The organism is Spongiactinospora sp. 9N601 (assembly GCF_044326295.1).
Classification (GTDB): Bacteria; Actinomycetota; Actinomycetes; order Streptosporangiales; family Streptosporangiaceae; genus Spongiactinospora; species Spongiactinospora gelatinilytica.
In genome coordinates, this window is the sequence record NZ_JBIRBB010000030.1 from 1 (window position 1) to 57,671 (window position 57,671).

The following is a 57,671-nucleotide window of genomic DNA, read 5'->3' on the forward strand; positions in this document are numbered from 1 at the left end:
GGGGGGGGGGGGGGGGGGGGGGGGGGGGGGGGGGGGGGGGGGGGGGGGGGGGGGGGGGGGGGGGACGCGGTGGACGGGGCTGTTCGGGCCCTCCGAGCCGGTCAGTACGGCGGCGCCGTCGCGCGTGTACGTGATGGACTCGGCCTGGTCCGCCGCCGGCATGGAGAGCCTGCCGAGGGAGTTGCCGGACGCGTCGTAGATGTTCGCCGAGAAGTAGGTGCGGATGACGTAGCCGGACCCGTCAGGGGCGTAGGCCGCGTCCGTGGCCATCATCGGCGCGGAGGCGATCCGGCGCAGGGTGTTGGGCTTGGTGGTGCTGAGCCGGCGCGGGGCCGCGTACACCGAGCCGCCGAACTCCTTGCTCACGATGTAGAGGCGGCCCGTGCGCGGATTGACCATCAGGCCCTCGGCGTTGCGCGCGCCGTCCTTGTAGCGGAAGCGGTAGCGGGTGGCGGGGAGGGTGGCGTCGCGCATCCGGGTGGGTTCGAGGACGCGATAGACGGAGATGTCGGGCCAGGCGCCGTCCATGTTGTCGCCGATGTCGGCGAACCACAGCACGCCGCGCCCGGTCTGCGGATCGACCGTCGCGGCCATGCCCTCCCAGTCGCGGGCCTCCGCGCCGCTCAGCCGGAAGGTCGCGCGGGTGGTGCCGCGCGGGCCGATGGCGTAGAAGACGGGGCCCGCGTCGCTGTCGTTGTGGGTGTAGACGATGCCCCGGTGGGTCGGCGAGGTGGCGAGCCCGCTGGACTCGGTGATCCGCGGGTCCTTGATGCGGAACACCAGCCGTTCCCTGTCGTCAGCGGCAGCCCAGGCGAGCCCCGGCGCCGACACGCCCAGCACCAAAAGGAGTACCAGCACGGTCCGTGCGAGTACGGTGAGCGGTGCGGTTGAGGCCGCGCGGATCAATACCCCCATGCCGCCCATCATGCCCCGCACAACCCCTGTCCGCTCGTGACGTGGCCGGAGCCCATCGCCTGGAGTGCGCTCCAGGTCCCTAGGCTTACGCCATGCAATATGTGAATCTCGGCCGCAGCGGTCTTTCCGTGAGCAGGCTCTGCCTCGGCACGATGAACTTCGGACCGGTGACGCAGGAGGACGAGTCCTTCGCCATCATGGACCGGGCTCACGAGCTGGGCATCAACTTCTTCGACACCGCCGACACCTACGGCTGGCAGGCGGGCTGGGGCCGCACCGAGGAGATCATCGGTGACTGGTTCGCGCAGGGTGGTGGCCGCCGGGAGAAGACGGTGGTGGCGACCAAGGTCTACCAGCCGGAGAGCGAGTGGCCCAACGACAGCAGGCTGTCGGCGCGGCGCATCCGGCTGGCCTGTGACGCCTCGCTGAAGCGGTTGCAGACCGACCACATCGACATCTACCAGGCCCACCACATCGACCGGGACACCCCGTTCGAGGAGTTCTGGGAGGCCATGGAGGTGCTCCGGCAGCAGGGCAAGATCCTGTATGCCGCGTCCTCCAACTTCGCGGGCTGGCACATCGCCAAGGCCCAGGAGCGGGCCGAGCGGCGGGGCTTCTTCGGGCTGGTCTCCGAGCAGACGCACTACAACCTCGTCCACCGCAAGGCCGAGCTGGAGGTGCTCCCGGTCTGTGAGGACTACGGGCTCGGCGTCATCCCGTGGAGCCCGCTCGCGGGCGGCCTGCTCAGCGGCGTACTGCGGAGGACCGACAAGGGCCGTACGGCCAACGAGCGGGTGACCAACGAGCTGGACAAGCACCGCGAGAAGATCGAGCGCTATGAGGCGTTCTGTGATGAGATCGGCCACGAGCCGGCGCACGTCGCGCTGGCCTGGCTGCTCAGGCAGCCCGCCGTGACGGGGCCGATCGTCGGGCCGCGCACCGAGGAGCAACTGATCGACTCGGTCAAGGCTCTGGACGTCGAGCTGGACGGCAAGGCGCTCGCCCGCCTCGACGAGATCTTCCCCGGCTACCGGACGGCACCGGAGGACTGGGCCTGGTGATCAGGCACACCGAGCACGCGGTCAGGTCAGCAGCGCGCCGAGCACCACGATGAGCACCAGCACGGCGAGCACCGTGGGCAGCAACCACCTTCTGGGACGATCCACGTTACGTGAGCCTAGCCCCCGCCCTGGGTGGTCCCGCCAAGTGGCCACGACTCCACGGTCTCGTACCGCACCCTCGCCCCCAGGTGGCTGCGCACCAGGTGGACATCCGGGGCGTCCCAGGGCATGCCCTCGAACGCCGCCAGCGCGCTGACCAGAGGACGCACGTCGACCTCCGCCCGCGCCCTGGCGACGCTCAGGTGCGGGCGGAACGGCTTCTCGTCCACCTGCGTCGCGCCCGCCCTGCGGGCCCCGGCGGCGAGCGAGGCGGCCAGCTTGGTGAGCCGCCCGACCGGCCCGGCCAGGCCGTACCAGACCACCCGCCCGCGCCTGGCCGAAGGGAACGCGCCCGCCCCGGTGAACGACAGCGTCACCGGCGGGTAGCGGGAGGCGGCGCGGGCCAGCCGTACCGAAAGGCGGGGCAGCGCGCGGTCCGGCACCTCACCGAAGAACGACAGGGTGAGGTGCCAGTTGTCCCTGGCCAGCCAGCGCAGGTCGGGCCAGTCGTCCAGGTGCGGGGTGAGCGCGCCGGCCAGCTCATCGAGCGCTTCCGGCGGTGGCAGCAGCGCCGCGAACAACCGCATGCGAACCCCTCCGGCGCAAGATCGCGTTGGCCAGCAGCACGGCGAGCCCGGTGCCGACCAGGGTCATGATGCCACCGATGACCACGCCGATGCGCGGACCGCCGAGTTCGGAGACCCAGCCGATCAGCGGCGCGCCGATGGGGGCGCCGCCGGTGAACACCAGGAAGTAGATCCCCATGACCCGGCCGCGCATCTCGGCGGAGGTGGCGAGCTGGACGATGGCGTTCGCGGCGGTGTTGACGGTGATCAGGGCGATCCCGGCGGGCACCAGCAGGACGACGTAGGAGATGTACCAGGGGGCGAACCCGGCCACGATCTGGGTCACCCCGAAGGCCAGCGCGCCGCCGATGAGCAGGCGCCGGCCCGGCCGTACCCGGCGGGCGGCGAGCAGCGCGCCGCCCAGCGCGCCCACCGCGAAGCCGCTGGAGGCCAGGCCGAACGACGACGCGCCCGCCTGGTAGACCTCCTTGGCCATCAGCGCGATGGACATCATGAAGCTCTGCGCGAACATCGACATGAACGCCATCAGCAGAATCGGGGTCAGCAACTCCCTGCGGTCGAGCACGTAGCGCAGCCCGGCGCGCAACTGGCCCTTGGCGCGCGGCACCGGTTCGGCGGTGCGCAGTTCGGCGCGGCGCATCAGCAGCAGGCTGGCGATCACTCCGGCGAACGTCAGCGCGTTGAGCAGGAAGATCGGCCCGGTGCCGCCGAGGGCGTAGATCAGCAGACCGGCCAGCGCCGGGCCCACCACGCGGGCCAGGTTGAAGATCGAGCTGTTCAGCGCCAGCGCGTTGGCCAGGTTGTCCCTGCCGACCATCTCGACGACGAACGCCTGCCTGGTCGGGATGTCGAGACAGGAGATCACGCCGACCAGCAGGGCCATCGTGTAGACGTGCCAGACCTGGGCGGTGCCGGTCACGGTGAGCAGGCCGAGCGTCAGCGCGAGCACGCCCATCAGGGACTGCGCGGTGATCAGGATCGGCCGCTTGGCGTAGCGGTCGGCGAGTACGCCGCCCCACATGCCGAGCACCAGTTGGGGGGCGAACTGCAGGGCGGTGGCGACGCCGAGGGCCGCCGCGCTGCCGTGCGTGAGTTCGAGTACGAGCCAGTCCTGGGCGGTGCGCTGCATCCAGGTGCCGACGTTGGAGACGATGCCGCCGGAGGCGTACAGGCGGAAGTTGTGGCTGCGCAGCGAGCGGAACATCCCGCCGTTGCGCTTCTTGCCCGCCGGTACGGCCTGCGCCGTGCCGGACTCGATCGCCTGCACCTCACGCGCGGCGGCTTCCCTGGCCGCGGCCTTGCGACGTGACCACGGACGGTGCGACCAACGACGTACCTTGCCCGCGGCGGCCTCGCGCACGGATGCCGCCGCGCCGGGTTCCTCCGGTTCGTCCTCCGCGGGCTCGGTGGAGTCGTCCACCGCGCCTGCGGCGGAGTCGGCGACCGCGCCCGAGGAGGTCAGATCCTGCTGAGCTTCTCCAGAATCGGCGCCGCCGCCCGCAGCACCGCCCGCTCCTCCGCGGTCAGTTCTTTCAGGCGCTGGGTCAGCCACGCCTCCTTGCGCCGGCGTTCCTCCTTCAACAGCGCCGAGCCGGCCTCGGTCACGCTCACCGAGACCTGGCGCCGGTCGGTCGGGTGCGCGGTTCGCACGACCAGGCCGCGCTCGTCCAGCGCGGCGATCACCCGTGTCATTGAGGGCGGCTGCATCTTCTCCAGTTCGGCGAGTTCGCCGGGGGTTATCCCGGAGTGGTACTCGATGGCCGCCAGGGCCGCGAACTGGCTGGGGGTCAGTGAGTTGACGGTGGCCTGCCGCCGCAACCGGCGATTCAACCGGGCCAGCGACACGCGGAGCGCGGACGCCAGGCCGGCGTCGCTGCGCAGGTTCGCGGCGTCGCTCTTGGCTTGGTTCATTAGCATGGCTCATTACCCTTGCTAACTATATACGCTCTCAACCTATTCCTCCAGGTAGTCCTCGCAGCCCAGGCACCTCCCGAGGGTACAGAGACGGCCTGGCACTACGCGCCGAGAAGCGACTTGATCGGCTCGACGGTGAAGTACACCAGGAACAGCGCGCCCACCACCCACAACAGCGGGTGAACCTCGCGCGCCCGGCCGCGCAGCGCCTTGATCACGATGAAGCTGACGAAGCCCGCGCCCATCCCCGCGGTGATCGAGTACGTGAAGGGCATCAGCACGATCGTCAGGAACGCCGGGATGGCGATCTCGTAGTCGCCGAAGTCGATGTCCTTGACCTGGGTCATCATCAGGAAGCCGACGATCACCAGCGCGGGGGCCGCCGCCTCGGCCGGGACGATCTCGGTCAGCGGCGCGAAGAACATGGCCAGCAGGAACAGCACCCCGGTGACCACACTGGCCAGCCCGGTACGCGCGCCCTCGCCGACCCCGGCCGCCGACTCGACGTAGGTGGTGTTGGAGGAGACCGAGCCCGCGCCGCCCGCCGCCGCGGCGAGCGAGTCGACCAGCAGGATCTCCTTGGTGCGCGGCAGCGTGCCGTCCTTGCCGACCAGTCCGGCCTGGCGGCCGACGCCGACCACCGTGCCCATGGTGTCGAAGAAGTCGGCCAGCAGCAGCGTGAACACGAACAGCACCGCCGTCACCACGCCGACGCTCGCCACGTCGAACGCGCCGAACAGGCTGAACTGCCCGAGCAGCGACAGATCGGGCAGGCTCGCGATCTGGTCGGGGATGCCGGGCGCGACCATGGCCCAGGCGTTCGGGTCGGCCGGCTTGCCGCCGACGACCTGCGTACCGAGGTCCGCGACGGCCTCCACCACGACGGCGACCACGGTGGTCCCGAGAATGCCGATCAGGATCGCGCCCTTCAGCCGCCGGGCCACCATGAACGCGGTGGCCAGCAGGCCGATCACGAACACCAGGGTGGGCCAGCCGCTCAGCGATCCGGTCCCGGCCACGCTGAGCTGCACCGGTACCGAACCGCCCGCCGTACGGCGGACGAAGCCCGCGTCCACGAACCCGATCAGCGCGATGAACAGGCCGATGCCGACGCTGATCGCGGTCTTCAGCGACGGCGGGATGGCGTTGAACACCGCCACCCGGAAGCCGGTCAGCACGAGCACCAGGATGACCAGCCCTTCGAGCACCACCAGGCCCATCGCGTCCTCCCAGCTCATGTGGGGGGCGATGGCGTAGGCGAGGAACGCGTTCAGGCCGAGCCCGGTCGCCAGGGCGAACGGCACCCTGGCCACCACGCCCATGACGATCGTCAGCACGCCGGCCACGAAGGCGGTCGCGGCGGCGACCAGGGGGAGGTTCGGGGCGTTGCCGTCGCCGAGGTACTGGCCGGTGCCGTCGGCCGCGGCGCCGATGATGATCGGGTTGAGCACCACGATGTAGGCCATCGTGAAGAAGGTCGCGAGCCCGCCACGTACCTCGGCGGCCACGGTCGAGCCGCGTTCACTGATCTGGAAGAAACGGTCGAGGCCGCCGCGAGGGCGGGTAGGGGCGAGGGTGGTGGTGTCGTTCACGGGCGCAGCGTCGCAGTCACAATCAAAGGGGAAAAGGGGGACATAGGGGATTTGATGGTACCGAGATGAACTCGTAGCTCGCCCACCGCCTGCCCGCGTGTCGCCTAGGCTGGAGCGTGTGAACCCGGCACCGCGCTCCGAGCAGACCCCGGCCCCGCCCCAGCGGCCGGAGCTGGAGCCGCTGCGGACCGACGACACCAAGGCGATCTTCGCCGGCATGGCCCTCTGGGCGGTGGCCCTGGTCGTCCTGCTGGTCGCCCCGCCCGCCGGGGCCGCCACCTGGTGGCCCTGGACCTGCGTGGCGGGCCTGGTCGGCGGCGTGTTCGGCCTCTGGTACATCCGCCGCCGCGACCGCGACGCGCCCGCCGTCCCGCCGGACGAGCAGCCCATCGAGCCCAGCACCGCCGTCCCTCCGGCGTCCGGGTAGCACACGAGCGGGTCCCGCCGTGAGCGCGATCACAGGTGTGGCCTGTCACACCGGTCGCCGCGCGCCCATCTGTCTGGGTAGCGACGAGCGATACGAGGGACCGATCATGACTCGACTTGACGAACGGCCGCCCGCCACCGCGACCCGCCCACCCCGCAGGAGAAGGCTCCGGCGCTGGGTGCTGGGCGTGCTCGCGGTGGTGGTGGCCGCGCTGCTGTTCGGCGCGTACGCCTGGCAGCCCGCCGAAGCGGACTTCCGCTCCCCCTACCTGGCGAAGATGGGCTCCCGATACGCCGACACCCCGATCGCCCGATTCCACTACATCAAGGCGGGTACCGGCTCGCCCGTGATCCTGATCTCGCCCGGCGGGACCTCGGTGATCGGCTGGAAGGAGCAGGTCGGCGTACTCGCCAAGGACCACACCGTCTACGTCGTCGATCTGCCGGGCCAGGGCTACACCAGCCTGAAGGACCACGACTTCGGCTACGACCTGGACGCCATGACGTCCGCCATCGGTTCCTTCATGGACGCCGTCGGAGTGCGGCAGGCCGCGCTGGCGGGCAACTCCTGGAGCGGCGGCTGGGCCCTGGCCTTCGCCCAGCGCCACCCCGACCGGGTCGCCAAGCTGGCCCTGCTGGACGCCACCGGGCTGGACCTGCCGGGGACCTGGATGTGGGAGGCGCTGAAGGTGCCGGTGGTCGGCGAACTGGCGGTCAAGCTGGCGTCCGGGCGCTCGATGGCCCGGTCCACGGCCGAGGCGATGATGGTCAACAAGAAACTGATCACCGAGGACCTGCTGGACGAGTGGTGGGCGCCCTCGACCTTCGAGTCCAACATCCGTGCCACGGTACTGCTGGAACGCCGGCTGGACTGGTCGAAGACCGAGAGCGCCCTCCCCTCCACCAAAACCCCGACCTTGGTGCTGTGGGGCAAGGAGGACACCGTCCAGCCCGTCGAACGCGCCCAGCGCTTCGCCGACCTGCTGCCCAACGATCAGACCCACATCCTGGAGGGCTGCGGCCACGCCCCTCAGCTCGACTGTCCGATACCGGTCAACCGCCACCTCCAGACCTTCTTCACCGACTGACCTGACGTTCCGTTCGCGCGGCCATGACAGCGACCGTGGCAAGAGACGGCGGGCCGCACCGCGTACATGGTCCCGGCGAACGAGAGCAGGATCGAATACGGGTCAGCCGCCCTGGGCGTCGAGGTCGGCTTCGGCCAGGAGAAGGGGGACGGCGTCGGGGTCGCGGAGCAGGGCGGCCACGGCGAGCCGGTCGCCCCACTGGCCGGTGGCCCAGGCCAGACCCCTGGCCAGGCCGTCCACTCCGGAGGCGTGGACCACGCCCTCGTGGAAGCGCCAGGCCGCCACCACGCCGTCCACCAGCAGCGTCTCGTGCTCGACGTAGGTCTGCGGGGCGGCCGGGAGCAGCGAGCGCACCTGCGGCGGGACCGGGCGGGTCTGGCCGGACGAGGTCACCGCACCCGTGACGGCCTCCCCGGCCAGCTCCAGGTCCAGCAGCTCCGACAGGGACTCCGCCAGGTCGAACGGCGCGAGCACGAGCGGCCGGTCGGCGACCAGCGGCAGCAGGTCGGGGGCCTCCACGACCACCGGGCCGCCTTCGTCGACGTCGGCGTCGGCCACCACTATCTCGCCGTCGAGCACCGCGCGCACGGCACGCGGCGGGGCCACCCGCTCCGGCTCCACCCCGGCCAGGGCCGTCCACAGCGCCCGCAACTGGGCGCGGTCCACGGGCCGCTCGGGGTCGGCGAGCAGGTCGAGCAGTTCTTCCGGGCCGCCGTGCCCGGCCAGCAGGTCGGACAGGGTGGTACGGACGCCGATCATGGCGAGGGCGGCGGCGTCGAGACCGGCGGGGGCCTCGCCGTACAGGCCGTACAGCAGGGCGTCGGCCCCGGGCACCCGCAGCGAGCTGGGCAGCCGGCCGCCGAGCACCGGGTGCGTACGCAGCCACCACGCCGTGTACGAGGGGACTTCCACGACCTCGCCCCCGGCCAGCACCCGCAGCGGGGCCAGCGCGGCGCGCAGCGGCGGGCGGGTCAGCAGGGCGAGCGCGGCCGGCCAGTCGGCGACGTATTCGAGGTCGCGGATCGCCGAGAACTCCGGCGCGACCGGCGGCACGTCGAGATCGGGCAGCAGGTCGAGCACGGTGTCCAGCCAGTCGTCCTCGCCGTCGAGGTCGTGGTCGCACTCGTCGGGGTCGAGCAGCACGTCGGCGTCGTTGGCCACGGCGAAGCCGTCCAGCACGCCGGCCGCGGCGAGCACCCGCGGGCCGTACCGCTCGACCAGCTCGGGCGCGGCGGTGCCGAACGGCGCGTCGTCGAGGTCGACGACCGCGGCGAGCGCGCCCTCCTTCAGAAGCAGTTCGCCCGCCGGGTACAGCTCGCCGTCGGCGCCGCGCAGCGCCAGCTCCGCCAGCCACGGCGCGTCGCCGGGGGCCAGCCCGGCCGCGGCGACCAGCGCCAGCACGGCCTGCGCGACCGGCTCGGAGTCGGGGCTGTCCAGGGACTCCGAGACCGCGGCCTTGGTCAGCGGGTCTTCCAGCACGGTGCGCGGGGTCGCCTCGGCCGCGCCGAGGCGCAGCAGCACCGGGTGCGCGGCCTCCGGGTGGACCACCCGCAGGCCGAGCGGCACCAGCACGGCCGGGTCGAGCGACGAGCCGTCCGACAGCAGCAGCGTGCCGCGCGGGCCGCGGACCAGGCGGCCGTCCGCGAGCGGCACCGGCAGCGAACCGGCCGCCTCGGGGTCGTCGGCGGGCAGCACGTCGTACAGGGACCGCCACCAGGATGGGTCCTTGTCCTCGACGGCCTCGCCGGACAGCATGTCGATCACGTCGGCGAGGTCGATCCGGCGCGCGCCGAGCGTGATCAGCGCGGGATGCCTGGGCGGCCAGTCGGCCGGCAGCAGGCCGGGCACCATGGGCGCGACCAGCTCCAGGAACTCCGCGGACCCGGCCACCACGGCGGCCTCGCGGCCCGCCACGACGAGCCCGCCGCCACCGGCGGGCGGGGAGAGCGCGGGCAGCAGCGGGGCGTCGGGCAGCCGGCGCAGGATGGCCCGGCGGATCTCGGCGTCCAGCTCGCTCTTGCCCATCAGGCCCGGCACCAGGTCCAGCACCTTGGGGCTGCGCGGCAGCGACTCCAGCAGCTCGACGTACAGCTCGGCGGCGCGCTCGATCAGGAACTCCGCCAGCGGCCCGCGCGCCACGTGCCGCCGGTCGGTGGCCATCGGGAAGCTCGCGATCAGCAGCGCCGGGAGGTCCAGCGGCTCATCGCTGGGCGTCGGCGCGTGGACCACGCCGGGCACGGACGCGGGCAGCGGCCCCCCGGACCCGGGCACCGCCCAGCGCACCTGCCAGTACGGCCGGGCCCGCTCCTCGGTCGGCCGGTCGGCGAACAGCTCGGCCACCTGCGCGGGCGTGAAGTCGCCGGACGCGGACACGACGTGCCACCCGTCGGCGGCCACCGTGCGCAGCTCGCCGTCCAGCTCGACCTCGATGGCGGCCAGCGCGGGCATGCCGAGCAGCAGCGCGGGGCTGGTCTCGGCCAGCATCCGCCGCACCGCCTCCTCGGCGGTCTTGTCGCGCAGCGGCAGGCGTACGACCGTGTCGAAGCCCTCGGGCACGTCGATCGCGTCGGCGGGGAACGGCAGGCGCAGCAGCGGCACGTGCCCGCCGCGCTCGGCCAGCACGCCCGCGAGCGCGGGCTCGGCCGCGACCAGCTCGGCGGTCTGCTCACGCGACCAGCGGACCGCGCCGCTGGCCCAGGACCCGATCTCCGGCGCGTCGCACACCGACACCACGGCGGCGAAGCCGACGCCGAAACGGCCCGCGGTACCGGTCTGGTCACGTTTGGCGGACACCCGCAGGGTGGACAGGCCCTCCACGCCGCCGGAGTCGAGCGGCGCGCCGGTGTTGGCGGCGATCAGCACCCCGTCGCGCAGCGTCAGCCGCAGCCTGCCGGAGACACCGCCGCGCAGGGCCGCGTCGGCGGCGTTCTGGGCCAGCTCCACGATCAGCCGGTCGTGGTAGCCGCCGAGCGCGAAGTCCTCCTCGGCGTTGGCGTCCTCGCGGAACCGCGCCGGTGAGGCCGACCAGGCGGCCAGCACGGTGGCGCGGACGCCGGCGGTGTCAAAAATGTCGGTGATGTCGCTCATGCAGGTGCCAGCTCACGATCTCGTCGGGGGGTTGTCGAGGGCCGGGTAGCGGCGTTCGCGGCCTGCCCCGCCGCAGGGCGGGCGTGCCGTACGGCGGGCAGGCCGGTCACGAGTGACCGAGCGGCTCCGAGGCCGACTCGTCCACCGAACCGGCGAGGTCGGGCGCGGCTTCCTCCTCCTGGTCGGGCTTGTCCTCCATGAGGTCGAAGCCCAGGTCGTCAAGGATCGGCAAGGTCTGCTCGATGGGCGGCGGCCCGGCGGGCGCCTCGGAGTGGGCGCCGCACCCGTGGTCGGCGGAGACCACCCGGCCGTCGTCGGGGGCGTATTCGTTGGCGCACACGCCGAACCCGAGCCGCAGCACGCCCGCAAGCGGCCAGTAGAACCCGCAGGTCGAGCACTGCGCGGGCGCGGCGTGCGCGATCGGCGTGTGCGGGCCGGACTCCCCGGAGTGCCACCGCCGCACCGCGCGGTCGCGGCCACTGGGCGAGAGCACCCTGGCCCGGCCCAGCCCCAGCTCGAAGATCATCTGCCGGTCGGTGTCTTCCGCGGTCTCGGTGAAGCCGGGGGCCAGCCGGTCGTCGTCGGCGGACGTGGGCAGCAGGTCGCCCACGCCGAGGTCGCCGGGACGCAGCCGCTCGCTCCACGGCACCCACTCGGGTGGGAGGAGGGCGTCGGGCCCCGGCTGTAGCACGGTCTCGCTGACCGTGACGACCTTGGCCCGCGAGGCGCGGGTGACCGTGATGGCCCACCGCCAGCCCCGGTAGGCGCGGTCGAGACAGACGAAGGAGTGGGTGCCCGTGCGGTCGGCCTCCACCTCGAACCCCAGGTGGTCGCCGACCTCGCCGGGCCTGGCGATCTCTTCGGCGGCTGCTCGGGCCAGGTCGAGCGCCGCCAGGCAGGCGGGATCGGCGGGCGGGACGCGGGTCCGGGTGCGGCTCACGAGACCACCCCCGCCTGCCGCCGACGCTGCGGGCCGCGCGGGCTGATGGTGTTGGCTCGCCAGTTCACACTCCATTTTCACCCATCGCGAGCGGTGCCGACGACGTGCCCCGCCCATACAGGTCGTCACGCGGCGTGTCGCACGGCCTGCCGTACCGGACAAGGCGGGCGGGCTTCGGGTAAGACTGGATGCGTGAGAGGTGGCTGGGAGCAGGCGCGGCGTACGGTGGGCACCGCCGCGCGCAAGGTCGCAGGGTCGGCCGCGACCGCCGGACGGGCCACGATCCGCATGGGCCGGGCGACGGTCGGCGGGACGCGGGTGGCGGGCAAGGCGGCGGCAGGGGGCACACTACGGGTCGGCAGGGCGACAAGGCGGCTCACCTATGCCCAGGGGGCGGGGCGTACCGGGCTGGGGCGGCTGATCGAGCTGAGCGCCGTCGGCGCGGCGGGCGACGCGCTGATCACCGTGGCGCTGGCCGGCACGTTGTTCTTCGGCCTGCCCGTGGACGAGGCGCGCGGCCAGGTCGCGCTCTATCTGCTGATCACGATGGCGCCGTTCGCGGTGGTCGCGCCGCTCGTCGGGCCGGCGCTCGACCGGTTCCGCTCGGCCCGGCGTTACGTGATGGCGGGCACGCTGATGGCCCGCGGGCTGCTTTGCTGGTCGATGGCCGCCGCCGTGGTCTCAGAAGACGCGGTCACGCTGTTCCCGGCGGCGCTCGGGGTGCTGGTGCTGTCCAAGGCGTACAACGTGTCCCGGGCGGCGATCATGCCGAGCGTGCTGCCCGCCGACATCAGCCTGGTCACCGCGAACGCGAGGGTCGCGTTGTTCACGCTGGTCAGCGCGGGGATCGCGATCCCGATCGGCGCGGGCCTCGCGGCCTGGCTGGGCGGCGAGTGGGTGCTGCGCGGCACGCTCGTGCTGTTCATGGTGGCGGGCGTCCACGCGGTACGGCTGCCGCGTCACGTCGACGCGCCGGACGTCGAGGGCGACGAGGAGGAGGAAGAGGGTCACCGGGAGCGGCGACCGGCCCGCTGGCGGACCCTCCTCAACGTCGGCCCGGCGGTGGCCGAGGCGATGCGGGCGAACGCCGCGATCCGCCTGTTCTCCGGTTTTCTTCTGTTCTTCCTGCTCTTCGTGGTGCAGGACGGCAACCTGCCCGGCGGCCAGGGCAAGGAGATGATCATCGCGATGCTCGCCGGGGCGGCCGGCGCGGGCGGCCTGGTCGGCGCGGCGGTGGCCTCCTGGGTGCGCAACCACTCTCCACAGGTCACAGTGCTGATCACGCTGGCCGTGTCCACGGTGATGGGGCTCGTCGCGGGGTTCCTGTTCAACCTGTGGACGGCGGTGGCCGTCGCGCTGATCGCGGCGTTCGCTCAGGAGCTGGGCAAACTGTCGCTCGACGCGATCGTGCAGCGGGAGATCGGCGAGGAGGTGCGGTCCTCGACGTTCGGCGTCGTGGAGGCGCTGCTCCAGATCGCCTGGGTGGCCGGCGGGCTGGCCGGCCTGATCATGTCGCTGTACTCCCGTGGCCCGGCCGCGCTGACGATCATCGCGGCCCTCATGGGCGGGACGCTGGTGTGGCTGCTGATCGGGCGGCGGCGCAGGCTGCGCGGCACGGAGGCGCGGGTGGCCGCGGCGCGGGCAGGCTCACGCCGGCACCCGGCCCCCGAAACGGCCGGGCACGCCGCCGACCCGAACGCCACGACCGCCACCGATGTCCTGCCGCGCCCTGCCGACCGCGGCGACCGTGGCGACAACCCCGGGCACACCAAACCGCTCACCAACCCGCACGGCTGAGGGGCCGACCCCCGGCGACCCACTGCGAACCGCGACGAACCCGCGACGAACCGCGACGCCCCTCGGCGACCCGCGGCGCGGGAGCGGCGATCAGGCGTCCAGGTCGTCGGCGACCCCGCGCAGCACCGCCGCGATCTTCTTGGCGTGCTGGGCGTCGGGGTGCTTGCCCTTTTGGTAGGAGGTCGAGATCGCGTCGAGGAGCTTTATCAGGTCTTCGACGATGACCACCATCTCGTCGGGCTTCTTCCGTTTGGTCTTGGTCTTCGTCTTGGCGAGCGACGGCGGCTGGTCCATCACTCGGACCGACAGCGCCTGCTGGCCGCGGCGGCCCTCGGCCACGCCGAACTCGACCTTCTGGCCGGGCTTGAGCGACTCGACGTCGCTCGGCAGCGCGGAGGAATGCACGAAAACCTCACCGCCGTCGTCGCGGGTGAGGAAGCCGAAACCCTTGTCGGCGTCGTACCACTTGACCTTGCCACTCGGCACAGGGGTGACCTCGTTCAGACTGTGTTTAAAGGTGAATGGATGTAGGTTATGCCCACCCGGGGCGAAGAGCGACCATGTATTTCACCGCGAAATCAGGTGAATGACGTTTCCCCTCGCCACCGCCGGAACCACGTGCCGAACTCGGTCAGATCGCCGAGGACGACGTCCGCTCCGTGCTCACGTAGTTCTCCAGCGGTGTAAGGGCCGGTGGCCACCGTGACGCTGACGGTGCCTCCCGCCCGCGCCGCCGCGATGTCCGCGACGTGATCTCCAACATATGCCGCCGCGCCGAAAGACGCGAGCGAGACCCCCTTCTCGGCACCGAAGAGCGATCCTTCGACCGCCTCCACGGGCAGGTCTAGGGCATCGAGCGTGCGCTTCGCATCCGCCGTGTTCTTCCCTGTGACGACGATCACGCTGCCACCGGCGTCGTGTACGGCGGCCAGGGCCTCCCTGGCTCCGGGCATGACGGACGTGGCGGGCACGGCGATCCCGGCGTACAGGTCGCGGTACAGGGCGGCGGCGGCCGGGATCTCCGCTTCGGGCAGCCAGTAGGCCAACTCCGTCTCCAGCGGCGGACCGAGGCGGGACACCACGGCGGCGGTGTCGATCGGCACTCCGAGCCGCTTGGACAACTCATCGTAGACCGCCGCGATCCCGACACGCGTATCGGCCAGTGTCAAATCCAGATCAAATCCCACGAAGTACACGGAAGCCAGGATGCCAAACGCTTGACGCGGGGTCGAAACGGCGCTCTGCCCTTGTCCCCCTGGAATCCAGGAAAATGCCTATTTATCACCAAGGGGGGGTGAGTGTAGGCGCGTGGGTGTACGAAATTGGGTCACCCACTGGGCCGGCACCGGCAGGGCCACGAGCACGACGGAGCGAGCGACACTGCGGTCCCAACCGGCCCAGCCACCTGAGCGGACCGCAAGCCCGGCGCCGACCCCTCAGTGGCGTTAGTGGTCCCGCTCTCAGCCCCCTCAGCAGCATTGGCACTCCCGGTCCCACCGGGGCCGCGGACACGGTAGCGGCCTCAAACAGGTACGCAAGCGCGCCGGCACCGGCGGCGTGAGCTACGCCAGCGGTCTCAGGGGCGTCAGTGGGTCCCGGTCTCAGCGGGGTCGCGGGCGGGGTGGGGTGAGCAGCCGGTAGGCGAGCCAGAAGACTCCGGCCGCGGTGCCCACCATGAACATGATCTCCCCGACCCTGAAGTACTCCGCTGCCAGGCCGCCCAGGTCGGCCGCGCCCTGTGCCCACCGCAGCGCCGTGACGGCGAGGCCGCCGACGACGTAGCAGGCCACGGGCGCGCCCGCACCGGTCAGCCGGTCGCGGAACGTCCAGCCGCCGCTCGACAGTGTGACGGCCGCGGCCGTCGCCCACGCGACGAGCGGGACCGGGAAGATCGCTAGCGGGTTGAGCCGGAACGGCAGCAGCATCGCGGCGGCGATCAGCAGTAGCACGGCCAGGGCCTCGCGCGGGTATTCCTTCAGGATGGTCCGCGCGTCCCTGCCCGCGGTGGCCATCGGGTTCGCGCTCGCCATGGCCGCGCGGCGCAGCCGTACGCCGGGCAGGTTCATCCCGCGCCGCGAGCCACCGCCCTGGCCCGCCGTACGCCACTGAACGGACCGCCTGGCGGTCTCCCGTTGCCGCCGCGCACCCGCGGGTACGCCGGGATCGGCCGCGCCCACCCGCCCGTCCTGGTCGTCCACCACCCGCGGAAACACCGCCGTCCTGGCCCTGTCACCCTCGGGATACCCCGGCTGAACCATCGGCACCGGCTCCCCAGAATCCCCCGAACCACCAGCACCGGGGCCAGCGGCACCGGCAGCGGATCCAAGGCCGAGGCCGGGGCCAGCCGTACCGGGAGCAGGACCGGGGCCACCGATACCAGCATCGGGACCGACGCCGAAACCGGCACCGGAGCCAGGGCCGGTGCCAGCGGGACCCGGGCCGGTACTGCCGGTACCGGCAGCGGGACGGGCGGCCTGGGGACCGGCAGCACGGACATCGGCACCGGCCGTACCGTGGCCGAAGGTACCGGCATTGGTAGCGGGGGCTGGGTCGGTGGGCGTTGGCGGGCGGCCGGGCTGTGGGGTGGGGCGGACTTTGGCCGCTGCGACCAGGGCGGCAGGGTCGCCGAGGCGGGCCAGTACCCTGGCCACGGCCTTGGGGTCACCGGTGCCCGCCCGGTCCGCCTCGATCCGCGCGCGCAGCTCGGCCACGAACGCCAGCCGCTCGTCCTGGCGGAGTACGCCGTGCGCGAGGTCGGCCGCCCTACTCACATAGTCCAAGACCAGCCGATCGGCACGCTCGCTCACACCAGCACCTCCTCCGCACGGCATCCACGCCCAAAACCGGCCATCCTACTCACGTACTCCAGAACCAGCCGGTCAGCACGCTCAAGCACGCCGTCACCGCCGACGCCTCGCCGACATCCGCGCGCGACGTGCTCACATGCCCCGAACCCAACCGGTCGGCACGCTCGTTCATACCGTCGCCTCCTCCGTCGCGCAGGCATCCCACGGTAGTGGCAGGAGGCGATCATGACCTGGTCGTTCGCCGCCATACCATGAAAGCTGGACCTGAGAGGGGGACGCCGGTGAGCGTCGAGTTCGCCGACTGGCTGCGCGGACGCGACGATGAGGAGTTGCGTGCTCTCGTCGCCGCCCGTCCTGAGCTGGTCACCCCCGTGCCCGCGCACGTCGAGGGGCTGGCCGCGCGGGCCGTCACGCCGTCGGCCACCGGCCGGGCGCTGGACCGGCTGGACCGCTTCGCGCTCGCCGTGCTCGAAACCCTCGTCCTGTTGCCCGCCCCCGCCGACATCGCCGAGTTGCGCGGCGTGCTGGCCCGTGGCCTGCACGAGAGCGCGGCCGGTGACCTCGAAGCGGCCCTCAACGGCACGCTGCGCCGGTTGCGCGACCTCGCCCTGGTCTACGGTCCCGACGACGCGCCCATGCCCGCTCCGGGGGTCAGGGAGGCGCTGTCGCCGCCCGCCGGGCTCGGCCCGCCCGCCGCCGACGTCTTCCGCCACCACTCGCCGGAACGGCTGGCCGAGATCACCCACGACATCGGCGCCGGCCACCGCGATGGCGAGGTGCCCGTCCTGCTCGGCGATCCTGCCGTGGTCGAACGCTTGGTCACGGAGGTCTCGCCGCAGGCCAGGGCCGCACTCGACGAGCTGGCCTGGGGTCCCGCCGCCGGGCGGCTGGCCAACGCCCGCCGTGCCGTACGCGCGGACACGGCGCAGTCGCCCATCGAGGAGCTGCTGGCCCGCGGGCTGCTCGGCGCGACCGGCGACGAGACCGTGGCGCTCCCCCGCGAGGTCGCCCTGTACCTGCGCGGCGGCCGCCTGCACCGCGACCTGCTGACCTCGCCGCCGCCGCTGCGCGGCCCCGAGCGTGACGCCGCGCTGACCGACCGCACGGCGGCGGGGCAGGCGTTCATGTTCATCCGCGCGGTGGAGGAGCTGTGCGAGCGGTGGAGCTTCGACCCGCCGGGCGTACTGCGCACGGGCGGGCTCGCCGTACGCGACCTGAAGCGCGCCGCGCAGGTCCTCGAACTACCGGAGTGGTCGACGGCGCTGGTCGCGGAGGTCGCGTACGCGGCCGGGCTGATCGTGGCCTCCGGCGGGGTGGACGGCGAGTGGCTGCCCAGCCCGGCGTACGACGCCTGGCGCGTCAAGCCGGGCGAGGAGCGCTGGGCGGCCATGGCCGGGAGCTGGCTCGCCACGGACCGCGCACCCGGTCTCGCCGGTGAGCGCGACGACCGCGACCGGCTGTTGAACGCGCTCACCCCCGAGCTGCGCAGAGGGGCCGCCCGCGAGGTCCGCACCGCCACGCTGGCGATGCTGGCCGCGGCCGGGCCGGGCGTCGCGCCCGATCCCGCGTCCGTCCGTGAGCGGCTGGCCTGGGAGCAGCCCCGCCGCCGCGGCGCCTACCGCGACCGGCTGGTGGACTTCACGCTGCGCGAGGCCGAGCAGATCGGCGTGACCGGCCTCGGCGTGCTGGCCGGGCACGGCCGCGCGCTGGCGTCCGGCGACACCGCGCAGGCCGCCAAGCTGCTCGGACCACTGCTGCCCGAGCCGATCGACCACGTACTCCTTCAGGCCGACCTCACCGCCGTCGCGCCCGGCCCGCTCACCGGCGACCTGCGGCGCAGGCTCACGCTGGCCGCCGACGTGGAGTCCACGGGCGGGGCGACGGTCTACCGGTTCAGCGAGGGCTCGATCCGCCGCGCCCTCGACGCGGGGCAGAGCGGCGAGGAACTGCTGGCGATGCTCGCCCGCCACTCCGCGACCCCGGTACCGCAGCCACTGCACTACCTGGTCACCGACGTGGCGCGCCGGCACGGGCGGATCAGGGTCGGTACGGCGGGCGCGTACATCCGCTGTGACGACCCCGCCGTCCTCGACCAGGTGCAGGCCGACCGCCGGGCCGTGCCGCTGCGGCTGCGCCGGCTCGCGCCCACCGTGATCGCGTCCCGCTCGGCGCGGGCGGCCCTGGTGGACGGCCTGCGCGCGATGGGGTACGCGCCGGTCGCCGAGTCGCTGGACGGCGATGTGATCGTGTCCCAGCTCGACGCCCGCCGCGCGGAGGGCGCGCCGCCCGCCCGCCCGGTCACGCTGGTCGGCGGGCTGGACCGCGACGTGGTGGCGGCGGCGGTCCGCGCGATCCGCGCGGGCGACGCCGCGCACCGGGCCAGACGGCCGCCGGTGGAGTCGCCGGGCGGTCAGGTCCCGCGGTCGCCCGCCACCGCCACGATCAGTGCGTTGCAGCAGGCGATCCGGCAGGGCGGCCGGGTGTGGATCGGCTATCTGGACAACCAGGGGCAGGCGACCAGCCGCATCCTGGAGCCCGCCCGGATGGAGGGCGGCTACCTGACCGCGTACGACGAGACGCGGGCGGCGGTCCACCGGTTCGCGCTGCATCGGATCACCGGGGTCTCGGAGGTGTCGGACGGCGGCTGAACGCTCGCCGCCACAGGACTCCGCCCGGCATACGTGGTATCTCTTGACGTGTCCACGCACGGCCGAACGAAAGACACGAAGTGAGCACCCCACCAGATGACCCTCAGGGGCCGGGCTACGGGCAGCCGGGGTACGGGCCTGCTCCGGGTCAGCCGGGGTACGGGGAGTCGGACCAGGGGCAGCCGGGTTATGGACAACCGGGTTACGGGCAGCCCGGATACGGGCAGTATCCACCCTACGGTTACGGCCAGGGATACCCGCAGTACCGCAACCCGGACGCGCCGCGCACGCACGCCATCATCGCCCTGGTCGTCAGCATCGTCCTGGGCTTCAGTTGCTATGTCACCCTCGGCGGCGTCGCCGGGGCGATCCTTTCCGGCATCGCGCTCAGCAGGGTGGACACCGAGCCCGACCGGGCGCGGACCCTTCTGCGCTGGGCCTGGATCAGCATCGGCATCAACATCGCCCTGCTGGTCGTGGGCCTCGTACTGATCATCGTGGCGGCCAACCAGGACTTGATCTGACCGCCCCGTGGGCCGCGGCCCACGTTTTAACCGTTCGCGGGATTGCGGGGACCCGCCGTCTTGTTGGATAGAGGTCAGCCGTACGGACCCCCAGGAGACAGCCTTGAACGACGGCCCGCTGATCGTCCAGTCCGACAAGACCCTGCTGCTGGAGGTCGATCACCCCGCGGCCGACGCGTGCCGTAAGGCGATCGCGCCGTTCGCCGAGCTGGAACGCGCGCCCGAGCACGTCCACACCTACCGGGTCACCCCACTGGCGCTGTGGAACGCCCGCGCCGCGGGTCACGACGCCGAGCAGGTGGTGGACGCGCTGATCGCGCACAGCCGCTACCCGGTCCCGCACGCGCTGCTGGTCGACGTGGCCGAGACGATGGCCAGGTACGGCAGGCTGCGCCTGGAGAAGCACCCTGTCCACGGGCTGGCGCTGTCCTCCTCCGACCGGGCGGTCCTTGAGGAGGTGCTGCGGTCCAAGAAGATCGCGCCGCTGCTCGGCCCGCGCATCGACGGCGACTCCGTGGCCGTCCACCCGTCCGAGCGCGGCACCCTCAAGCAGGCTCTGCTCAAGCTGGGCTGGCCCGCCGAGGACCTGGCCGGCTACGTGGACGGCGAGGCCCACCCGATCAAGCTCAACGAGGACGGCTGGCAGGTGCGCCAGTACCAGCGCGACGCGGCCGACTCGTTCTGGCACGGCGGGTCCGGCGTGGTCGTGCTGCCGTGCGGCGCGGGCAAGACCATCGTCGGCGCGACCGCGATGGCACACGCCCAGGCCACGACGCTGATCCTGGTGACCAACACGGTCAGCGCCCACCAGTGGAAGCAGGAGCTGCTGCGCCGCACGTCGCTGACCGAGTCGGAGATCGGCGAGTACACCGGCACCCGCAAGGAGATCCGCCCGGTCACCATCGCGACGTACCAGGTGATGACCACCCGGCGGCAGGGCGTCTACCGGCACCTTGAGCTGTTCGACGCCCGCGACTGGGGGCTGGTCGTCTACGACGAGGTCCACCTGCTGCCCGCGCCGATCTTCCGGATGACGGCCGACCTCCAGGCCCGCCGCCGCCTCGGGCTGACCGCCACGCTGGTGCGCGAGGACGGCCGGGAGGGCGACGTGTTCTCGCTGATCGGGCCCAAGCGGTACGACTCGCCGTGGAAGGAGATGGAAAACCAGGGCTGGATCGCCCCGGCCGACTGCGTCGAGGTCCGTGTCACGCTGAGCGATGACGAGCGGCTGGCGTACGCGATGGCGGAGGCCGACGAGCGCTACCGGTTCTGCGCGAGCACCCCGGCCAAGACCAGGGTCGCCGAGGCGCTGGTCCGCCGCCACACGGATGAGCAGGTGCTGGTCATCGGCCAGTACATCGACCAGCTCGACGAGCTGGGCGACCATCTCGGCGCGCCGGTCATCAAGGGCGAAACCCGCATCCGCGAGCGGGAGCGGCTGTTCCAGGCGTTCCGCGACAAGGAACTCCGGGTGCTGGTGGTGTCCAAGGTCGCGAACTTCTCCATCGACCTGCCGGAGGCGTCGATCGCCATCCAGGTCTCGGGCACCTTCGGCTCACGGCAGGAGGAGGCCCAGCGGCTCGGCCGGGTGCTGCGCCCGAAGGCGGGCGGCGGCGGGGCCCGCTTCTACTCGGTGGTCAGCCGCGACACCGTGGACCAGGAGTTCGCCGCACACCGGCAGCGCTTCCTGGCCGAACAGGGGTACGCCTACCAGATCGTCGACGCCGACGACGTGCTCAGAGAAGACCGGCCCTCAGCGGACTCATAGCGCCCGATAGCGACCGATCACGACTAATAGCAACATTCCACGCAAAGCCGGACATATAACGCGAGGCGTTTGCTGACGTGCTCGCCGGCGAATAGCCGATCGCCCGGCTGGACGCCGGCGAACCGGCTGGACGCTGGCGAACACGTCACGGATTTGTCAGGTCCACGAGATTCCGCGGGTCTTTGACATTCCCACCACCCCCTCGCTTGGCCCGGCCTTGGCCAACTGCGGCATACCCCATGATCCGATCCAATCACCGGACTCGCGAGGCTTTTTCCGGAAAAACTCCTAGAATGACGCACGGTGCCGGAATAATCACCCGACGAGCATTCCCCCCAAGAACAACACGGCCTCCGCAGCCACCCACGCCCCGATCGCCACGATCATGAGCGGCAGGAAGGCCCGCGGCGAGCGCGTCAGCCACGCCGCCACCGAAGAGCTTCCCGCCACCACCGCGAACAGGCCGGAGATCGTGGAGACCACCTCCAACCGGCGGGCGCACTGATCCCCCGGCTCCCCCGGCGAACAGAACGCCTCAAGCCCCCACCCCGCGTAGACCGACGCACCCCACAGTGCGGCCAGCAGCAGCACCGCCACGGTCGGTATAACAGGAGATATCGCAACTTGCCGGCGTGTCACTCCGCAAAATTACCCGGTCCGGCACCATCTCAGTCAGCGAACCCGCCGCGAAGCGCGCCGATTTAATACGTGGAGCCCCCGCTCGCCGTAGCGCTAGGCTAGTGGGTTCTGACCTCAATCCAATCATCACCTCCGTTCCAACGTCGTACGCGCGCGCGGCTCCCCCGCGCCGCCGTACCGTCCCCGATCCGGCAAGGAGGCCGCTTCAGCATGCCCGCGAACAGGCTCACCCCAGACATACGGGAGGGTGACGACCCCGGCGACGTACTCGCCGCCGAGCGGCAGCACCTGACCGTCTCCCGCGCGGCGTTGCGCACGATGCGCGAACACGCCCGGTCGCTGTCCGCCGACGCGGCGGGCGACTGGGTATCCCAGCAGATCCTCCAGGCCCTGCTGGACGAGCGGGTGGAGGCGCTGGCCGACCACCCCGACGCGCCGCTCTTCTTCGGCCGCCTGGACCGCTCGGCCGACGACGACCTGCCCGGCACGATCTACGTCGGCCGCCGGCACATCCACGACGAGAGCAGCCGCCCGCTCGTCATCGACTGGCGCGCCCCGGTCTCCCGGGCCTTCTACCAGGCCAGCCCGGCCCAGCCGATGGACATCACGCGCCGCCGCAGGTTCGGCTACCACGGCGGTACGCTGACCGCCTTCGAGGACGAGCACCTCGAAGGCGGCGACGGCGACGCGCCCGCCGCCTCCCGCATCCTCACCGAGGAGATCGAGCGCCCGCGCACCGGCCCGATGCGCGACATCGTCGCCACCATCCAGCCCGACCAGGACGACATCGTCCGTGCCGACCTGGGCCTGACCGTGTGCGTGCAGGGCGCGCCGGGCACCGGCAAGACCGCCGTGGGGCTGCACCGGGCCGCGTACCTGCTGTTCACCCACCGGGAGAAGCTGGCCCGCTCCGGCGTCATGATCGTCGGCCCGAACCGCGCGTTCCTGTCCTACATCTCCTCGGTGCTCCCCGCGCTGGGCGAGGTCAAGGTGGAACAGACCACCATCGCCGGCATCGTCGGCCAGCACGCGGCCCCCGAAGACCCGGCGGTGGCCACGCTCAAGGGCGACCCCCGGATGGCCGCGATCCTGAAGCGCGCGCTGTGGCTGCACGTCACCAAGCCCACCGAGGGCGTCCTCTACACCCGCGGGGCGAGCCGCTTCCGGGTCGCCGACCACGAGGTACGCGAGATCGTCGCCTCGCTGCGCGGCACCACCCGGTACGGCCCCGGCCGCGCCGCCCTCGCGCAACGGCTGGCGCACGCCGTGCTGGTGCGGATGGAACAGCGCGGCGAGTCGCCGGACGACCGAGTCCAGGACGCGGTCGCCCGCTCCAAGCCGGTCAAGCAGATCCTTGACGCCGTGTGGCCGAAGGTGACGCCCGAGCAGGTTCTGTTCCGCCTGCTGAGCGACGCCGAGTTCCTGGCCGGATCCGCCAGATCCGACCTCGAACCGGCCGAGCGCGAGCTGCTGACCTGGGCCAAGCCGCCGCGGTCGCACAGGTCGGCCAAATGGACGGCGGCCGACGCGGCGCTGCTGGACGAGCTGGCCGACCTCATCGAGCGCACGCCGTCCATCGGCCACGTCGTGGTGGACGAGGCGCAAGACCTCTCGCCCATGCAGTTGCGCGCGCTCGGACGGCGCTGCCGTACCGGGTCGGCGACCGTGCTCGGCGACCTCGCCCAGGGCACCACGCCGTGGTCGACCCGCTCGTGGCACGCGGTGCTCACCCACCTGGGCCGCGACTCCGGCGAGGTGACCGAGCTGACGCTCGGCTTCCGGGTGCCCAGGGAGGTCCTGGACTTCGCCGCGAGGCTGCTCCCCGAGGTGGCCCCTGAGCTGGCCGTCCCGCGTTCGCTGCGGCCCGGCGCGGGCTCCCTTTCGGTACGGCGGGCCGCCGCCGACGCCCTGCCCGGCGCGGTCGAGACCGCGGTCCGGCAAGCGCTCGGCCGCGAGGGATCGATCGGCGTGATCGCCCCTGACGCCGCCGTCGCCGCCCTGTCGGCCGCGCTCGGCACGGCCGGCCTGGAGCACGGCGTCCTCGGCCCCGACTCCACGGGCGAGCACCGCCTGCTGATGGTCCCGGCGACGCTGGCCAAGGGCCTTGAGTACGACCATGTGATCGTCGTGGAACCGGCCGACATCGTGGCCGCCGAACCTCGCGGCCTGGCCCGCCTGTACGTGGTGCTGACCCGTGCGGTCACCACGCTGACCGTCGTACACGCCCATGAGCTACCGGCCGCCCTCGTCGACGGGTCGCCGTCGGTTTCGTAGTAGTTTTTCGGTTTATGGGGGAATTTGGGGTAGAAGTTCGGTTCGGCACTCTGGCGGACATCGCGCCGGTGCTGGACTTCTGGCGCGAGGCGGCGGAGGACACCGACCGGCACGATTCCGCCGATCAGGTGACCGCGCTGATCCGGCACGACCCCGAGGCGCTGCTCCTCGCCGAGCTGGACGGGGAGCTGGTCGGCACGCTGATCGCGGGCTGGGACGGCTGGCGCGCGCACTTCTACCGCCTGGCCGTACATCCCGATCACCGGCGCAAGCGGATCGCGACGACGCTGCTGGCCGCCGCGGAGGCGCGGTTCATCCGGTTCGGCGCGTTCCGCGCCGACGCGATGGTGCTCCAGGACAATGCCCTCGCGCACCACGCCTGGAACGCCGCGGGCTACACCCGCCAGCCGCAGTGGCGGCGCTGGGTCAAGCCGCTCCCCCGATGACCCCGGCCCCACCGCCGCGCGCGGCGGCCGTCCGGAAATGAGCCGGCGGGGGCTGTGGAACGAGTTCTACCGGCCGTCGTTCCCCATGCCCCCGCCTATCACGGTCCCGGGCCCTGTCGTGGTCCCGGGGCCTGTTACGGTCGCGGACCGTTGATCAGCCGGCGACCGGGAGGTCGACCTCTGCCGGCACCGGGGCCGGGGCCGCCTCCTCGACCTTGTCCCGCCGCACCACGTCGGAGACGTCGGCCGGCTTGATCGCGTCGCCCTCCTGGGCCCGGTCCACGGCGCTGCCGTCCTCGTGGGCGCCCTGGTCGCCGTGGTCGCCGTTGTCGGCGCTCTGGTCGATGGAGCCGGCGTCCTCGCCCGTGCCGCCGCACGCGACAGAGGCGACGTCCACCGTCTGGGACTTGCCCTCGCTGACCGGGACGGTCACCGCCATGCCGGTGACGTTCAGCCGGCCGTCAGCCCCCCGGACCTGCTTGTTCAGCGTGACCGAAGCGGTGCCGGCCTTGCCGAGGTCCACCGGGATGGTGGTGTTGGGCGCGGGGTTCGCCTCGATGGGGCGGTCCCCGATACGGGCGCCGGCCAGGGTGGTGACCCCTTCGCCGCCCGCGCACGTGGACTTGATGGCGTCCGCGGTGATCCGCTTCTCCAGCGTGCGGATGTGCGCCGCGCTGGCCTCGGAGCGGGACTCGTCCGCCGTGGCCAGCAGGCCGGTGGCGGTGATGAGCTGGTCTTCGTGGCTGCCCAGCGCGACCCTGCGGGCCGCCTGGCCCTGCGGCGACTCGACCTTCGGAATCGGGTTGATGTGCACCGGCCCGTTCGCCGAGAGCACGTGGGCGGTGGACGGCGAGTCGGTACTCGCCTGTGAGGCCGACGCGGCGGCGCTCACCAGCGTCGAGGCGGCGGCGATGGCGAGTGCCGCAGCCCCGACGAGGTGTCTGCTGAGACCCATTTTCCCCCCTGTGGGTGACAGATTTCGAATGCGGCCAGGCGTGGTGCTCCGGCGGACGCCTAGCGCGTGATGATGACGACGGTGCCGAGCGGTACCCGCGACAGCGCTTCGAGCGCGCTGTCGGGCGCTCGGATGCACCCGTGACTGACGGCCCTGCCGAAGACCGACTTGTCGGGCCAGCCATGGAACGCAACGGTCCCCGGCCCGCCACCGTAGGAATCCAGCGTTGCGGAATGCGTTCCCGTGGGCATGACAGTCGAGCCGGACTCTCCCTGCCCGCGCAGCAACGCGAGCACGAAGGTCCGCCCCAGCGGAGTGGGCGTCTTGGGAGCGCCCACTCCGACGGTCCACCGGCCGATCGCCCGCCCGGACCTGTAGACCGTCAGACGCCGCGCCGCCCTTTCGACCCTGACCAGGTAGGGCGTCCGAGCGACCCGAAGGCCGCCCCCCGCCCCGGAGATCCACCCTGTCGCGCGGTTGGGACGCGAAGGAAGAAGGACCTTGAGCCATCCTGGCCTGGTCTGGACGACGGGCACCCACGTCGGGTTGCCGAGCTGCAGACTCGGCAACACCGCGACGGGCGGACCGCCGGGACGCGCGTGGACCGGCCGATCGCCGACCGGATGAACCACCACGCCCGTCCCCTCCGAAAGCGGCGCGGTGTCCCGCGCCACCCCGCCCAGCGCCGTGAACGTGGTCGCCTGCGGCAGGAAGGTCATCCCCGCCTCAGGCGACACGCTCGAACCCGCCGCGAACATCATGAGCACGGCCACGATGGAGATGCCGCCGTACGGTCTCCTCCTCGCCGCTCGCTGGCTCATGAAAGCTCCCCTGCTGGCTGTCCGACCCGGGGGACACTATCGAGGCCCCGATCGGCCGATCAGCCGCACGGACAAGTGCAGACCCAGGGTTTACGGGCCGCTGGCACACGCCCCCTCGGCCCTGCCCGCCGCAGAACCGGCCTTGTCCCGCCCGCGAGCCGCCGTTCGAGGCCACGGAACGAGCCGCCGGAACGCGAAGAGGGCGGCCCCCGATGGGAGCCGCCCTCTTTGTGTCGCTGTGGTGACGTGGTGACGCGGACTCAGAAGTCCATGTCGCCGCCGCCGCCCGGCATCGCCGGAGCCTTCTCCTTCTCCGGCTTCTCGGCGATGACGGCCTCGGTCGTCAGGAACAGCGCCGCGATCGACGCCGCGTTCTGCAGCGCCGAACGGGTCACCTTCGCCGGGTCCAGAATGCCCGCCTGGAACATGTTGACGTACTCGCCCGTCGCCGCGTTCAGGCCCTCACCCGGGGTCAGGTTGCGCACCTTCTCCACGACCACGCCGCCCTCAAGCCCCGCGTTCACCGCGATCTGCTTCAGCGGCTCCTCCAGCGACTTGCGCACGATCGCCGCGCCGGTCGCCTCATCGCCCGACAGCTCCAGCTTGTCGAACGCCTTGGTGCCCGCCTGCAGCAGCGCCACACCACCGCCGGGCACGATGCCCTCCTCCACGGCCGCCTTGGCGTTGCGGACCGCGTCCTCGATGCGGTGCTTGCGCTCCTTCAGCTCCACCTCGGTCGCCGCACCGGCCTTGATCACCGCAACGCCGCCGGCCAGCTTGGCCAGCCGCTCCTGCAGCTTCTCCCGGTCGTAGTCCGAATCGGTGTTGTCGATCTCGGCCCGGATCTGGTTCACCCGGCCGGCGATCTGCTCGGCATCCCCGGCGCCGTCCACGATCGTGGTCTCGTCCTTGGTCACCACGATCTTCCGCGCCCGGCCCAGCAGGTCCAGGCCCGCCGTCTCCAGCTTCAGGCCCAGCTCCTCGGAGACCACCTGGCCACCGGTCAGCGTGGCGATGTCGCCCAGCATGGCCTTACGACGGTCACCGAAGCCCGGCGCCTTGACCGCGACGGAGCGGAACAGGCCACGGATCTTGTTGACCACGAGGGTGGCCAGGGCCTCGCCCTCGATGTCCTCGGCGATGATGACCAGCGGCTTGCCGGCCTGCACGACCTTGTCGAGCAGCGGCAGCAGGTCCTTGTTGGCCGAGATCTTGGAGTTGACGATGAGGATGTAGGCGTCCTCGAAGACCGCCTCCATGCGCTCGGGGTCGGTCACGAAGTAGCCCGAGACGTAGCCCTTGTCGAAGCGCATGCCCTCGGTGAGCTCCAGCTCCAGCCCGAAGGTGTTGCTCTCCTCGACGGTGATGACGCCTTCCTTGCCGACCTTGTCCATCGCCTCGGCGATGAGCGAGCCGATCTCAGGGTCGGCGGCGGAGATGGACGCGGTGGAGGCGATCTGCTCCTTGGTCTCCACGTCCTTGGCCAGCTTGGACAGCTCCTCGCTGACCCGCTCCACGGCCGCCTCGATGCCCTTCTTCAGGGCCATCGGGTTGGCGCCCGCCGCCACGTTGCGCAGTCCTTCGCGGACCAGCGCCTGGGCGAGCACGGTGGCCGTGGTGGTGCCGTCACCCGCGACGTCGTCGGTCTTCTTGGCGACCTCCTTGACGAGCTCGGCCCCGATCTTCTCCCACGGGTCCTCCAGCTCGATCTCCTTGGCGATCGACACACCGTCGTTGGTGATCGTGGGGGCGCCCCACTTCTTCTCCAGCACGACGTTGCGGCCCTTGGGCCCAAGGGTCACCTTCACGGCGTCGGCGAGCTGGTTCATACCGCGCTCGAGACCGCGCCGGGCGTCCTCGTCAAACGCGATCATCTTGGCTGCCATAAGGCTAGACCTCCCAGATACAGGGTGGCTTGCAGCGGATCGAGCCGACGCCCGCGACGGCATGTGGACCCGCTTCCGCACGACACCGGACGTCGTGGTCGGCGAGGCCCCATCGCCTCGATCCCGGTTTGTCACTCTCGACAGGAGAGTGCCAACGAACTGTTTAGCACTCTACCCCGGGGAGTGCAAGCGTGAACCCTTGTGACCTGCTGACCTGCCGATCTCTCACCCCTCCTGGGGCGCCCGCGCGCGTCGCCCGCAACGCTGATCCGCCGGTGGCCTGGTGAGGGTCACCGGCCACCGGCGGATCTGGATACGGCGTGTGTTTGTGTGATTGTGCAGTTTTTGCGGTAAGGAAAGGGACCGAACTGCGGAAAGGGGAAGGCCCGGTCCCTTCGGGTGGGCCGGCGGCATCCGGCGGAACCGCGCGGACTGCGCTGCCGCACGCTTTCCGGACACACCGGCCCACCAGACGTTCCACGTGTGGATGACCCGCCTCACCTGCCCGGCGGCTCGGGGTCACCCTCGACGCCGACGGGCCGGCTATGCGGCTCAGACCGTCCGGACGGACTCAGCCTGGGGCCCCTTCTGCCCCTGGGTGATCTCGAACTCCACCCGCTGGCCCTGCTCCAACGAACGGTAACCGTCCATCATGATTGCCGAGTAATGGACAAACACATCCTTACCACCGTCTACCGCGATGAAGCCGTAGCCCTTGTCCGCGTTGAACCACTTGACGGTGCCCTGCGCCACTTTCCGACTCCTCTTGCTGGGCTCCGGGCCGCACCCATTCCTCTGCGCGGCCCGCGATCTCCGAGGCGGAGATAGAGCCGGAAGTGTGGAACTCCCGGATAGTTGGGAGACCAACTTCTTACTCGTACTCGGCTACGTCGATCGAACTCGACCATACCTGTGGGACGGCATTGAGCAACAGAGTCAGGGCGCAAACTCACTCTTGACGTTCGCTCATAGCTTGTTGAGAGACTTTTCTTCCATCGAATCTATGGTTAAATCTTGCACCATTACCTATGACGGGAATGGAACAGTGCCCGCTTAGCCGCCCGTCTTGGGGCGCCCCGGGCACAGACTTCCAGGGCCATAACCCCATTCCCTCCACGGACTGCGACGCTTCCCGCACAACCCGCACACAGCACCCCAACCCCCTCGCCCCGTTATGGGCCCCCACCCGATGTAATGAAGTGGTTGGAGTTCTGTAACCACCGCCTCCCCGCCGGGGCCTCTCCTAGCAGGTGGGAGCGCTTCCGGGGGGCGGGAGCGGCCGTCGTACGGACATCCGAACACCCCAAACGCGAATGACCCTCACCTCTGACGCGGTGCGGAAATAGCGGTACGCAAACACACGAATACCCATCAGTCACACTCGGGTCTGACAGGTGAGTCAGGGCTGACCGACCGGGGTGTCGGCCAATAGGGCCGGTAAGCCCTCATGTCACAAGTCCGCCCCCGGCACCGGCCGCCCCGGGGGCCGCAATCCGGCGCGGCGACCGGTGGGCGGAAGCCCGGCACAGGCCCTGGCGGGAATGGCGGCGAGGGAACGCCGAATACGGCACCGGCGGGAGGTGAAGGCGTGCCAGTCAAGCGCCGACATCCGTAATAGTGCCGATTACCGAGGCACGGCTATCACGTGCCAGGCGGGCTTTTAGCCGAGCTCACCGCCTGTCCTGAGGCTTGCGGGGGGCGCGGATGGGCCGCTGTGCCGGCGGTGGAACGCGGGCATGGCGGAGCTGGTCCCATACCGGGACGACATACTCGGCAGACGGCACACATCCGACGCGGCCACGAAGAATGATCTACCCGCCGCCCCGTCGATCAACCCGCCCCCACCACATACCGCGTACCCCCTACACGGTCCCGGCCCCCCGCCAGCGCCCGCCGGCGCGGGCACCGTGCGTCAAAGGAGCAGGCGGCCGAAGCAAGGCCAGACACGCACGCAGAAGCGGATGGCCCGGGACCTAGGGCCGAGTGTGCACACGCGGGAGCGGATGCCCCCAGGCCAGACCGGACGCAAATGCGCCCCGCCCAGCAGGCTCCCAGCACAGGCCGCCACCGCAAGGCCCCACCTCAGCAGGCCCCCGGCTCGGGCCGCTGTAAGGGCCGCACTCAGCAGGCCGCCACCGGCAAGGGCCGGAGGCGCATACGGCCCGCCTTAGCGGGCTCCTGGCGGGGGTCGTCGTCGCGGTCGGCCCGGTGGTGCCGTGATGGTGGGGGGCTCCGGGCGCCGGGCGATCATGCCGGTTCGGTATCGGGGCGAGCGACGCCGTACCGCCGTACTCGCTCGCTCCCGTCCAGGACACCGAAATGTACCGCTGGGGACACCCTCAGCGGGCGCCTCCCGCGACCGCCGGGATGACGGAGACCTGAACGCCTTCAGGCGTCGCCGTGTCGAGGCCATCCGAAAAACGGACGTCCTCATCCCCCACATACACGTTCACAAAACGCCGGATCTTTCCGGATTCGTCCAGGATGCGGGCCCCGATGCCCGGATAGTCCGCGTCCAGCTTCTGGAAGACCTCGCGCAGCGTCGCGCCCTCCCCGCCGACCTCCGCCGCACCATCGGTGTATGTGCGCAAAATCGTCGGAATACGCACAGAAACGCTCATTTTCAGCTCACTTTCGTCAGATATGCGGTTCACTCGGCAACGGTCGCGCGGAAGGCGTCGAGGGACGGGCGGATCACCGCCGAGGGACGCGCGTGGTCCGCGACCGCGTCGAGGGTCTTCAGGCCGTCGCCGGTGTTGAGGACCACGGTCTCGGCCTCGAGGTCGAGGCGGCCCTCGCGGACCAGCTTGGTCAGGACCCCGACGGTCACGCCGCCCGCAGTCTCGGCGAAGATGCCCTCGGTGCGGGCCAGCAGCCGGATCGCGTCCACGATCTGGTCGTCGGTGACATCTTCCACCACCCCGCCGGTACGGCGGACGATGTCCAGCACGTACGGCGCGTCCGCCGGGTTGCCGATGGCCAGCGACTTGGCGATGGTGTTCGGCTTGACGGGCTTGATCACGTCATGCCCGGCGCGGAACGCCGTCGCCACCGGCGCGCACCCCGCCGCCTGCGCCCCGATGACCTTGTAGGGCCGGTCCTCGACCAGGCCCAGCTTGATCAGTTCGGCGAAGCCCTTGTCGATCTTGGTGAGCTGCGAGCCGGACGCGATCGGGATCACGATCTGCTCGGGCAGCCGCCATCCGAGCTGCTCGGCGATCTCGTAGGCGAGGGTCTTGGAGCCCTCCGCGTAGTAGGGCCGCAGGTTGACGTTGACGAACCCCCACTTGTCGCCCAGCGGGTCGCCGATCAGCTCCGAGCAGAACCGGTTGACCTCGTCGTAGGTGCCCTCGATGCCGACGAGCCTGCCGCCGTACACCGACCCCATGACCACCTTGGCCTGCTCCAGGTCGGCGGGGATGAACACGCAGGCGTCGAGCCCGGCCCGCGCCGCCGCCGCCGTGACCGCGCCCGCGAGGTTGCCCGTCGAGGAGCAGGACAGGGTGTGGAAGCCGAAGTTGCGGGCGGCCTCGACGGCGATGGCCACCACACGGTCCTTGAAGGAGTGGGTGGGATTGCCCGAGTCGTCCTTGATGTGCAGCGAGCGCAGGCCCAGCTCGGCGGCCAGCCGGTCGGCCCGCACCAGCTTGGTCCAGCCGGGGGCCAGGTTGGGCTTGTCCGCCACGTCGGCCGGTACCGGGAGCAGCGCGCGGTACCGCCATACGTTGGCCGGCCCCGCCGCGATCTCCTCGCGCGTGACCGGCCCGAACTCGTAGGCGACCTCCAGAGGGCCGAAACACTCGATACAGGCGAAGTCAGGGCCGAGGTCGTAACGGGTGCCGCACTCGCGGCAGGAGAGGGCGACGGCGGCGCCGAAGTCGGTGGTGGCGGGCTTGTCGTGTGTCGCGAGCGCCATGGAAGCGAGGCCTTTCCCTCATCTTCGCCTGCGACCGCCTTGATCACAGGCCGGATTTGGCACCTGTCCCGGCCGGCCTCTCGCCATGTCGCGAGCGCTGATCACCGGGAAGGTTGCCGGGGCTTCGCAGGGCCGGTCCCTCCACCCCTCTGGATGAGCAATATGAAGTTGTGAAGTCTGGCGAGCCTGACGCACAGGCTCGCTCGCACTCTACCCGGCAATCGGACATCCGTGACGAGCCATCTCAACATTCAAGACGGCAACCGTCCAGAGATCGGTCCGGATCAGCCTCCGTAGGCGTCGCCCAGAGCCGCCTGCACGAACTTGCGCGCCTGGTGGATGCGTGACTTGGCCGTGCCGAGCGGGATCTGGAGCTGCTCTGCCACCTCCGCGTAGTCGAGCTGGCAGATGTCACGTAACACCAGCGCCTGCGCGAGGTCCGGCTTGTCGGCCTCCAGCGCCTCCATCGCGTCGAGCAGGTCGAGCCGCGACCCCGCGATCACGCTCACCCTGCGGACGTCGGGCCGCTGCATGGGCAGCTCGTCCGAACTCTGCTCGGCCGCCCGGCGCTTGAGCGTGCGGTACGTCGTGCGCGCGCAGTTGGCCGTCACGATGTGCAGCCAGGTGCTGAACCGTGCCCGCCCCTCGAACCGGCCGATGTTGCGGGCCACGGCGAGCAGGGTGTCCTGGCACGCCTCCTCGGCGTCGTGGTGGTAGGGAAGGATGCGGCCACAGTGCCGCAGCACGTCGGGCTCGATCCGCCGCAGCAGCTCGCCGAGTGCCCGGTGGTCACCCTGCGCGGCGGCGCGGGCCAGTTGCTCGGTCGTCTCGTCCAGCGCCATTCGGGTCCCCATCAGCCGTGAGTCCTGGACATCCTATGGTCAGGGATCAGGGTTGGTTAACCTTCCCGCAAGCGTCCCACGGCGAAGGAACGGTGGTCTAACGTTGAACGCTGTCCTGGTGGCCTCCAACCGCGGCCCGGTCTCCTTCACCCTCTCCGAGGGCGGCGAGCTGACCATGCGCAGGGGCGGTGGCGGCCTGGTCTCCGGCCTGTCCGGCGTGGTCAAGCAGATGGACGTGCTGTGGGTGTGCGCGGCGCTGTCCGACGGCGACCGCTCCGCCGTACGACTGGCCCCCGGCGGACGCCTGGACCACGCCGGATACGACACCGGCCCGCTGCGCATGCTGGACATCCCGCCCGCGACCTTCCACCGGGCCTACAACGCGGTCGCCAACTCGACCCTGTGGTTCGTCAACCACCTGCTCTACGACACGCCCAACGCGCCGCACTTCGACGGCAGGTTCCGCCGCGAGTGGGAGTCGTACCAGTCCTACAACGCGGCGTTCGCGCTGGCGCTCGCCGAGCAGGCCGGGCCGGGCGCGCGGGTGATGATCCAGGACTACCACCTCACGCTGGCCCCGGCGATGCTCCGCGGCGAACGGCCCGACGTGCGGATCGCGCACTTCTCGCACACGCCGTGGGCCCCGCCGGAGTACTTCACTCTGCTGCCCGACGACGTGGGCATCGAGGTGCTGTCCGGCATCCTGGGGGCCGACCACGCCGGGTTCCTCACCGAACGGTGGGCGGCGGCGTTCATGGACTGCTGCGAGGTCGTGCTCGGCGCCCGGGTCGATCGCGCCCGACGTACCGTCACCCACGGGGGCCGGACGACCAGGATCGGCGTCCACGGGCTCGGCGTGGACGGCGAGGCCCTGTGGGCGCGGGCGCTGGAACCGGACGTCGAGTCGCACATGGCCGCGCTGCGGCAGCGGGTCGGCGGCCGGCGGCTGATCGTCCGGATCGACCGTACCGAGCTGTCCAAGAACATCGTGCGCGGCCTGCTGTCCTACCGGGAGTTCCTGGCGCAGCACCCGGAGTGGCACGGCCGGGTCGTCCATCTGGCCTTCGCCTACCCGTCGCGGCACGACCTGCCGGAGTACCGGGAGTACACCGCGGCGGTGCAGCGCTGCGCCAAGGAGATCGAGGACGACTACGCCACCGAGGACTGGGACCCGCTGATCCTCAACGTCCACGACGACTACCCGCGCTCGCTGGCCGCCTACCGGATGGCCGACGTGCTGCTGGTCAACCCCATCCGCGACGGGATGAACCTGGTGGCCAAGGAGGGCCCGATCCTGTCACCGCGCTCGGCGCTGGTGCTCTCCCGCGAGGCCGGCGCGGCGGCCGAGCTGGGCCGGGACGCGATCCTGGTCAACCCCTACGACGTCTCCGGCACCGCACGGGCCCTGCACCAGGCCCTGACGATGCCGGAGGAGGAGCGCACGCGCAGAGGCGAACGGCTGCGCGACGCGGCGACCGCGCTGCCGCCCGCCGCGTGGTTCAGTCAGCAGCTCGACGCCCTGGGCGGCTGACCGCCCCGGCCAGCGCCCGCAGCAGCGCCACCACGCCGTCCGGGCCGTCCACGATGATGTCGGCGCGCTCGCTCAGCGCGGTCACCTCGGCCGAGCCGCTGCACACGGTCACGCCGGGCAGGCCGGACTGGCGTACCGCGTCGAAGGCGGCCAGGTCGCCCAGGTCGTCGCCGACGTACATCACCGAGCGGGCGGACCGCTCGGCCAGGAAGGCGGACAGCGCGTCGCCCTTGTCCGTGCCGGGGGGCCGCAGCTCCAGGACCAGGCGCCCCGGCTCGACGATCAGGTCGTGCCGGGCGGCGAGCGCGGTGAGCGGCTCGGTCAGCGCCGCGAACGCGGCGGCCGGGTCGGCGGTCCGGCGCGTGTGGACGGCCAGCGCCCTGCCCTTGTCCTCGACCCACGCGTCCGGCACCCCGGCCGCGGCCAGGACCTGGGGCAGCGCGGCACGGGCCGCGGCCACGCCCGCCGGGGGCGGCGGGGAGGTCAGCTCTCCGGCCTCCCAGCGCTCCACGCCGTACTGCCCGAGCACCACCAGCCCCGGCACGTCGGCCAGCGCGGCGTCCGCGCCGCCGCCGTACTCGATCGCCGAGGCCGCCGGGCGACCGGTAAGGATCAGGACCGTCCCGACGGCCGCGCCCAGCGCGGCCAGCACGCCGGGGGCGGCGGGATGCACGCGGGCGGCGGTGGGATCGGCCACGATCGGCGACAGTGTGCCGTCGAAGTCGAGCCCGATGACCGCGCCGGACGGATCGGCCACGATCTTGTCGAGCCCCACCGACCCCGCGGCCGTGCGCGGCCACGGCAGCTCCGCGGGGGTGGCCTCAGCAGGTTGGTCGCTCATCCGCTTCCCTTACCCTGACCGTCACGGACGCATGCCGAGCCGGCGGGCGGCCCGCTCGCGCTGCCTGGCGGCGCGCAACCGGCGCAGCCGCTTGATCAGCATCGGGTCGTGGGCCAGCGCCTCCTGGCGCTCGACCAGCTCGCCGAGCAACTGGTAGTAGCGGGTGGCGGAGAATCCGAACGCCTCGCGGATCGCCTGCTCCTTGGCGCCCGCGTAGCGCCACCACTGGCGCTCGAACGCGAGAATCTCGCGGTCGCGTTCGGTGAGACCGCCGGTCGTCTGCGCGGGAGCTTCTTCGGGGGCGTCATCGGGGGCGTCACTGTCACCGTCCACCGGCGCGGTGTCCATGCTGTCCTCCTCGGTCGGGCCCGCGACGGTCACGTCACGAGCGCGCGGCCCGGAGCCATCGTAGTAGGCAATTTGCGGGCCTTCATGTCGGTTGTGCAGACTTGGTGGGCGCAGCCGTGGGCAAGAGGCCGGGCGGGGCCCGGTAATGCCCGCGCCAAAATCATGGCCCTATCTCACTACCGTGGGTATCGGTTTGTTCACCGATACGCCGCGTCGGCGCGCGCTCGCATGTCAGAATGAGCCCGGCACCAGCGGATGATCGGGGAGCGGGCCCGTGAGCCGCGGCCTGATCCGTTTTGGCGAGGGCGCACTTGACCGAAGCACGTGACACGCGTCGCCGCGGCGCACACCGCAGACGCCGCCCGTGGCCGGTGTGGGCGTTCCTCCGCAAGCCGTACGCGCTGCCCGTCATCCTCGCCGCGGCGATCGGCCTGATCGCGCACTCCTGGCCGCCCGCGCACAGCGGCACCGGGGCCCCGGTCGCCGACCGCTGGCGCACCTGGCCCGCCGCGCGCATCTTCCCCGCCATGCTGCCGGGCACCAGCCCGTCGGGGGCCGCCGTCCGCTACCGCCTGACCGGGGTCGCCGCGGAGGCCCCCTGCGAGCGGGCGCTGCAACCGGCCGCCGCGCGGGCACTGAACCGGCTCGGCTGCCTGACCACGCTGCGCGCGACCTACGCCGACGGCACGCAGACCTACGTCGCCACGGCGGGGATCGCGGTGCTGTCCGACTCGGCGGCGGACGCGGCCTCGCGGGTCGCGCGGCGGCTCGCCACGCAGCAGTCGGGGCGGCCCCGGCTGCGCCCGCCGTCGGTCCGCCCGGCGGGGTTCGCGGGGGGCGCGGCGGAGGGGTTCGGCGAACGCCAGTACGTCGCGGGCGCGCTGGCCGCCGGGGAGCACCGGTACGTGGTGCTCACCTCGGCGGGTTACGCCGACGGCCGGCCGTACACACCGGGCTCCCCGATCGACGGCCGGCTGCCCCGGCTGGCCCGCGAGCTGGCCGTCACCCTGCACCGGGACCTCACCCGGTGAGCCCGGTGAGCCCGGTGAGCCGCGATGGCCGCCCGCCCCGCGCCCCGGTCGTCCTGGCGGCGGCGCTGTTCGCGCTGCCCGCCCTGGTCGCGGTCGTGCCGGGAGCGCCGGTCCGCGCCGACGACGTCGGCACGGCGGCGCGGGCCAAACAGTGGCCGCTCACCGCGTTACGCGCGGCCGAAGCCTGGCGGCACACCCGCGGCGAGGGCGTACTGGTCGCCGTGCTCGACACGGGCGTCGATCCCCGCCACCCCGACCTCGCGGGCGCGGTCACCGTGGGCCCCGACTTCACCGGCGACCGAGGCGTGTCATCGCGCTACTCCGGCCACCACGGCACCTCGATGGCCAGCCTGATCGCCGGGCGCGGGCACGGCGAGCACGACGCGAGCGGCGTGCTCGGCGTCGCCCCCAAGGCGCGGGTGCTGTCCGTGCGGGTCACCCTGGAGAACGACGACCCGCAGCGCAAACGCCTGGCCGGGCGGAGCACCAACGCGCTGGCCAAGGGCATCCGCTACGCCACCGACCACGGGGCCGACGTGATCAGCATGTCGCTCGGCGGCGGCAGCGGCACCTGGGAGGGTTCGGCCGCCGAAGAGGAGGCCGTCCAGTACGCGATCGACCGAGGCGTGGTCCTGGTCGCCTCCTCCGGCAACGACGGCGCGAACGGCAACAGAAAGAACTTCCCGGCCGCCTACCCCGGGGTGATCGCGGTGGGCGCGGTGGACGAGTCCCTGCGGGTGCCCCGGTTCTCCAACCGGCAGGAGTACCTCTCGGTGGTCGCGCCGGGGGCGCGGATCGTGAGCGCGGACGGCCCCGGCTCCTACGTGGTGGGCGACGGCACCAGTTCGGCGGCGGCCATGGTCGCGGGCGTCGTGTCGCTGGTCCGCGCGCGATACCCGGAGCTGTCCCCGGCGCAGGTGCGCCGGGCGGTGGAGCGCGGGACCGCGCGCCGCCCCGCCACCGGCCACGACGCGGCCTACGGGCACGGCGTGGTCCGCGCGGACCTCGCGCTGGAACAGGCCGAGCGGTACACCAGGCGCCGGGTCACCGCAGGGCTGCTGACGCCGATGGGCAACGGACACGCCCGGGATGCACATAAGCCCGAATTCACGAAAACCCCGGCGAATGCGCAATCTCCGGCGATTCGCCCCGGCGGGCCGCCCGCCGGTCCCGTCTACTTCGGCGGCGGTCCCCCACCGGATGACTCGACGCCCTCGCGGCGGCTCGTCGGGGCGGCGTTGATCCTGGTCAGCGTGCTCCTGGGGGTGAGCATCGCGATACGCGACCGGCGCGGGAGCCGGTCCGCCGGCGGCTGCTGAGCACCCCGCCGGATGGATCTATAGCGGCGGTTGTCAAGGGATGTTGGCGAAGGTGCCCGTATGCCACTATTGGCCCCATGAGCGCGCTCCGCACCGCAGGCGTCCCGGACAGCTCCGCAGTCTTCCACGAGATCCTCGCCGAGCTGGCACGCATCGAACAGGGCGTTTCCTCCGACCCGACCTTCGACGAACGCACCAAGGCCGAAGGTCGTGCCTGGGCGTTCTCGCTGCTGCGCGTGGCGCTCGACACACAGGTCTGGGCGCACCCCCACCGGCCGCGCTTCACCGACATCGTCTGGCCGTACGCCAAGTGGGGCGGCGACAACGCCGACGCCTACTTCTGCTTCACCCCGCTCGACCCCGAGCGCACCTACCTGATCACCGGGCAGCGCGCCGACGCCGCGTACATGTCGCTCACCCTGTACGGCGGGCCCGACGACGGCCGCTACGCCGAACGGATCGTCGCCACCGCCAACGACCGGACCCTGCGCTTCGGCGCGGACGGCTCCTTCGAGCTGATCCTCTCGCCCGACGACCCGCCGCGCGACAGCGCCGCCAACTGGCTGCGCCTCGAATCCGACGTCGTGTGCGCGATCACCCGCGACTACCTCGTGGCCCCGGAAACGAGCCGCCGGGCCACCTGGCGCATCGAGTGCCTGGACGCCCCCGACGACCCGCCCAGGGAGACCGACGCCGACCTCGCCCGGCGGTTCACGGCGGCGCTGACCTGGCTGCGCGAGCAGTCCACGCTGGTACTGCCGCTGGTGGAGGAGAACGACGTCGCCGAGCCCTACCCGGTGCCGACCACGACCTTCGGGTGGGCGGCGGGCGACGCGGCGTACGCGATGGGGTCCTTCGACCTGCGGCAGGGGGAAGCGTTGATCATCGAGGGGCGCTCGCCGGAGTGCGCCTTCTGGAACATGTGCCTGTGGAACCCGTTCCAGCACACGTACGACTACGCGTGGGAGCGGGTGACCATCAACGGGGGGCAGGTGGAGTACGAGCCGGACGGCTCCTGGCGCATCGTGATCTCGGCCACGGACCCGGGCATGCCCAACTGGGTCTCCACGGCCGGCCACGAACGTGGCCGCATCTGGTTCCGCTGGTTCCTCCCCGACCACACCCCCGAACGCCCCCTGACAAAGGTGATCCGCGTTTGATCGCGGTATGGGGATGTCCTCTGGACGCAATGAACGGCTGAGTTAACCGTCAAGTCGGCGCCTTGGGCGCTGGGTGGGGTGCGAGGCTGTCGGGGACATATCGCATCCACCCGGGGACGGTCAGTGATCACACGTACCCCGGGAGAGCTTCGGGGGAAGTAGCAAATGATCCGACGCATTTTCGTCGCGACCGCCATCGTCGGCATGGCCGCGTTCGGCATGGCCGGGGCCGCGTCCGCGGTGGCCCAGGACCCGCTGGGTGACCTGGTCGGCATGGTCACCGGCCTGACCAACGGCAGCGCCCTGGGCGGCGTCGCCGGTGGTGCGGTCGGCGGTGCCACGGGGGCCGCGGCCGGAGCCGCCGGAGCGGCGGGCGCGGCCGGGGCGGCCACCGCCCGCTGATCGCCGGCGCCACTGGCGAACCGAAACGGCTGAGCCCTCCACAAGACCGGCCTGTGGAGGGCTCAGACGCGCCTTGACGGCCCGTGTCAGGCGTGCACGATGTCCTGGCTCTCGGCGAAGTGACAGGCGCTCTCGTGAGCCGTGCCGGCGCGGATCTCCAGCAGCGGCTCCTCCTTCGCGCAGATCTCCTGCGCCTTCCAGCAACGGGTGCGGAAGCGACAGCCCGAGGGCGGGTTCGCCGGGGACGGCGGGTCGCCCTGTAGGATGATCCGCTCCCGATGCTCGCGGCCCTCCGGGTCAGGGACCGGTACGGCGGAGAGCAGCGCCTGCGTGTACGGATGGGCGGGCTTGTCGTAGATCTCGGTGTCCTTGCCGAGTTCGACGAGCTTGCCCAGGTACATCACCGCGACCCGGTCGGAGATGTGGCGCACCACCGACAGGTCGTGGGCGATGAAGATGTACGCCAGGTTGAACTCGTTCTGCAACCGCTCCAGCAGGTTGATCACCTGTGCCTGGATGGACACGTCGAGCGCGGAGACCGGCTCGTCACAGATGATGATCTCCGGCTGCAACGCCAGGCCCCTGGCGATCCCGATGCGCTGCCGCTGGCCGCCGGAGAACTGGTGCGGGTAGCGGTTGATGTGGTCGGGGTTGAGGCCGACCACCTCCAGCAGCTCCTGCACCTTGCGCCGCCGGTCGCCCCTCGGGGCCACGTCGGGGTGGATCTCGTACGGCTCGCCGATGATGTCGCCGACCGTCATTCTCGGGTTGAGCGAGGTGTACGGGTCCTGCATCACCATCTGCACGTTGCGGCGCATCCGCTTGAGCGCGCCGCCCTTGGCGGCGGCCATGTCCACGCCGTTGATCTTCACGCTGCCCGAGGTCGGCCGTTCCAGCGCCATCAGCACCTTGGCCAGCGTGGACTTGCCGCAGCCCGACTCGCCCACGACGCCCAGGGTCTCGCCCCTGTGCAGGTCGAAGGAGACCCCGTCCACGGCCTTGATCTGGCCGATCTGCCGCTTGAAGACGATCCCCTGGGTCAGCGGGAAGTGCTTGACCAGGTCACGGACCTCAAGGACCCGCTCACCCGTGGCTGCCATCGAGGACCTCCCTCCAGTAGTGGCACGCGCTGTTGCGGTCCAGGTTGATCTCGTTCAGCGGGGGGACGTCGGTGACGCAGTTGTCCTGGCGGTACGGGCAGCGCGGGTGGAAGGCGCAGCCCGAGGGCATGTCCAGCAGGTTGGGCGGGAGCCCCTTGATCGCGTAGAGCTCCTGGCCCTTCTGGTCCACGCGGGGGATCGACTCCAGCAGTCCCTTGGTGTAGGGGTGGCCGGGGTTCTTGTAGATGTCGCGTACCGGGGCGTTCTCGACGATGCGCCCGGCGTACATGACGGCGATCTTGTCGGCGACGTCCGCCACCACCCCGAGGTCGTGGGTGATGAGGATCAGGCCCATGTTGCTCTCGCGCTGGAGTTCGGCGAGCAGTTCCATGATCTGAGCCTGCACCGTCACGTCCAGCGCGGTGGTGGGCTCGTCGGCGATCAGCACCTCCGGGTCCAGCGCGATGGACATCGCGATCATGATGCGCTGCCGCATACCGCCGGAGAACTGGTGCGGGTAGTCGCTCACCCGCTGCCTGGCGGCCGGGATGCGGACGCGCTCCATCAGCTCGACGGCCTTCTTCATCCCGTCGCGCTTGGACATGCCGCGGTGTACCCGGAACATCTCGCTGATCTGCCAGCCCACGGTGAAGACCGGGTTGAGCGCGGACAGCGCGTCCTGGAAGATCATCGCGATCCGCTGGCCGCGGATCTGCGCGCGGGCGTCCTCGCTCAGCTTGAGCAGGTCGGTACCGCGGAACTTGATCGAACCATGGGGGATCCTGGCCGGCGGCATGTCGAGGATGCCCATGATCGCCTGAGCGGTCACCGACTTGCCGGACCCGGATTCGCCGAGCACCGCCAGGCTCTCACCGGGCCTGAGCGAGTAGCTCACCCCGTTGACTGCCTTGACCAGCCCTGCCCGGGTGACGAACTCCACATGCAGATCGTCCACCTCAAGCAGCGCGTCGTTGCCCAGCCCTCCCTCGGCGGGCAACACATCGGTGGCGGTTGTCTTCGCGGATTTCACGGATCCCCCTTATCGCAACTTCGGATCGAGCGCGTCGCGGACGGCGTCGCCGAGCATGATGAACGCCAGGACGGTGATGCTGAGGAAGATCGACGGGAAGATCAGCGGGTGCCACGCCTCCAGGAACCGGTCGCGGGCATCGGCGATCATCAGACCCCAGGAGATCTCCGGTGACTGGATGCCGACTCCGAGGTAGGACAGCGCCGCCTCGGCCGCGATGAACCCGCCCAGGTTGATCATCGCGATGACGATCACGGGGGCGAGCGCGTTCGGCAGGATGTGCCGGAACATGATCCGGCCGGCCCCCGCGCCGAGCGCCCGTGCGGCCATGACGTAGTCCTGGTTCTTGGCGGTGATCACCGCCGCCCGCATGATGCGGAACGTCATCGGCCAGGCCAGCACCGACAGCGCCAGCATCACCGTCCACACGTTGCCCCGGCCGAAGATCACCAGGATCAGCAGCGCGCCCAGGATCAGCGGGATGGCGAAGAAGATCTCCGTCGTCCTGGAGAGGATCACGTCGGTCGCCCCGCTGCGGAACCCGGCGATCAGCCCGAGCAGGCCGCCGAACAGGGCGGTGACGATCATCGTGGTCACGCCGACCATGATCGAGACCCGGGCACCGTAGATCGTCTTGGCGAAGACGTCGCAGCCCTGGTTGTCCTGCCCGAACAGGTGGCCCGCGCTGGGGGGCGTGCGGGCGTCGATGAGCTGGCAGGTGGCCGCGTCGTACGGGTTCACCGAAGTGAACAGTTGCGGGAAGATCGCCATGACCAGCAAGATGAAAATCATGATGGCCGAGCCGATGAAGAGCGGCCGGCGACGCAGGTCGTACCACGCGTCGGACCACAGGCTGGCCGGCTTGCCGTCCTTCTTCTTGGTCTTCGGCTGCGCGGACGGCGGCACGCCGGGCTGCGCGGTGTCGGGGGCGGCGGCCGGGGCGACCTGGTCCAGCGCTTCGCGCTGCTGGGTCTCAGGGTCCAGCGGGCCTGCGGGTCGAATGTCACTCATAGCGGATCCTCGGGTCCAGCACAGCGTAGAGCAGGTCGACGACCAGGTTGGCCAGGATGTACACGAGCACCAGGATGGTGACGATGCCGACCACCACCGGTTGTTGTCGCTCGTGTACCGATCTGAACAGCTCTTGCCCGATTCCGGGGATGTTGAAGATCGATTCTGTGATCACCGCGCCGCCCATGAGCGTGCCCAGGTCGGCCCCGAGGAACGTGATCAACGGGATCAGGGCGTTGCGCAGCGCGTGCCGTCCGACCACGCGTCTTCGTGGCATGCCCTTGGCCACGGCCGTTCGCACGTAGTCGGCGCGCAGGTTCTCCACCAGGCTGGTCCGGGTGAGCCGGGTCAGATAGGCGATCGACGAGCCCGCCAGCACGAAGCCGGGGACGACATAGCTGATCCAGCCGTCGGACACACCGGCGATCGGGAAGATCTCGACGCCGGTCCACCTCCTGAGCTGGACACCGAGCAGAAGTTGCAGCACGAAGCCGGTGACCAGGACGGGCACCGAGACGAGGATCAGCGTCGAGGCGAGGATCATGCTGTCGGTGGCCTTGCCGCGGCGCAGCGCCGCCCACAGGCCGAGACCGACGCCGATCAGCGCCTCAAGGACCAGCGCGGTGATCGCCAGGTTGACGGTCACCTGGAACTTCGCCGCGATGATCTCGGATACTTCCACGTTGGCGTAGGTCCGGCCGAGATTGCCCTGGAACACGCCGCTGATGTAGTAGCCGTACTGCACGATAAGCGGGTCGTTCAGGTGATACTGCTCACGCAGCAGAGCGACGACGACCGGATTGCCCCGCTTCTCGCCCGCCAGCGCCGCGATGGGATCACCAGGCAGTGCGAAGACGACAGCGAAAATCAGCAGGGTGGCGCCCAGTAGCACTGGGATCGCCTGGATAAGACGTCTTATGACGTAGCGGCCCACTAAAGCCTCCCATACATGCGCAAAAGGGCAGCCTCGGTACCCAGGGTTTGCGGTGCCAAGCAGACTGCCCTCATGCGATCTTCTCCCGGGCCGGGCGCGGGGTGCGCGCCCGGCTTCGGAGAATCCTTCTAGGCCTTCTCGACGGACTCCCACTCAACCTGGTTGAGCAGGTTAATCTTCACACTCTTGAGGTGCTCTGAATACCCCGCGTTGATCTTGTAGAAGTAGACCGGGACATATGGGAGTTCCTTGTTCAGGACGTCGGCCGCCTGGCGGTAGGCCTCCAGGCCCGCCTCCGGCGTCTCGGCGGTGTCGCCCTTCACCAGCAGGTCGTCGAACTCCTTGCTGGAGTAGCCGGCGTAGTTGGAGCCGGTCTTGGCCGCTTCGGTGGAGAAGATGGGGGTCAGGTAGTTCTCCGGGGACGGGTAGTCGATCGCCCAGCCCATCCGGAACATACCGGTGTACTTCTTGGCGTCCAGCTCGTCGAGGATCGCCTGGAACTTCTCGAACGGCTTGACCGTGACCTCGACGCCCAGGCTGGCCCGCAGGTTGATCGCGACGGCCTCGATCCACTCCTTGTGGCCACCGTCGGCGTTGTAGCCCAGCTCCAGCTTCTTGGGGCCGTTCGCCGCCGTGTAGACCTCCTTGGCCTTGGCGGGGTCGAAGATGCAGACCGTGCAGGCGCCCTGCTTGTAACCCGCGATGGCCGGGTTGATGAAGTCGTCGGCCGGGGCGCGGGTGCCGGAGAAGACCTTCTCGGCGATCGTCTTCCGGTCGATGGCCATCGCGATGGCCTCGCGGACCTTGACGTTCTCGTATTCCTTGTTGTACTTCAGCGGGAAGCCGACGTAGCCGATGCCGGCGTCGGGCTGCTCGATGTAGCGCTCACCGAGGTCGGACTTGGCCGAGGAGATCGAGGAGGCCGCGAGCTGGTCGATGATGTCGAGCTCGCCACCGCGCAGGTCGTTGTACGCCGTCTCGGTGCTAGTGTAGATCTTGAACTGCAGCTTGCTGAATTTCGGCTTCGCACCGGCGAAGGCGTCGTACCTGGTCAGGTCGATCGTCTGGTCGGTGCCCTTGCCGTACGGCTTGTCGATCGAGAACTGCCCCTGCCCGATGGGCTTCTTGGCGAACTCCTCGGTCACCTTGCCGTCGGGGCCGAACGCGGCCTTCGGCAGCGGATAGAACGCGGTATAGCCGAGCATGACCGGGAACTGCGAGAACGGCTTGGACAGCGTCACCTCCAGGGTGGTGTCGTCCACCGCCTTGAGGCCCGACATCTCCTTGGTGGTGGGCGTCTTGCCCTCACCCGGGTTCAGGTCGGCGTAGCCGGCGATCCGGCCGAAGAAGTAGCTGGCCGACTGGAGGTTCTCCTGGTTGGAGGCGAAGTTCCAGGCGTCGACGTAGTTCTGGGCGATCAGTTTCTCGCCGTTGTGCCACGTGTACCCGGGCTTGAGCTTGATCGTCCAGACCTTGTTGTCCTCGGTCTCGATCGACTGGGCGACCTCGTTGACGACTTCCTTGTTCTCGTTGTAGCTCACGAGGGGAGAAAAGAGAGCGGCGAGGACCTCGGCGCCCTCGGTCTCGGTGGTGTCGCTAGGGTAGAACAGCTTCTGCGGCTCGCCGATCTCCATCCGGACGGGAGCGTCGCTTGCGCCTGTGGTGGCTCCGGGCGAGCTGCCGGTGCTCCCGCCGCCACCGCCGCCGCACGCGGCTACCGCGAGGGCGAGCAGCGCGGTACCGGCGATTATTTGTGCGCCCTTGGTCACACGCATTGTGGGTCTTTCCTCCCTCTCAGGTGGGCATGGTTCTGAGCTGCGATGCTCTCCCGGCAGCCAAGGAAAGGGCCTGGTTACCCCCGCCTCGGCCGACACGGTCGAACCCTGCCGACGCCCTGCCAGTCGATCGCTACAATCCCGCACTACTTCTCACCAGGGAGTCTCTGGCGCGTTGCAGTTCGGTCACACGTGCGCCCGCTGGACGTCACACGCATACCACTACGGGCGCTCAAAGAGCCTTAAACAGGCATAAACTCGCCAGAAGTGTACAGACGGGGATCCCCCGTCTTACAGGGGACATGAGCGTCTGTCCAAAATACACATAAGGCCCCGATGCTCGCCTGCTTGCCGACACGGGGCCGTCTCCTGGGCTACGGTTGACCCGGCCGCAGCGCAGCGGATGAACCCGGGGTAACGCTTGCAGATCCTTGCAAATGCCCCGGAACCGTACTCGGAGAGATCACGTCCAACCGTCTGTGCGCGCCCGTCGCTGTACAGAGCACCATCGCAGGCATCCCCATCACCAGGATCCAATAGAGTCCTTGCCATGAGCCAGCCGGAATCCGCGCTCGCGGACGCCCGGGCGGGCGGCCGGAAAGACGGCACCCCTTCCGCCGGGAAGGAGTCGCTGGCCCAGCTCGCCGAGCGATACGGGCTTCGACGTGCCATCGCACGCCCAAGTCTGCCCGTCTACCTGCGCCAGCTTTGGGAGCGCAGGCACTTCGTGCTGACCTACGCCACTTCGCGGAACATCTCGAAGTACAGCAATTCGGCGCTGGGGCAGCTTTGGCAGGTGCTCACGCCGCTGCTCAACGCCGCGATCTACTGGCTGATGTTCGGCCTGATCCTCGGCGCCGCCAAGGGCATGGACAACTACACGGCGTTCCTGATCACCGGAATGTTCGTGTTCACATACACACAGCGGGCCGTCAGCGGCGGCGCCAAGTCGATCTCGGGCAACCTCTCGCTGATCAGGGCGCTGCACTTCCCCCGCGCGGCGCTACCGCTCGCCTACACGGTGCAGGAGCTGCAACAACTCCTGATCTCCATGGGCGTGCTGGCCGTGCTGGTGCTGGTGACCGGAGAGCCGCTGACATGGTCCTGGCTGCTCGTCCCGGTCGCGCTGCTGCTCCAGACGATGTTCAACATCGGCGCCAGCCTGGTCCTCGCGCGCATCGGGGCCTTCGCCCGCGACATGAACCAACTGCTGCCGTTCATCATGCGGACCTGGCTGTACTCGTCGGGCGTGTTCTTCGCGATCGGCGACAAGATCAGGGACGCCGACATCCCCCAGATCTTCGCTGACATTCTCTACATCAACCCCGCCGCCGCGTACATCGAGGTAATGCGCGAGCTGCTGCTCAAGTCGCACACCACCGCCCCACCATGGATCTGGGGGGTCTGCGTATTCTGGGCAGTGTTCGCCCTGCTCGTCGGCTTCTGGTACTTCTGGCGTGCCGAGGAGAGGTACGGCCGTGGCTGAGCTGACCGAGGAGCTGTCACACGTGAAGGCGGAGGAACCAGACGTCCCGTCCAACAAGGACGTCAAGGTCTATCCCAGGGACGAGAAGCCGGCTGGAGGCCCCGAACACTCCGGCACGCCCACCGTCATCGTGGACGACCTCCACATCATCTACCGGGTGTACGGCGCGGCCTCCGACGCCGAACGCGGCAACGCCGCCAACGCGCTGCTCCGCCTCGTCCGCCGCCAGGGCCGCCCCCAGATGCGCGAGGTCCACGCCATCAAGGGCGTGTCCTTCGTGGCCCACCACGGCGACGCCATCGGCGTCATCGGCCGCAACGGCTCCGGCAAGTCCACCCTCCTGCGGGCCATCGCGGGCCTCCTGCCGCCTCACTCCGGCGCGGTCTACACCGACGGCCAGCCGTCCCTCCTGGGCGTCAACGCGGCCCTCATGCGCGACCTCACCGGCGAGCGCAACATCGTGCTCGGGTGCTACGCGATGGGCATGAAGCCCAGCCAGGTCAAGGAGAAGTACGGCGAGATCGTCGACTTCTCCGGCATCGGGGAGTTCGTCCAGTTCCCGATGTCGACGTACTCCTCGGGCATGGGCGCCCGCCTCCGCTTCGCCATCGCCTCGGCCAAGTCCCACGACGTCCTCCTCATCGACGAGGCCCTCGCCACGGGCGACCGCGACTTCAAGCGCAAGAGCCAGGAACGCATCAAGCTGATGCGCCAGGAGGCCGGCACGGTCTTCCTGGTCGCCCACAACCTGGACGTGATCGAGGAGACCTGCAACCGGGTGATCTGGCTCCACAAGGGCAAAATCAAGATGGACGGCCCCCCCAAGGAAGTCCTGGCGGCCTACAACCGCGTTTAATGGCGCGCAGTGTTCATGGCGCTCGCGGAGTGTTCATGGCGCTCGCGGAGTGTTCATGGCGCTCGCTCCGCTCACGCGGGGCTGTGCTTATGGCGCTCGCTCCGCTCACGCGGGGCCCGGGCGCCCTCAAGGTCGCGCAGTGTTCATGGCGTTCGCTTCGCTCACGCGGGGCCCGGGCGCCTTCAAGGTCGCGTCCTCCGCTCCTCGCTCCCTCGTTCGTTCCTCACTCGATCGCTCGTCGCTCCGGACACGACCGCGCCCGGTCCCATGCCTGGTTGCGCTCAGTACGCCCCGGGAGGCCGCTCGCTGCGCTCGCGTGTAAGCCGCGCGACGCTAACGCGTCGCGGTACCCGCCCACTCGCTCGTTCCTCACCCCCTCACCCCTTCGCTCGTCGCTCCGGACACGACCGCGCCCGGTCCCATGCCTGGTTGCCCTCAATACGCCCGGGACCACTCGCGACGCCGGCGCCCCCTCAGTCCGTGGCACCGTCGCGGTGAGGGCGTTCCGGAGAGTACCGACACCACTACCGGTGGGGTGGGAGGTTCGCTTCTGGAGTGGTAGGCGAGCAAGATGGGGACCGTTCATGAAGGACAAGATCCATCGGAGGTAGACCCGTGTCGCAGCGGCCACCGATCCCGTACGACTTTCTTCCCCAGGTCCCCGCGCTGACCGTCGAGAGTGACGACGTACGCGACGGTGAGCGGATGTCGGACGCGCACGTGTTCGACGACTGGGGCTCGACGGGACAGAACATCTCGCCGCACCTGCGCTGGTCCCCCGGGCCGGAGGGCACCAAGAGCTACGCCGTCACCTGCTACGACCCCGACGCACCGACCGGCAGCGGCTTTTGGCACTGGCTGGCGTTCGACATCCCCGCCGACGTGACCGAACTGCCCAGGGGCGCCTCCGGCTCCGTTGCCACCAAGGGGCTGCCGCAGGGGACCGTGGAGAGCCGCAACGACTACAACCGGGCCACGTACGGCGGTGCCGCGCCGCCGCCCGGCTACCCCCACCGTTACCTGTTCGCCGTCCACGCGCTGGGCGTCGAGAAGCTGGGCCTGGACCCGGAAACGCCGCCCGCCGCGGTGGGCTTCAACATCACCGCCAACACGCTGGCCCGCGGCTACATCGCGCCGACCTACGAGACCTGAGGCCACGCCCCGACTTCCTGACATCGTGGTCGGCGTTCCGCTATGATTCCGAACGTTTATTCGATCCGGAGACGCCGTCGATGAGGGGCGCGCGATGAGAGATCTGTCGATCGCGATCGACCACCTGGCAGCCGAAGATCCGGGGGAGATCCCGCACACCCAACTCGCCGAACAGTTACTGGAACTGCACTGGCAGATGGCCCGCCTACAGGCCCAGATCGCCCGCCGCACCGGCGTACGGCGGCCATCATGCGGCCCCCGGGAGTACGCCCACGCCTTGGACTGACCGGCCGAGCGACCCCCGGGCGCGAGCACAGCGAGCGACCCCCGGGCGCGAGCACAGCGAGCGACCCCCGGGCGTACTGAGCGCAACCAGGCATGGGACCGGGCGCGGTCGTGTCCGGAGCGACGAGCGATCGAGTGAGGAACGAACGAGGGAGCGAGGAGCGGAGGACGCGACCTTGAGGGCGCCCGGGCCCCGCGTGAGCGGAGCGAGCGGCATGAACACTGAGCGAACGCCATAAGCACAGCCGGTGGGCTCTGGGGGCCACCGGCTGTGCTGGATGGTTGGGAGGGGGCCCGGGGGCCCTTAGGGGCGGGCTCAGGGGCTTGGGGTGGGGGTCAGGCCGAGAGGCGGGCCGCGCCGAGTGGGGCCGGCTCGTAGGGGAAGCGGTCGGCGAAGGCCGGGGTCAGGTCGGTGAGCCAGGTGGCATGGGGGTCGTAGCGGGCGAAGAAGGGGCGGCCGACGAGTTCGGGGTCGCGGGCCTGGATGAGGTGGAGTACGAAGACCTTCTGGCCGGCGATCTCCGTGACCCCGTCCACGCACACCTTGCCCGGGGTCGCCGACATCGACGGCCCGCGGACCGTACGGCACAGCCCCGAGACACCCGCGTACGCGTCGCGGAAGATCTCGTACGCCCGCGCGAGCGGCACCGCGAAGTAGTCCTGGGGCCCGGTGTCACGCTCGACGAACATGTAGTAGGGGACCATCCCCATGGTGAGGTGACGCCGCCACATGTTCGTCCAGATGGCCGGGTCGTCGTTGATGGAGCGGATCAGCGGCGCCTGGGTGCGGATGACCGCGCCGGTGTCGATGATGCGCCGGACCGCCTCCTGGACCGCCGGGGGCTCGATCTCGCGCGGATGGGAGAAGTGCGCCATGAAGGCGAGGTTCTTGCCGGATTCGACCACCCGCGAGAACAGGCGCAGGGTGTCGTCGGCGTCAGGGTCGGTGAGGTACCGCTGCGGCCAGTAGCCCAGCGACTTCGTCCCGATCCTGATGGATTCGAGCTGTTCGACCTCCAGCAGCGGCTCGACGTAGCGCCGCAGCACCGGCTCGCCCATGATCATGGGGTCGCCGCCGGTGAGCAGGACGCTGGTCACCTCCGGGTGCGCGCGGACGTACTCGACCAGCCGCTCGATGTCGTCGGAGGCCATCTTGAGGTCGGGCTCGCCGACGAACTGCGCCCAGCGGAAGCAGTACGTGCAGTACGCGTGGCAGGTCTGCCCCTGTTTGGGGAAGAAGAGGACGGTCTCGGGGTACTTGTGCTGAAGCCCCTGGATCGACTCCTGACCGACCCGGGGAACGTTGAGCTGGAGCTGCCCGGCGGGATGCGGGTTCAGCTTCATGCGTACGTCGTGCGCGACCGCGGTGATCTCGCTCTTCGCGGCCTCGTCGCGGAGGAGGCCGGCGATCCGGCTGACATCCGCCTCCGGCAGCATGTCGGCCTGCGGGAACACAAGCCGGTAGATCGGATCGTCCGGGATGTCCGACCAGTCGATCAGCTCGTCGACCACGTAGGCGTTCGTCCGGAAGGGCAGCACGGTGGCCACCGCACGGATCCGCAGCCGCTCCTCGTCGTCGAGTCCTGCACGCTGGAGCAGCTCATCCAGGTGCTTGCTGGTGTAGGCACGGAACCCGCGACTACCGTTCTGCTTCAAGATCACTAGGCCCTTCCCTCCCTATTTCCGCCGAGGTCTGTAAACCACTAGGCCGTCTCGTGCGTCCTCTATTTTTCATATACCCCGACGTGGCAACCCCCTCGACTGGTTCCAGGGAGACCAAAGTTTCCTTTGATGTCGTCCCGCCGGGCGGTGCCCTCAGGGCTTTCAGATGATCGCTAAGGTTGCCGTAAAACTTCCTGCTTTCGCGACATATCTCGTTAGTCGTACACTCGTCCCTATGAGCAGTCCCCCGCCCGACAACGTCGATCAACGCGCGTCCGACGCCGAGCGCGACCAAGTCGCCGCGGTCATCGGCGAGGCGCTCGCCACCGGCCGTCTCACCAGTGTTGAGCATGCCGACCGCTTGGAGGCTACCTACTCCGCGATAACAGTCGGCGACCTGGTCGCGATAACTCGGGATCTGCCCGCCCTCAGCGGCTCGCCCTCCGCCGACGTCCTGCACAAACAGCAGGTCGGCGCGGTGTTCAGCAAAGTCGTCCGGGGCGGGAGGTGGGTTCCGGCCCGCCATACCCAAATGCGATCGACCTTCGGCGCGCTCATCGTGGACCTCACCGAGGCCGTACTGCCCGGCCGGGAGATCACCCTGGAGCTGAACGCGTTCTGCGGCAAGCTCATCGTGCGGGTCCCGGCCGACGCGCAGGTGATCGAGGAGGGCGGGGTGCTCTTCGGCAAGCGCCACGTCTCGGCGGGTTCGGGCGGGTCCGGCAACGCCGCGAGCGACACGGGCCCGCTGATCCGGATCACCGGGCGCGCGGTGTTCAGCAAGATCGTGGTCTCCCGGGAGAAGGACTGGCACTTCGGCTGACCACGGGGCGCTGACGGCGGCCCGGCAGGTCCGGCGTACCCGCTGGTAGACGTACTGGACAAGACGCCTACGATGCGGTGAGACGCGATCCGCACGAGGTGACCTTGCCCGAAACCGACCACTCCGGCGAGACCGGCCAATCACACCGACCCGGCAAACCCAGCCAGTCCCGGCAGTCCGTCACGACCGCCGCCTCCGGTAACGCGGCCGGTGAGGGTTCGCCCGGTGCGGCGGAAGACGGCCACCGGCCCGCCGCCGCCCCCCTGCCGATCGCGCTGGACGCCATGGGCGGCGACCACGCCCCGGCGGAGATCGTGGCCGGTGCCGTACAGGCGCTCCGGCAGTATGACGTGCCCGTGGTCCTGGTCGGAGCCCCCCGCGTGTTGTACGAGGCCCTGGCCGAGCACGACGCCGCGCGGCAGATCCCGATCGTGCGGGCCGAAGAGGCCCTGGAGATGAACGCCGGCGCGCTGGCCAGCCTGCGCCGCCCGCGTTCCAGCATCGCCGTGGCCTGCCACCTGGTACGGCGGGGCGACGCCTGCGCCGTGGTGTCCGCCGGTTCGACCGCCGGGATCGTGGCCACCGCCAAGTTGCGGCTGCGCGGCCAGCAGGGCGTACTGCGCCCGGCCATCGCCGTCGTACTCCCCACCGCGCCGCGCCCCACCATCCTGCTCGACGCGGGCGCGAACGCCGAGGTGAAGGCGGAATCACTCGTGCAGTTCGCGCACCTCGGCATCGCCTATGCCGAGACCGGCCTCGGCGTAGCGAACCCCAAGGTGGGCCTGCTCACCATCGGCAGCGAGGCCGAGAAGGGCGACAAACTGGTACGCCGGGCGCACGAACTCCTCGCCGCCGCCCCCGGCATCGACTTCGGCGGCAATGTCGAGGGCCACGACCTGCTCACCGGCGCGGTCGACATCGTGGTCACCGATGGATTCACCGGGAACGTCGCGCTCAAGGCCATCGAGGGCGCGGTCCGGTTCACCTTCGGCGAGCTGCGGGCGAGCTTCGCGGAGAACCGCCTGGCGCGATTCGGCGCGCTGTTCCAGCGCTCCCCCCTGCGCGACCTGCGCGACAGGCTCGACCCGGAGGCGTACGGCGGTGCCGTGCTGCTCGGCCTGAACGGCACGGTCGTCATCGCGCACGGCGCGTCCCGGGCCAACGGAATAGCGTCGGCCTGCGCGCTGGCCGCGCGCCTGGCGGCGGGCGGGACGGTCGCCAAGATCGGCGAGCGCGTCGCCGCGACGCACCGCCCCCACCGCCTGTGGTCGTAGCCTGCGGACACTGGTGATCACGGACGGGAAACCCGGTGAGGATATGGATCGCCAGCCGATACCCTTAGGTGCATGACCGATCCGCAACTCGTCCTGACCGAGCGCGTCCGGCTGGCACTGGCCGACGCCTTCGGGGCGGAGTTCGCCGACGCGGACCCGCTGATCCGGCCCTCGCAGTTCGCCGACTTCCAGGCGAACGTCGCGATGAGCCTGGCCAGGCGACTGCCCGATCGGCCCAAGCCGCGCGATGTCGCCCAGGCCATCGCCGACCGGCTCGGCGACTTCCCCGGCACGGTCGAGGTCAGCGGCCCCGGGTTCCTCAACATCACGCTCAGCGACGCGTGGATCGCCGAGCAGGCGGCCCAGATGTTCGACGACCCGCGCGCCGGCGTTCCCACCACCGCTCCGGCGGCCACCGTCGTGATCGACTACTCCGCGCCCAACGCGGCCAAGGAGATGCACGTCGGCCACCTGCGCACGACGATCGTCGGCGACGCGCTGGCCAGGGTCCACGAGCACCTCGGCAACCGCGTCGTCAGGCAGAACCACCTGGGCGACTGGGGCACGCCGTTCGGCATGCTCATCGAGCACCTGCTCGACATCGGCGAGCCGGCCGCCGTGGCGCAGTTGGAGGCCGGCGAGGGCACCGAGTTCTACCAGGCCGCGCGGCAGAAGTTCGAGGCCGACGAGACGTTCAAGCGGCGGGCCCGCGAGCGCGTCACCACGCTCCAGTCCGGCGACGCCGACACGCTGCGGCTCTGGCACGTGTTCATGAACGCCACGATCCGCTACTTCAACAAGATCTACGCCATGCTCGGCGTCACCCTGACCGACGCCGACATCGCCGGCGAGAGCATGTACAACGACATGCTGGCCAAGACCTGCGCCGACCTTGAGGCGTCGGGGGTCGCGGTGCTGAGCGAGGGCGCGCTGTGCGTGTTCCCGCCCGGCTTCACCGGCAGCGACGACAAGCCGCTGCCGCTGATCATCCGCAAGAGCGACGGCGGGTACGGCTACGCCACCACCGACCTGGCCGCCATCCGCTACCGGGTGCACGACCTGAAGGCCGACCGCATCCTCTACGTCGTCGGCAACGACCAGGCGCTGCACTTCCAGATGGTCTTCGCGGCGGCCCGGATGGCGGGCTGGCTGCCCGACTCGGTCTCGGCCGAGCACATCCAGATCGGCATGATGCTCGGCAAGGACGGCCGGCGGTTCAAGACCCGCTCCGGCGAGTCGGTCAAGCTGAGCGACCTGCTCGACGAGGCGATCGACCGGGCCAGGGCGGCTATCGCCGACCGCGGCTACGACGACGCGGCCCGCGAGGAGATCGCGCGGGCGGTCGGCATCGGCGCGGTGAAGTACGCCGACCTGTCGGTCGGCCACGACAGCGAGTACGTCTTCGACTTCGACCGGATGCTCACGCTGACCGGCAACACCGGGCCGTACATGCAGTACGCGCAGGCGCGGATCAGGTCCATCTTCCGCCGCGGCGGCGTCGATCCGGCGTCCGTCACCGGGCCGATCGTCATCGGCGAGGCGGCGGAGCGGGCGCTGGCGCTGCAACTGCTCGGCTTCCCCGCGGTGGTCGAGCGGGTGGGCGAGGCGGCCGAGCCGCACCGGTTGTGCGCGTTCCTGTTCGACACGGCGACGGCCTTCACCACCTTCTTCGAGAACTGCCCGGTGGTGAAGGAGGGCGTGCCCGCCGACACCCGGGCCTCCCGCCTGGCCCTGTGCGCCCTCACGCTGCGCGTCCTCGAAACCGGCCTCAACCTGCTCGGCGTCCCGGTCCCCGATCGGATGTGAACCCGCGCCCCCGGCCCAGCCGCAGGCCCATCCCCACACCCCCGGCTCCCATCCCGCCGCACCACACCACGGCCACACCGACCGTCCGAGCGGCCTGGTGAGCGGGACGTGGTGGTGGGGGGCCGACCGGATGACACCGGGTGGTCCCGGAAGCGCCTGCTCTGGGCGCGCCTCCGTGGACATGGACACCCCCCGGGTTAGGCTTTGCGCGGTCATTGGAATGTCCGGCATACGACCTCGGCGGGAGTCGCACATGTCCGGGCGATCCCAGCGTCTACGGGGGGTTCCCGCTTGAGCATGGATCTGACCGAGAGCCCCCGTGCCACGACGGAGCTCCAACGCGGCGCCGAGGCACTGCTCGCGCACCTCGCCGCCGGCGGTGCCACGCCCGTGCTCCCGGCCACGTTCGCCGATGTCGACGGCCACTGGCTGCCGCCCGCGATGGAGGCCCTGGTGGCCCTCATGGCGGGCCAGGACGCGCTGGGTCCGCTGGCCAAGGCCGCACAGCGGGACGAACGACGTACCGCGCTCTTCCTGTGCCTCGCGCTCGCGGTGGCCGGGCAGGGTGACCGCATCCACGCGTCCTGGCTCGGCATCGCCTTCGGCGAGCTGTCCGCCGACCGGCCCGTCGCGCACGGCCAGCGGGCGCTGTGGGTCACCGCGGCGCGGGGCGCGTACGGCCCGGCCGGCAAGATCTTCGTACTCCGCAAGCTCGACGCCGTCGATCTCCCCGACCAGACCGACGTGGACGGCTGGCTCGCCGCCCTCATACCGGGCAACCCCGCCGTTGTCATACCGCACTCGCTGGTGGACTATCCCGAGCTCGCCGAGATCCCCGACCTGGCCGTCCCCACCCAGGCCGCCGCCAAGCTGGCGCGGCTGCGCGGCAGGTGCGTGGAGATCACCTCGTCCAAACGGCCCGAGGACAGCGCCTCGCCCCCGCCGCGCAACGGCTCGGGCCGGCCCGTGTCCGCATGGGCCCATGACGAGCCGCTGGCGGTACTGCGCAGCCTGATCGGTTCCGGCGGCCCGGAGGGCCCTATGGGCTCACTGGTCGGCCACCTGCGCGACGATCTCAGCCCCGGCGCGGACCCCGACCTGGCCGCCGCTGCCCTGCACGTGGTCGCGCCCATCGTGCGATCGGTGGCCGAAGACCTGTCCGAGGCGACCCGCAGCGCGCCGCCGACGCGGATCACCGTGCCCATTCTGGGGCACGACATCCTGTTGCTGCCCGAAGGGCCCGATCCGCGCTCGCTGGCCGAGGCCGAGCGGCGCATCACCGAGTCGGGCGTGCCCAAGCGCCGGGGCCCCTGGCCGGGCTACGCCGTGGCGGCGCTGGGCGTCGTTCTGGGCGTGGCGGCGTTCGTCATGTCGATGATGCTTCTGCTGCTCCCGGGCGTGGCGCTCTGCGCGTTCGCGGGTCACCTGCTGTGGCGCGCGCACGGCCAGTCCCGTGCCGACGGCGACTACGTACGCGCCCGGACCACCGAGCTGCGCGAACTGGCCGACGGTGCGGTCTGGGCGATGCACGAGTACGCCCGCGAGGCCGACACCCGCGCCAAGCTGGCCACCGACGACCTCACCGAACTGACCCGCCTCATCCGCCGCGGCCCTCGCGCCGCCTGATCATCACATCGGCGTCGCCCGCCGTATCCGGGCACGGCATGGTGTCCGCACATGCCTGCCGGGCCGGTCTCCCGGCGGCTCAGACCCGCTGACGATCGTGGGACATGCCCGGCCCCCCGGCGAGCATGCCCCGCGGCCGTCCGTCAGACCGCGGAGATCTCGACGTCGGCCGGGGCGAGCAGAAAGACCTTCTCCGCGATGCGCTCGATCTTGCCCTCGCATCCATATGCCAGCCCCGCCGCGAAGTCCACCATCCGGGTGGCCTCCGTCATGGACATGCCGGTCACGTCCATGATCACGGTCTGACCCTCGCGGAAGTGCTTTCCGATGGTGGGCGCGTCGTTGTACTTACGCGGCTGCACCATCACTATGCGGGCGGGCTCTCCCGCCTGCTGCCACCGGCGCGCCGCGCGCTCCGCCGCGGGCATCCACTCCTCGTCCTCGGCGCCCTCGTACTCGTAGGGCTCGTCGTACTGATCAACACCGCCCAGGCCAAGGTAGGTCGCCACCTTGCGCACTGCCCCCATCGGCTCGTCCTTTCCTCGTCAGGCACTCACCGCATTCGGTTCGCCCTGACACATTGGACGCTAACCGATGCCTGGATGTTCGCCATGCGACACGCCCAACACTTTCCTATTTTGTACGGCTGGGTCCCTCAGGGCGATCGGTTATCCACCCCCGATAACCTGACCCCATGCGGATGTTCACCGTAGACGCCTTCACCCGGCAACCGTTCCAGGGTAACCCCGCGGCCGTCTGCCTGCTCGACTTCCCTGCTGACGACACGTGGATGCAGTCGCTCGCGGCGGAGATGAACCTCTCAGAGACGGCGTTCGTGACCGGTCTCGACAGCGGCCTGCCGTATTCGCTGCGCTGGTTCACGCCGGCCGTCGAAGTGGCATTGTGCGGGCACGCGACCCTGGCCACAGCACATGTGCTCTATTCCATCGGAGCGGTCTCTGGGGTGATCGAATTCTCCACCTTGAGCGGAATCCTGACAGTGAGTCAGGGGTCGGACAATATGATCACGATGGATTTCCCGGCCGCGCCGCCCGTGTCAACCGCGCCGCCCGCGGGGCTCGCGGAGGCGCTGGGCGCGGCGCCGGTATGGGCCGGGCGCACCCGGGACGACCTACTTGTCGAGTTGGAGTCGGCATATGCCGTACAGACCCTCACTCCGGATATCG

At 70.7% G+C, this 57,671-nt stretch carries 51 protein-coding genes and 1 riboswitch (1 of these 52 running past the window's edge); of the genes, 23 read left to right on the top strand and 28 right to left on the bottom strand.

What is annotated here, in order from left to right; all coding sequences use genetic code 11:
* Positions 1 to 915: hypothetical protein (locus ACH34R_RS41715; RefSeq protein ID WP_397567151.1), on the bottom strand; the 915-nt coding region annotated here is incomplete at its 3' end.
* 92 nt (positions 916 to 1,007) lie between these two features.
* Between ACH34R_RS41715 and ACH34R_RS41720 the strand changes: the two genes are divergently transcribed.
* Positions 1,008 to 1,976 (top strand): aldo/keto reductase, encoded by a 969-nt coding sequence (locus ACH34R_RS41720; protein ID WP_397567152.1) that lies wholly within the window; start codon positions 1,008 to 1,010, stop codon positions 1,974 to 1,976.
* Positions 1,977 to 2,092: 116 nt separating this feature from the next.
* On the opposite strand, the gene thpR is transcribed toward ACH34R_RS41720, so the two are convergent.
* The 4 genes from thpR to ACH34R_RS41740 form a co-directional block, all read right to left on the bottom strand.
* Positions 2,093 to 2,662, bottom strand: a complete 570-nt coding sequence (thpR, locus tag ACH34R_RS41725) for an RNA 2',3'-cyclic phosphodiesterase (protein ID WP_397567153.1) — start codon at positions 2,660 to 2,662, stop codon at positions 2,093 to 2,095.
* On the bottom strand, positions 2,616 to 4,214 hold the full coding sequence (locus ACH34R_RS41730; RefSeq protein ID WP_397567154.1) for an MFS transporter: 1,599 nt from the start codon (positions 4,212 to 4,214) through the stop codon (positions 2,616 to 2,618). The genes thpR and ACH34R_RS41730 overlap by 47 nt, the downstream gene beginning before the upstream one ends.
* Positions 4,121 to 4,573: a MarR family transcriptional regulator gene (locus tag ACH34R_RS41735; protein WP_397567155.1), complete on the bottom strand. Its 453-nt coding sequence runs from the start codon at positions 4,571 to 4,573 to the stop codon at positions 4,121 to 4,123. Before ACH34R_RS41735 ends, ACH34R_RS41730 begins: the two co-directional genes overlap by 94 nt.
* Positions 4,574 to 4,677: 104 nt before the next feature.
* Positions 4,678 to 6,168, bottom strand: a complete 1,491-nt coding sequence (locus tag ACH34R_RS41740; protein WP_397567156.1) for an NCS2 family permease — start codon at positions 6,166 to 6,168, stop codon at positions 4,678 to 4,680.
* Positions 6,169 to 6,286: 118 nt separating this feature from the next.
* Between ACH34R_RS41740 and ACH34R_RS41745 the strand changes: the two genes are divergently transcribed.
* Positions 6,287 to 6,595 carry a DUF2530 domain-containing protein gene (locus ACH34R_RS41745; RefSeq protein WP_397567157.1) on the top strand — a complete coding sequence of 103 codons (309 nt, stop codon included), beginning with the start codon at positions 6,287 to 6,289 and terminating at the stop codon, positions 6,593 to 6,595.
* A gap of 106 nt (positions 6,596 to 6,701) precedes the next feature.
* Positions 6,702 to 7,682 (top strand): alpha/beta fold hydrolase, encoded by a 981-nt coding sequence (locus ACH34R_RS41750; protein WP_397567158.1) that lies wholly within the window; start codon positions 6,702 to 6,704, stop codon positions 7,680 to 7,682.
* A gap of 102 nt (positions 7,683 to 7,784) precedes the next feature.
* On the opposite strand, the gene ACH34R_RS41755 is transcribed toward ACH34R_RS41750, so the two are convergent.
* Together ACH34R_RS41755 and ACH34R_RS41760 are read right to left on the bottom strand one after the other, a co-directional pair.
* Positions 7,785 to 10,769: a sacsin N-terminal ATP-binding-like domain-containing protein gene (locus ACH34R_RS41755; protein WP_397567159.1), complete on the bottom strand. Its 2,985-nt coding sequence runs from the start codon at positions 10,767 to 10,769 to the stop codon at positions 7,785 to 7,787.
* Between the two features lie 106 nt (positions 10,770 to 10,875).
* Positions 10,876 to 11,709 carry a DUF3027 domain-containing protein gene (locus ACH34R_RS41760; RefSeq protein WP_397567160.1) on the bottom strand — a complete coding sequence of 278 codons (834 nt, stop codon included), beginning with the start codon at positions 11,707 to 11,709 and terminating at the stop codon, positions 10,876 to 10,878.
* A 192-nt stretch (positions 11,710 to 11,901) separates the two neighbouring features.
* Between ACH34R_RS41760 and ACH34R_RS41765 the strand changes: the two genes are divergently transcribed.
* On the top strand, positions 11,902 to 13,506 hold the full coding sequence (locus tag ACH34R_RS41765; protein WP_397567161.1) for an MFS transporter: 1,605 nt from the start codon (positions 11,902 to 11,904) through the stop codon (positions 13,504 to 13,506).
* A gap of 90 nt (positions 13,507 to 13,596) precedes the next feature.
* Here the strand turns inward: ACH34R_RS41765 and ACH34R_RS41770 are convergent, their stop codons facing one another.
* From ACH34R_RS41770 to ACH34R_RS41785, 4 genes are all read right to left on the bottom strand, one after another.
* On the bottom strand, positions 13,597 to 13,992 hold the full coding sequence (locus ACH34R_RS41770) for a cold-shock protein (protein ID WP_111171820.1): 396 nt from the start codon (positions 13,990 to 13,992) through the stop codon (positions 13,597 to 13,599).
* A 92-nt stretch (positions 13,993 to 14,084) separates the two neighbouring features.
* Positions 14,085 to 14,702 (bottom strand): HAD family hydrolase, encoded by a 618-nt coding sequence (locus ACH34R_RS41775; RefSeq protein ID WP_397567162.1) that lies wholly within the window; start codon positions 14,700 to 14,702, stop codon positions 14,085 to 14,087.
* 405 nt (positions 14,703 to 15,107) lie between these two features.
* Entirely contained in the window at positions 15,108 to 16,313 is a 1,206-nt protein-coding gene (locus tag ACH34R_RS41780; protein WP_397567163.1) for a hypothetical protein, read from the bottom strand.
* Positions 16,314 to 16,362: 49 nt separating this feature from the next.
* A complete protein-coding gene (locus ACH34R_RS41785) occupies positions 16,363 to 16,485 on the bottom strand; it encodes a hypothetical protein (protein ID WP_397567164.1) in 123 nt (40 codons plus the stop codon).
* 79 nt (positions 16,486 to 16,564) lie between these two features.
* Here ACH34R_RS41785 and ACH34R_RS41790 point away from each other — a divergent pair, with 79 nt between their 5' ends.
* From ACH34R_RS41790 to ACH34R_RS41800, 3 genes are all read left to right on the top strand, one after another.
* The gene (locus tag ACH34R_RS41790) at positions 16,565 to 18,961 is read left to right on the top strand and encodes a helicase-associated domain-containing protein (RefSeq protein ID WP_397567165.1); all 2,397 of its coding nucleotides are present in this window, start codon (positions 16,565 to 16,567) and stop codon (positions 18,959 to 18,961) included.
* 80 nt (positions 18,962 to 19,041) lie between these two features.
* Positions 19,042 to 19,485 (top strand): hypothetical protein, encoded by a 444-nt coding sequence (locus tag ACH34R_RS41795; RefSeq protein WP_397567166.1) that lies wholly within the window; start codon positions 19,042 to 19,044, stop codon positions 19,483 to 19,485.
* A gap of 103 nt (positions 19,486 to 19,588) precedes the next feature.
* Entirely contained in the window at positions 19,589 to 21,253 is a 1,665-nt protein-coding gene (locus tag ACH34R_RS41800) for a DNA repair helicase XPB (RefSeq protein WP_397567167.1), read from the top strand.
* Between the two features lie 315 nt (positions 21,254 to 21,568).
* Here ACH34R_RS41800 and ACH34R_RS41805 read toward each other — a convergent pair whose 3' ends face one another.
* Positions 21,569 to 21,850, bottom strand: a complete 282-nt coding sequence (locus ACH34R_RS41805) for a hypothetical protein (RefSeq protein WP_397567168.1) — start codon at positions 21,848 to 21,850, stop codon at positions 21,569 to 21,571.
* Between the two features lie 252 nt (positions 21,851 to 22,102).
* Here ACH34R_RS41805 and ACH34R_RS41810 point away from each other — a divergent pair, with 252 nt between their 5' ends.
* Complete coding sequence (locus ACH34R_RS41810) at positions 22,103 to 24,166, top strand: HelD family protein (protein ID WP_397567169.1); 2,064 nt, start codon at positions 22,103 to 22,105, stop codon at positions 24,164 to 24,166.
* Positions 24,167 to 24,180: 14 nt separating this feature from the next.
* A complete protein-coding gene (locus ACH34R_RS41815) occupies positions 24,181 to 24,612 on the top strand; it encodes a GNAT family N-acetyltransferase (RefSeq protein ID WP_397567170.1) in 432 nt (143 codons plus the stop codon).
* A 154-nt stretch (positions 24,613 to 24,766) separates the two neighbouring features.
* Here the strand turns inward: ACH34R_RS41815 and ACH34R_RS41820 are convergent, their stop codons facing one another.
* From ACH34R_RS41820 to ACH34R_RS41850, 7 genes are all read right to left on the bottom strand, one after another.
* Positions 24,767 to 25,567, bottom strand: coding sequence for a choice-of-anchor P family protein (locus ACH34R_RS41820; RefSeq protein WP_397567171.1), 801 nt, complete (start codon positions 25,565 to 25,567; stop codon positions 24,767 to 24,769).
* 59 nt (positions 25,568 to 25,626) lie between these two features.
* The gene (locus tag ACH34R_RS41825; protein ID WP_397567172.1) at positions 25,627 to 26,388 is read right to left on the bottom strand and encodes a L,D-transpeptidase; all 762 of its coding nucleotides are present in this window, start codon (positions 26,386 to 26,388) and stop codon (positions 25,627 to 25,629) included.
* 260 nt (positions 26,389 to 26,648) lie between these two features.
* Positions 26,649 to 28,274: a chaperonin GroEL gene (gene groL / locus ACH34R_RS41830; protein WP_111169567.1), complete on the bottom strand. Its 1,626-nt coding sequence runs from the start codon at positions 28,272 to 28,274 to the stop codon at positions 26,649 to 26,651.
* 552 nt (positions 28,275 to 28,826) lie between these two features.
* On the bottom strand, positions 28,827 to 29,027 hold the full coding sequence (locus tag ACH34R_RS41835; RefSeq protein ID WP_106250594.1) for a cold-shock protein: 201 nt from the start codon (positions 29,025 to 29,027) through the stop codon (positions 28,827 to 28,829).
* A 1,586-nt stretch (positions 29,028 to 30,613) separates the two neighbouring features.
* Positions 30,614 to 30,895 (bottom strand): MoaD/ThiS family protein, encoded by a 282-nt coding sequence (locus tag ACH34R_RS41840; protein WP_397567173.1) that lies wholly within the window; start codon positions 30,893 to 30,895, stop codon positions 30,614 to 30,616.
* A gap of 29 nt (positions 30,896 to 30,924) precedes the next feature.
* Positions 30,925 to 32,190: a threonine synthase gene (thrC, locus tag ACH34R_RS41845; RefSeq protein WP_397567174.1), complete on the bottom strand. Its 1,266-nt coding sequence runs from the start codon at positions 32,188 to 32,190 to the stop codon at positions 30,925 to 30,927.
* Between the two features lie 15 nt (positions 32,191 to 32,205).
* A riboswitch (SAM riboswitch) is annotated at positions 32,206 to 32,350 on the bottom strand.
* Between the two features lie 124 nt (positions 32,351 to 32,474).
* Positions 32,475 to 33,032 (bottom strand): RNA polymerase sigma factor, encoded by a 558-nt coding sequence (locus tag ACH34R_RS41850; protein ID WP_397567195.1) that lies wholly within the window; start codon positions 33,030 to 33,032, stop codon positions 32,475 to 32,477.
* Positions 33,033 to 33,135: 103 nt separating this feature from the next.
* On the opposite strand from ACH34R_RS41850, the gene ACH34R_RS41855 reads away from it, so the two are divergent.
* A complete protein-coding gene (locus tag ACH34R_RS41855) occupies positions 33,136 to 34,563 on the top strand; it encodes a trehalose-6-phosphate synthase (RefSeq protein WP_397567175.1) in 1,428 nt (475 codons plus the stop codon).
* Here the strand turns inward: ACH34R_RS41855 and otsB are convergent.
* Together otsB and ACH34R_RS41865 are read right to left on the bottom strand one after the other, a co-directional pair.
* Positions 34,532 to 35,404 carry a trehalose-phosphatase gene (otsB, locus tag ACH34R_RS41860; protein WP_397567176.1) on the bottom strand — a complete coding sequence of 291 codons (873 nt, stop codon included), beginning with the start codon at positions 35,402 to 35,404 and terminating at the stop codon, positions 34,532 to 34,534. The genes ACH34R_RS41855 and otsB overlap by 32 nt on opposite strands.
* Positions 35,405 to 35,425: 21 nt before the next feature.
* Positions 35,426 to 35,752 (bottom strand): DUF3263 domain-containing protein, encoded by a 327-nt coding sequence (locus tag ACH34R_RS41865; RefSeq protein WP_111168664.1) that lies wholly within the window; start codon positions 35,750 to 35,752, stop codon positions 35,426 to 35,428.
* Positions 35,753 to 36,063: 311 nt separating this feature from the next.
* On the opposite strand from ACH34R_RS41865, the gene ACH34R_RS41870 reads away from it, so the two are divergent.
* The 4 genes from ACH34R_RS41870 to ACH34R_RS41885 all read left to right on the top strand — a co-directional run bounded on the left by ACH34R_RS41870 (position 36,064) and on the right by ACH34R_RS41885 (position 39,664).
* Complete coding sequence (locus tag ACH34R_RS41870; RefSeq protein ID WP_397567177.1) at positions 36,064 to 36,783, top strand: hypothetical protein; 720 nt, start codon at positions 36,064 to 36,066, stop codon at positions 36,781 to 36,783.
* Positions 36,784 to 36,797: 14 nt separating this feature from the next.
* Positions 36,798 to 38,102: a S8 family peptidase gene (locus ACH34R_RS41875; protein ID WP_397567178.1), complete on the top strand. Its 1,305-nt coding sequence runs from the start codon at positions 36,798 to 36,800 to the stop codon at positions 38,100 to 38,102.
* A gap of 77 nt (positions 38,103 to 38,179) precedes the next feature.
* Complete coding sequence (locus tag ACH34R_RS41880) at positions 38,180 to 39,262, top strand: DUF1214 domain-containing protein (RefSeq protein WP_111168657.1); 1,083 nt, start codon at positions 38,180 to 38,182, stop codon at positions 39,260 to 39,262.
* Between the two features lie 165 nt (positions 39,263 to 39,427).
* Positions 39,428 to 39,664, top strand: a complete 237-nt coding sequence (locus ACH34R_RS41885; RefSeq protein WP_397567179.1) for a hypothetical protein — start codon at positions 39,428 to 39,430, stop codon at positions 39,662 to 39,664.
* Positions 39,665 to 39,750: 86 nt separating this feature from the next.
* On the opposite strand, the gene ACH34R_RS41890 is transcribed toward ACH34R_RS41885, so the two are convergent.
* The 5 genes from ACH34R_RS41890 to ACH34R_RS41910 form a co-directional block, all read right to left on the bottom strand.
* Positions 39,751 to 40,764: an ABC transporter ATP-binding protein gene (locus ACH34R_RS41890; RefSeq protein ID WP_397567180.1), complete on the bottom strand. Its 1,014-nt coding sequence runs from the start codon at positions 40,762 to 40,764 to the stop codon at positions 39,751 to 39,753.
* A complete protein-coding gene (locus tag ACH34R_RS41895) occupies positions 40,748 to 41,794 on the bottom strand; it encodes an ABC transporter ATP-binding protein (RefSeq protein ID WP_397567181.1) in 1,047 nt (348 codons plus the stop codon). Before ACH34R_RS41895 ends, ACH34R_RS41890 begins: the two co-directional genes overlap by 17 nt.
* 9 nt (positions 41,795 to 41,803) lie before the next feature.
* The gene (locus ACH34R_RS41900; RefSeq protein ID WP_397567182.1) at positions 41,804 to 42,805 is read right to left on the bottom strand and encodes an ABC transporter permease; all 1,002 of its coding nucleotides are present in this window, start codon (positions 42,803 to 42,805) and stop codon (positions 41,804 to 41,806) included.
* Positions 42,798 to 43,739: an ABC transporter permease gene (locus ACH34R_RS41905; RefSeq protein WP_397567183.1), complete on the bottom strand. Its 942-nt coding sequence runs from the start codon at positions 43,737 to 43,739 to the stop codon at positions 42,798 to 42,800. The genes ACH34R_RS41900 and ACH34R_RS41905 overlap by 8 nt, the downstream gene beginning before the upstream one ends.
* Positions 43,740 to 43,867: 128 nt before the next feature.
* Positions 43,868 to 45,514: an ABC transporter substrate-binding protein gene (locus ACH34R_RS41910; RefSeq protein WP_397567184.1), complete on the bottom strand. Its 1,647-nt coding sequence runs from the start codon at positions 45,512 to 45,514 to the stop codon at positions 43,868 to 43,870.
* Positions 45,515 to 46,064: 550 nt separating this feature from the next.
* Between ACH34R_RS41910 and ACH34R_RS41915 the strand changes: the two genes are divergently transcribed.
* From ACH34R_RS41915 to ACH34R_RS41930, 4 genes are all read left to right on the top strand, one after another.
* A complete protein-coding gene (locus ACH34R_RS41915; RefSeq protein ID WP_397567185.1) occupies positions 46,065 to 47,000 on the top strand; it encodes an ABC transporter permease in 936 nt (311 codons plus the stop codon).
* Complete coding sequence (locus ACH34R_RS41920; protein ID WP_397567186.1) at positions 46,993 to 47,856, top strand: ABC transporter ATP-binding protein; 864 nt, start codon at positions 46,993 to 46,995, stop codon at positions 47,854 to 47,856. Before ACH34R_RS41915 ends, ACH34R_RS41920 begins: the two co-directional genes overlap by 8 nt.
* Before the next feature lie 615 nt (positions 47,857 to 48,471).
* Positions 48,472 to 49,008 (top strand): YbhB/YbcL family Raf kinase inhibitor-like protein, encoded by a 537-nt coding sequence (locus tag ACH34R_RS41925; protein ID WP_397567187.1) that lies wholly within the window; start codon positions 48,472 to 48,474, stop codon positions 49,006 to 49,008.
* 94 nt (positions 49,009 to 49,102) lie between these two features.
* Positions 49,103 to 49,294, top strand: a complete 192-nt coding sequence (locus ACH34R_RS41930; protein WP_111172144.1) for a hypothetical protein — start codon at positions 49,103 to 49,105, stop codon at positions 49,292 to 49,294.
* A 335-nt stretch (positions 49,295 to 49,629) separates the two neighbouring features.
* Here the strand turns inward: ACH34R_RS41930 and ACH34R_RS41935 are convergent, their stop codons facing one another.
* Positions 49,630 to 50,955: a KamA family radical SAM protein gene (locus tag ACH34R_RS41935; protein ID WP_397567188.1), complete on the bottom strand. Its 1,326-nt coding sequence runs from the start codon at positions 50,953 to 50,955 to the stop codon at positions 49,630 to 49,632.
* A gap of 235 nt (positions 50,956 to 51,190) precedes the next feature.
* On the opposite strand from ACH34R_RS41935, the gene ACH34R_RS41940 reads away from it, so the two are divergent.
* From ACH34R_RS41940 to ACH34R_RS41955, 4 genes are all read left to right on the top strand, one after another.
* Positions 51,191 to 51,778, top strand: coding sequence for a DUF1707 domain-containing protein (locus ACH34R_RS41940; RefSeq protein ID WP_397567189.1), 588 nt, complete (start codon positions 51,191 to 51,193; stop codon positions 51,776 to 51,778).
* A 284-nt stretch (positions 51,779 to 52,062) separates the two neighbouring features.
* Positions 52,063 to 53,052, top strand: a complete 990-nt coding sequence (gene plsX / locus ACH34R_RS41945) for a phosphate acyltransferase PlsX (protein ID WP_397567196.1) — start codon at positions 52,063 to 52,065, stop codon at positions 53,050 to 53,052.
* A gap of 72 nt (positions 53,053 to 53,124) precedes the next feature.
* Positions 53,125 to 54,858 carry an arginine--tRNA ligase gene (gene argS, locus ACH34R_RS41950; protein WP_397567190.1) on the top strand — a complete coding sequence of 578 codons (1,734 nt, stop codon included), beginning with the start codon at positions 53,125 to 53,127 and terminating at the stop codon, positions 54,856 to 54,858.
* Between the two features lie 297 nt (positions 54,859 to 55,155).
* Positions 55,156 to 56,484: a hypothetical protein gene (locus ACH34R_RS41955; protein ID WP_397567197.1), complete on the top strand. Its 1,329-nt coding sequence runs from the start codon at positions 55,156 to 55,158 to the stop codon at positions 56,482 to 56,484.
* Positions 56,485 to 56,627: 143 nt separating this feature from the next.
* On the opposite strand, the gene ACH34R_RS41960 is transcribed toward ACH34R_RS41955, so the two are convergent.
* Entirely contained in the window at positions 56,628 to 57,011 is a 384-nt protein-coding gene (locus ACH34R_RS41960) for a cell division protein SepF (RefSeq protein WP_397567191.1), read from the bottom strand.
* A gap of 167 nt (positions 57,012 to 57,178) precedes the next feature.
* Here ACH34R_RS41960 and ACH34R_RS41965 point away from each other — a divergent pair, with 167 nt between their 5' ends.
* A protein-coding gene (locus ACH34R_RS41965) for a PhzF family phenazine biosynthesis protein (RefSeq protein ID WP_397567192.1) crosses the window boundary here: on the top strand, positions 57,179 to 57,671 show its 5' portion. Its footprint extends 359 nt past the window's final position; only the first 493 of its 852 coding nucleotides appear in the window; the start codon lies at positions 57,179 to 57,181; its stop codon lies off the right edge, out of view.

Bases quoted from the DNA above. Each gene is read 5' to 3' on its own strand.
- ACH34R_RS41720 (WP_397567152.1), top strand. From the start codon at position 1,008: ATGCAATATGTGAATCTCGGCCGCAGCGGTCTTTCCGTGAGCAGGCTC.
- thpR (WP_397567153.1), bottom strand. From the start codon at position 2,662: ATGCGGTTGTTCGCGGCGCTGCTGCCACCGCCGGAAGCGCTCGATGAG.
- ACH34R_RS41735 (WP_397567155.1), bottom strand. From the start codon at position 4,573: ATGAACCAAGCCAAGAGCGACGCCGCGAACCTGCGCAGCGACGCCGGC.
- ACH34R_RS41750 (WP_397567158.1), top strand. From the start codon at position 6,702: ATGACTCGACTTGACGAACGGCCGCCCGCCACCGCGACCCGCCCACCC.
- ACH34R_RS41755 (WP_397567159.1), bottom strand. From the start codon at position 10,769: ATGAGCGACATCACCGACATTTTTGACACCGCCGGCGTCCGCGCCACC.
- ACH34R_RS41785 (WP_397567164.1), bottom strand. From the start codon at position 16,485: ATGAACGAGCGTGCCGACCGGTTGGGTTCGGGGCATGTGAGCACGTCG.
- ACH34R_RS41790 (WP_397567165.1), top strand. From the start codon at position 16,565: ATGAAAGCTGGACCTGAGAGGGGGACGCCGGTGAGCGTCGAGTTCGCC.
- ACH34R_RS41810 (WP_397567169.1), top strand. From the start codon at position 22,103: ATGCCCGCGAACAGGCTCACCCCAGACATACGGGAGGGTGACGACCCC.
- ACH34R_RS41815 (WP_397567170.1), top strand. From the start codon at position 24,181: ATGGGGGAATTTGGGGTAGAAGTTCGGTTCGGCACTCTGGCGGACATC.
- ACH34R_RS41820 (WP_397567171.1), bottom strand. From the start codon at position 25,567: ATGGGTCTCAGCAGACACCTCGTCGGGGCTGCGGCACTCGCCATCGCC.
- ACH34R_RS41825 (WP_397567172.1), bottom strand. From the start codon at position 26,388: ATGAGCCAGCGAGCGGCGAGGAGGAGACCGTACGGCGGCATCTCCATC.
- groL (WP_111169567.1), bottom strand. From the start codon at position 28,274: ATGGCAGCCAAGATGATCGCGTTTGACGAGGACGCCCGGCGCGGTCTC.
- ACH34R_RS41840 (WP_397567173.1), bottom strand. From the start codon at position 30,895: ATGAGCGTTTCTGTGCGTATTCCGACGATTTTGCGCACATACACCGAT.
- thrC (WP_397567174.1), bottom strand. From the start codon at position 32,190: ATGGCGCTCGCGACACACGACAAGCCCGCCACCACCGACTTCGGCGCC.
- ACH34R_RS41850 (WP_397567195.1), bottom strand. From the start codon at position 33,032: ATGGCGCTGGACGAGACGACCGAGCAACTGGCCCGCGCCGCCGCGCAG.
- otsB (WP_397567176.1), bottom strand. From the start codon at position 35,404: ATGAGCGACCAACCTGCTGAGGCCACCCCCGCGGAGCTGCCGTGGCCG.
- ACH34R_RS41865 (WP_111168664.1), bottom strand. From the start codon at position 35,752: ATGGACACCGCGCCGGTGGACGGTGACAGTGACGCCCCCGATGACGCC.
- ACH34R_RS41880 (WP_111168657.1), top strand. From the start codon at position 38,180: ATGAGCGCGCTCCGCACCGCAGGCGTCCCGGACAGCTCCGCAGTCTTC.
- ACH34R_RS41885 (WP_397567179.1), top strand. From the start codon at position 39,428: ATGATCCGACGCATTTTCGTCGCGACCGCCATCGTCGGCATGGCCGCG.
- ACH34R_RS41890 (WP_397567180.1), bottom strand. From the start codon at position 40,764: ATGGCAGCCACGGGTGAGCGGGTCCTTGAGGTCCGTGACCTGGTCAAG.
- ACH34R_RS41900 (WP_397567182.1), bottom strand. From the start codon at position 42,805: ATGAGTGACATTCGACCCGCAGGCCCGCTGGACCCTGAGACCCAGCAG.
- ACH34R_RS41910 (WP_397567184.1), bottom strand. From the start codon at position 45,514: ATGCGTGTGACCAAGGGCGCACAAATAATCGCCGGTACCGCGCTGCTC.
- ACH34R_RS41915 (WP_397567185.1), top strand. From the start codon at position 46,065: ATGAGCCAGCCGGAATCCGCGCTCGCGGACGCCCGGGCGGGCGGCCGG.
- ACH34R_RS41930 (WP_111172144.1), top strand. From the start codon at position 49,103: ATGAGAGATCTGTCGATCGCGATCGACCACCTGGCAGCCGAAGATCCG.
- ACH34R_RS41940 (WP_397567189.1), top strand. From the start codon at position 51,191: ATGAGCAGTCCCCCGCCCGACAACGTCGATCAACGCGCGTCCGACGCC.
- plsX (WP_397567196.1), top strand. From the start codon at position 52,063: ATGGGCGGCGACCACGCCCCGGCGGAGATCGTGGCCGGTGCCGTACAG.
- argS (WP_397567190.1), top strand. From the start codon at position 53,125: ATGACCGATCCGCAACTCGTCCTGACCGAGCGCGTCCGGCTGGCACTG.
- ACH34R_RS41955 (WP_397567197.1), top strand. From the start codon at position 55,156: ATGGATCTGACCGAGAGCCCCCGTGCCACGACGGAGCTCCAACGCGGC.
- ACH34R_RS41960 (WP_397567191.1), bottom strand. From the start codon at position 57,011: ATGGGGGCAGTGCGCAAGGTGGCGACCTACCTTGGCCTGGGCGGTGTT.